This window comes from Parabacteroides sp. PM6-13, from assembly GCF_029892605.1.
Classification (GTDB): domain Bacteria; phylum Bacteroidota; class Bacteroidia; order Bacteroidales; family Tannerellaceae; genus QVMG01.
This window is the reverse complement of the sequence record NZ_JARXWF010000006.1, coordinates 1-57,671: the sequence shown is the minus strand read 5'-3', so window position 1 is coordinate 57,671 and position 57,671 is coordinate 1. Positions and strand designations below refer to the sequence as shown.

The 57,671-nt window shown below is 46.1% G+C and carries 45 protein-coding genes (1 of these 45 running past the window's edge); 23 read left to right on the top strand and 22 right to left on the bottom strand.

Annotated features, from left to right (window positions below; translation table 11 throughout):
- From M2134_RS07385 to M2134_RS07350, 8 genes are all read left to right on the top strand, one after another.
- Positions 1 to 412, top strand: partial view of a heparinase II/III family protein gene (locus M2134_RS07385; protein ID WP_280752079.1) — the 3' end only. It extends 2,363 nt beyond the left edge of the window; only the last 412 of its 2,775 coding nucleotides appear in the window; its start codon lies beyond the left edge, outside the window; the stop codon is at positions 410 to 412.
- Positions 413 to 1,166: 754 nt separating this feature from the next.
- The gene (locus tag M2134_RS07380; RefSeq protein ID WP_280752078.1) at positions 1,167 to 1,604 is read left to right on the top strand and encodes a hypothetical protein; all 438 of its coding nucleotides are present in this window, start codon (positions 1,167 to 1,169) and stop codon (positions 1,602 to 1,604) included.
- A 161-nt stretch (positions 1,605 to 1,765) separates the two neighbouring features.
- Positions 1,766 to 3,985 carry a TonB-dependent receptor gene (locus M2134_RS07375; protein ID WP_280752077.1) on the top strand — a complete coding sequence of 740 codons (2,220 nt, stop codon included), beginning with the start codon at positions 1,766 to 1,768 and terminating at the stop codon, positions 3,983 to 3,985.
- Between the two features lie 34 nt (positions 3,986 to 4,019).
- Positions 4,020 to 4,331, top strand: coding sequence for a heavy-metal-associated domain-containing protein (locus M2134_RS07370; RefSeq protein WP_280752076.1), 312 nt, complete (start codon positions 4,020 to 4,022; stop codon positions 4,329 to 4,331).
- Between the two features lie 131 nt (positions 4,332 to 4,462).
- Positions 4,463 to 5,590, top strand: a complete 1,128-nt coding sequence (locus M2134_RS07365; RefSeq protein ID WP_280752075.1) for a glycoside hydrolase family 88 protein — start codon at positions 4,463 to 4,465, stop codon at positions 5,588 to 5,590.
- A 55-nt stretch (positions 5,591 to 5,645) separates the two neighbouring features.
- Positions 5,646 to 7,526 (top strand): BNR-4 repeat-containing protein, encoded by a 1,881-nt coding sequence (locus M2134_RS07360; RefSeq protein WP_280752074.1) that lies wholly within the window; start codon positions 5,646 to 5,648, stop codon positions 7,524 to 7,526.
- A 74-nt stretch (positions 7,527 to 7,600) separates the two neighbouring features.
- Entirely contained in the window at positions 7,601 to 8,098 is a 498-nt protein-coding gene (locus M2134_RS07355; RefSeq protein WP_280752073.1) for a GtrA family protein, read from the top strand.
- 171 nt (positions 8,099 to 8,269) lie between these two features.
- Positions 8,270 to 10,441: a TlpA disulfide reductase family protein gene (locus tag M2134_RS07350; RefSeq protein ID WP_280752072.1), complete on the top strand. Its 2,172-nt coding sequence runs from the start codon at positions 8,270 to 8,272 to the stop codon at positions 10,439 to 10,441.
- Between the two features lie 90 nt (positions 10,442 to 10,531).
- On the opposite strand, the gene M2134_RS07345 is transcribed toward M2134_RS07350, so the two are convergent.
- The 5 genes from M2134_RS07345 to gltX all read right to left on the bottom strand — a co-directional run bounded on the left by M2134_RS07345 (position 10,532) and on the right by gltX (position 16,987).
- Positions 10,532 to 11,671: a DUF4221 family protein gene (locus M2134_RS07345; RefSeq protein ID WP_280752071.1), complete on the bottom strand. Its 1,140-nt coding sequence runs from the start codon at positions 11,669 to 11,671 to the stop codon at positions 10,532 to 10,534.
- A 69-nt stretch (positions 11,672 to 11,740) separates the two neighbouring features.
- Positions 11,741 to 12,907 (bottom strand): 6-bladed beta-propeller, encoded by a 1,167-nt coding sequence (locus tag M2134_RS07340; RefSeq protein ID WP_280752070.1) that lies wholly within the window; start codon positions 12,905 to 12,907, stop codon positions 11,741 to 11,743.
- Between the two features lie 32 nt (positions 12,908 to 12,939).
- On the bottom strand, positions 12,940 to 14,109 hold the full coding sequence (locus M2134_RS07335; protein ID WP_280752069.1) for a 6-bladed beta-propeller: 1,170 nt from the start codon (positions 14,107 to 14,109) through the stop codon (positions 12,940 to 12,942).
- 113 nt (positions 14,110 to 14,222) lie between these two features.
- A complete protein-coding gene (locus tag M2134_RS07330) occupies positions 14,223 to 15,458 on the bottom strand; it encodes a glycosyltransferase N-terminal domain-containing protein (RefSeq protein ID WP_280752068.1) in 1,236 nt (411 codons plus the stop codon).
- Between the two features lie 8 nt (positions 15,459 to 15,466).
- Entirely contained in the window at positions 15,467 to 16,987 is a 1,521-nt protein-coding gene (gene gltX / locus M2134_RS07325; RefSeq protein ID WP_280752067.1) for a glutamate--tRNA ligase, read from the bottom strand.
- Between the two features lie 131 nt (positions 16,988 to 17,118).
- On the opposite strand from gltX, the gene M2134_RS07320 reads away from it, so the two are divergent.
- Entirely contained in the window at positions 17,119 to 19,191 is a 2,073-nt protein-coding gene (locus tag M2134_RS07320; protein ID WP_280752066.1) for an HDIG domain-containing metalloprotein, read from the top strand.
- A 6-nt stretch (positions 19,192 to 19,197) separates the two neighbouring features.
- Here M2134_RS07320 and M2134_RS07315 read toward each other — a convergent pair whose 3' ends face one another.
- A complete protein-coding gene (locus M2134_RS07315; protein ID WP_280752100.1) occupies positions 19,198 to 21,612 on the bottom strand; it encodes a carboxypeptidase-like regulatory domain-containing protein in 2,415 nt (804 codons plus the stop codon).
- 594 nt (positions 21,613 to 22,206) lie between these two features.
- On the opposite strand from M2134_RS07315, the gene M2134_RS07310 reads away from it, so the two are divergent.
- From M2134_RS07310 to M2134_RS07295, 4 genes are read left to right on the top strand one after another with little or no spacing between them, the layout of a single operon-like run.
- Complete coding sequence (locus M2134_RS07310; RefSeq protein ID WP_280752065.1) at positions 22,207 to 22,743, top strand: nitroreductase family protein; 537 nt, start codon at positions 22,207 to 22,209, stop codon at positions 22,741 to 22,743.
- 1 nt (position 22,744) lies between these two features.
- Complete coding sequence (locus M2134_RS07305; RefSeq protein WP_280752064.1) at positions 22,745 to 23,512, top strand: Rossmann-like and DUF2520 domain-containing protein; 768 nt, start codon at positions 22,745 to 22,747, stop codon at positions 23,510 to 23,512.
- Positions 23,505 to 24,026 carry an HAD-IIIA family hydrolase gene (locus tag M2134_RS07300; protein ID WP_280752063.1) on the top strand — a complete coding sequence of 174 codons (522 nt, stop codon included), beginning with the start codon at positions 23,505 to 23,507 and terminating at the stop codon, positions 24,024 to 24,026. The genes M2134_RS07305 and M2134_RS07300 overlap by 8 nt, the downstream gene beginning before the upstream one ends.
- A gap of 20 nt (positions 24,027 to 24,046) precedes the next feature.
- A complete protein-coding gene (locus M2134_RS07295; protein WP_280752062.1) occupies positions 24,047 to 24,634 on the top strand; it encodes a Maf-like protein in 588 nt (195 codons plus the stop codon).
- A 10-nt stretch (positions 24,635 to 24,644) separates the two neighbouring features.
- Here M2134_RS07295 and M2134_RS07290 read toward each other — a convergent pair whose 3' ends face one another.
- The 7 genes from M2134_RS07290 to M2134_RS07260 all read right to left on the bottom strand — a co-directional run bounded on the left by M2134_RS07290 (position 24,645) and on the right by M2134_RS07260 (position 32,731).
- A complete protein-coding gene (locus tag M2134_RS07290; protein ID WP_280752061.1) occupies positions 24,645 to 25,898 on the bottom strand; it encodes an FtsX-like permease family protein in 1,254 nt (417 codons plus the stop codon).
- Between the two features lie 7 nt (positions 25,899 to 25,905).
- A complete protein-coding gene (locus M2134_RS07285) occupies positions 25,906 to 27,207 on the bottom strand; it encodes an ABC transporter permease (RefSeq protein WP_280752060.1) in 1,302 nt (433 codons plus the stop codon).
- A gap of 95 nt (positions 27,208 to 27,302) precedes the next feature.
- Positions 27,303 to 27,968 (bottom strand): ABC transporter ATP-binding protein, encoded by a 666-nt coding sequence (locus M2134_RS07280; protein WP_280752059.1) that lies wholly within the window; start codon positions 27,966 to 27,968, stop codon positions 27,303 to 27,305.
- A 30-nt stretch (positions 27,969 to 27,998) separates the two neighbouring features.
- Complete coding sequence (locus M2134_RS07275; protein ID WP_280752058.1) at positions 27,999 to 29,264, bottom strand: multidrug ABC transporter substrate-binding protein; 1,266 nt, start codon at positions 29,262 to 29,264, stop codon at positions 27,999 to 28,001.
- 39 nt (positions 29,265 to 29,303) lie between these two features.
- Positions 29,304 to 30,560, bottom strand: a complete 1,257-nt coding sequence (locus M2134_RS07270) for an ABC transporter permease (RefSeq protein WP_280752057.1) — start codon at positions 30,558 to 30,560, stop codon at positions 29,304 to 29,306.
- A 75-nt stretch (positions 30,561 to 30,635) separates the two neighbouring features.
- Complete coding sequence (locus M2134_RS07265) at positions 30,636 to 31,880, bottom strand: efflux RND transporter periplasmic adaptor subunit (RefSeq protein ID WP_280752056.1); 1,245 nt, start codon at positions 31,878 to 31,880, stop codon at positions 30,636 to 30,638.
- 140 nt (positions 31,881 to 32,020) lie between these two features.
- Complete coding sequence (locus M2134_RS07260; protein WP_280752055.1) at positions 32,021 to 32,731, bottom strand: methyltransferase; 711 nt, start codon at positions 32,729 to 32,731, stop codon at positions 32,021 to 32,023.
- A gap of 133 nt (positions 32,732 to 32,864) precedes the next feature.
- Here M2134_RS07260 and lon point away from each other — a divergent pair, with 133 nt between their 5' ends.
- Positions 32,865 to 35,297 (top strand): endopeptidase La, encoded by a 2,433-nt coding sequence (lon, locus tag M2134_RS07255; RefSeq protein WP_280752099.1) that lies wholly within the window; start codon positions 32,865 to 32,867, stop codon positions 35,295 to 35,297.
- A gap of 52 nt (positions 35,298 to 35,349) precedes the next feature.
- On the opposite strand, the gene fabD is transcribed toward lon, so the two are convergent.
- Positions 35,350 to 36,228, bottom strand: coding sequence for an ACP S-malonyltransferase (gene fabD / locus M2134_RS07250; RefSeq protein WP_280752054.1), 879 nt, complete (start codon positions 36,226 to 36,228; stop codon positions 35,350 to 35,352).
- A gap of 139 nt (positions 36,229 to 36,367) precedes the next feature.
- On the opposite strand from fabD, the gene tatA reads away from it, so the two are divergent.
- Positions 36,368 to 36,565: a twin-arginine translocase TatA/TatE family subunit gene (tatA, locus tag M2134_RS07245; protein ID WP_280752053.1), complete on the top strand. Its 198-nt coding sequence runs from the start codon at positions 36,368 to 36,370 to the stop codon at positions 36,563 to 36,565.
- Positions 36,566 to 36,574: 9 nt separating this feature from the next.
- The gene (tatC, locus tag M2134_RS07240; RefSeq protein WP_280752052.1) at positions 36,575 to 37,420 is read left to right on the top strand and encodes a twin-arginine translocase subunit TatC; all 846 of its coding nucleotides are present in this window, start codon (positions 36,575 to 36,577) and stop codon (positions 37,418 to 37,420) included.
- On the opposite strand, the gene M2134_RS07235 is transcribed toward tatC, so the two are convergent.
- A complete protein-coding gene (locus tag M2134_RS07235; protein ID WP_280752051.1) occupies positions 37,415 to 38,146 on the bottom strand; it encodes a copper homeostasis protein CutC in 732 nt (243 codons plus the stop codon). The genes tatC and M2134_RS07235 overlap by 6 nt on opposite strands.
- Positions 38,147 to 38,293: 147 nt before the next feature.
- Between M2134_RS07235 and M2134_RS07230 the strand changes: the two genes are divergently transcribed.
- The 5 genes from M2134_RS07230 (at position 38,294) to M2134_RS07210 (ending at position 45,063) form a co-directional block, all read left to right on the top strand.
- Positions 38,294 to 39,226 (top strand): DMT family transporter, encoded by a 933-nt coding sequence (locus M2134_RS07230; RefSeq protein ID WP_280752050.1) that lies wholly within the window; start codon positions 38,294 to 38,296, stop codon positions 39,224 to 39,226.
- Between the two features lie 253 nt (positions 39,227 to 39,479).
- Complete coding sequence (gene thrA / locus M2134_RS07225) at positions 39,480 to 41,918, top strand: bifunctional aspartate kinase/homoserine dehydrogenase I (RefSeq protein ID WP_280752049.1); 2,439 nt, start codon at positions 39,480 to 39,482, stop codon at positions 41,916 to 41,918.
- A gap of 62 nt (positions 41,919 to 41,980) precedes the next feature.
- The gene (locus M2134_RS07220) at positions 41,981 to 43,186 is read left to right on the top strand and encodes a cofactor-independent phosphoglycerate mutase (protein WP_280752048.1); all 1,206 of its coding nucleotides are present in this window, start codon (positions 41,981 to 41,983) and stop codon (positions 43,184 to 43,186) included.
- Positions 43,187 to 43,219: 33 nt separating this feature from the next.
- Complete coding sequence (gene thrC, locus M2134_RS07215) at positions 43,220 to 44,530, top strand: threonine synthase (protein WP_280752047.1); 1,311 nt, start codon at positions 43,220 to 43,222, stop codon at positions 44,528 to 44,530.
- Between the two features lie 125 nt (positions 44,531 to 44,655).
- Positions 44,656 to 45,063: a DUF5856 family protein gene (locus M2134_RS07210; RefSeq protein WP_280752046.1), complete on the top strand. Its 408-nt coding sequence runs from the start codon at positions 44,656 to 44,658 to the stop codon at positions 45,061 to 45,063.
- 90 nt (positions 45,064 to 45,153) lie between these two features.
- Here the strand turns inward: M2134_RS07210 and M2134_RS07205 are convergent, their stop codons facing one another.
- The 7 genes from M2134_RS07205 to M2134_RS07175 all read right to left on the bottom strand — a co-directional run bounded on the left by M2134_RS07205 (position 45,154) and on the right by M2134_RS07175 (position 54,306).
- Positions 45,154 to 46,050, bottom strand: coding sequence for a DUF368 domain-containing protein (locus M2134_RS07205; RefSeq protein WP_280752045.1), 897 nt, complete (start codon positions 46,048 to 46,050; stop codon positions 45,154 to 45,156).
- Between the two features lie 6 nt (positions 46,051 to 46,056).
- The gene (locus M2134_RS07200; protein WP_280752044.1) at positions 46,057 to 47,532 is read right to left on the bottom strand and encodes a tetratricopeptide repeat protein; all 1,476 of its coding nucleotides are present in this window, start codon (positions 47,530 to 47,532) and stop codon (positions 46,057 to 46,059) included.
- Positions 47,533 to 47,561: 29 nt separating this feature from the next.
- Positions 47,562 to 49,265 (bottom strand): glutamine--tRNA ligase/YqeY domain fusion protein, encoded by a 1,704-nt coding sequence (locus M2134_RS07195; protein WP_280752043.1) that lies wholly within the window; start codon positions 49,263 to 49,265, stop codon positions 47,562 to 47,564.
- 112 nt (positions 49,266 to 49,377) lie between these two features.
- Complete coding sequence (locus M2134_RS07190) at positions 49,378 to 50,565, bottom strand: 6-bladed beta-propeller (protein ID WP_280752042.1); 1,188 nt, start codon at positions 50,563 to 50,565, stop codon at positions 49,378 to 49,380.
- Positions 50,566 to 50,567: 2 nt separating this feature from the next.
- Positions 50,568 to 51,734, bottom strand: a complete 1,167-nt coding sequence (locus tag M2134_RS07185) for a 6-bladed beta-propeller (protein WP_280752041.1) — start codon at positions 51,732 to 51,734, stop codon at positions 50,568 to 50,570.
- Between the two features lie 12 nt (positions 51,735 to 51,746).
- Complete coding sequence (locus M2134_RS07180; RefSeq protein ID WP_280752040.1) at positions 51,747 to 52,856, bottom strand: 6-bladed beta-propeller; 1,110 nt, start codon at positions 52,854 to 52,856, stop codon at positions 51,747 to 51,749.
- A 1-nt stretch (position 52,857) separates the two neighbouring features.
- Entirely contained in the window at positions 52,858 to 54,306 is a 1,449-nt protein-coding gene (locus M2134_RS07175; protein ID WP_280752039.1) for a carbohydrate binding domain-containing protein, read from the bottom strand.
- A gap of 702 nt (positions 54,307 to 55,008) precedes the next feature.
- Here M2134_RS07175 and ettA point away from each other — a divergent pair.
- Entirely contained in the window at positions 55,009 to 56,691 is a 1,683-nt protein-coding gene (gene ettA, locus M2134_RS07170) for an energy-dependent translational throttle protein EttA (RefSeq protein ID WP_280752038.1), read from the top strand.
- A 13-nt stretch (positions 56,692 to 56,704) separates the two neighbouring features.
- Positions 56,705 to 57,340, top strand: coding sequence for a DUF1080 domain-containing protein (locus M2134_RS07165; RefSeq protein ID WP_280752037.1), 636 nt, complete (start codon positions 56,705 to 56,707; stop codon positions 57,338 to 57,340).
- Positions 57,341 to 57,671 lie beyond the last annotated feature (331 nt).

Genomic DNA, 57,671 nt, shown 5'->3' with positions numbered 1-57,671 from the left:
ATTCGAGCCCTACACAGAGCAAGAGGGACGTTCGATCAGCTCGATAGCATCGTTTGAGATCGCTAACGCCTCTGCGGATTTTGTAGGTCTTATCATTGAAAATCATTCGGGAAGAAAAGACTATATCTTCTCATCCACCCAGGAGGAAGCGATAAGCTACCGGCAGATGTCGGTGAAGGCAACGTACGCCCTGGTGGGTGAGAACAAGAATGATTTTGTATTGTTCTTAGGCAACGGAACGCTCCTGGAAGCAAAAGGATTCAAAATCAAAGCAAACGAGAAGACAAACGCTACGCTTGAATACAAAGAGGGGAAATACTACTTTGTATGCGATGGTGCGGTAACACTCACCTTGCCTAATGGGAAAGAGAAGAAAATGACAGCAACGCCTTATCAAAAGGTGGTGTTGTAAGGCTTGAAGGAGGAAGGAGAAGGGGAGAAAGGAGAAAGGAGGAAGGAGAAGGGAGAAAGGGGAAAGGAGATATTTTCAAATTTTGGAAGATGGGAAGGTGAGGATCGCGCTGCCAGCGCGAGATTATGCATAACCGTATGCAAGCGTAGCGCAGCTTACGGTATAGTGACAACCTGTCAATCAAGCGCCGCAGGTGCGAGATCTGCCATAATCCCGCCCCATGCGGGGCTTTTTATATAGAGGATTCACTACCGTAAGCTGCGCTACGCTTGCATACGGTTATGCATAATCTCACGCCTGCGGCGTGCTTCCCCGCAATCTTCACATCTTCTCCCTCCCTTTCTCCCTTCTCCCTTCTCCTTTCTCCTTCCCATCCCTTCCAATTTTGGGATAGTTGATTCCCAAGGAGCGCTGGCAGCGCGATTCAATCCAGCCCATGGGTGACCGTAGGGAACCCTGGGTCATTTAGGTTACACTATATGGAACTCTGAAGGAGTGACTATTGAGTATTTGTGTATATACAGTCGTTCCTTCAGAACTCCTTTGTTGTCGCATACGGATACCCAGGGTTTCCTACGGTCACCCATGGGCTAAGTTGAATCGCGCATGCAGCGCTCTTGGGAATCCTATGCCTTTTAATTTCTCTCTTTTTTAATATCAACCCTAATCACTACATTATTATGCCCTTCTCCCGTATAGTTAATATTGGTAAAAAAAGCTTGTTTTATGGCAAAAGCGCCTATCTTTGTTGACAATGAAGAAGATATTGACATATACATTCACCTTTTTGATGGCTGTTCTGGTCTTTTACGGAGGAGCCGGTGTCAATATTATCTCTTTTTGCTGCAATGATTGCCGGGATGCCGGCGTAGAAGTGTTGACTTCTGAGAAATGTTGCGAAATACATGGGCATAGCCACGATGAAGTACCGGTTTTTGAGGCGGGTACAAACGCCTTTACTCATTCCAATGAGATGTGTTGTAATTTGGAAAGAGTCTATTTCGACTGGGATTTCGAACAGGTGGCTAAGCAAAACCCTGATCCGATTGTGATCGATCTGTTTGTCATAGACGGATCTCTTTTATCTACCACCTTCTTTCCTATAGCCAGCAAAACAGAGGCGGCTCTGCCGAATGGTCCGCCACTCCCCCCGGAGACATATCTTTCTTTGCTGACTACTCTTTTGATTTAGCGGGGTAGAGGCATTTGTGTGCCTTAGGAAGCGATGGGCTTTACCTATACGCCTATAAGGGCTTTTTGCCTTTGGGTATCGGTTGAGCTTATGGCGGCTTATGGGGCTTTCCAGGAAGGCTTTATGAGTATTCCCGAAAACAAAATTAAATCAAAAGAAATATGTTCAGACAATTTATAATAAGTGTGTTTGTGAATATAGCTTTTATAGCAACAGCCCTTGCTGAAGGGAATGTTGTCAAAGGCTATGTGTATGATGATAGTAATCAGCCTGTGATTGGGGCCAATATCTATTGGGAAGGGACCCAGACGGGAACCACCTCGAATATAGACGGCTATTTTGAATTGGCGCCCAAGGGCAACAATCAGCGCCTGGTAGTTAGCTATATTGGGTATGTAACAGAGATATTGACTGTTACGAACCCGAATGAAACGTTACGCATCAGCTTGAAAGGCGAAGTGGAACTGCAGGAGGTGGTCGTAAACGAACGTCGTATGGGGACGATAGCCTCCCGTACCAGTGTGGTGCAGACGCAGAAAATCACTTATGACGAGTTATGCCGTGCCGCCTGTTGTAACCTGGCGGAGAGTTTCGAAACCAATCCTTCGGTGGATGTCTCTTATGCCGATGCCTCTACCGGTGCGCGACAGATCAAGCTATTAGGGCTATCAGGCACCTATGTGCAGATGCTAACGGAGAACTATCCGAACTTCCGGGGAGCCTCTTCGCTGTATGGCTTGGATTATGTGCCCGGAGCCTGGATGGAGAGCATACAGGTATCGAAAGGAACCTCTTCGGTGAAGAATGGCTATGAAGCCCTGGCGGGTCAGATCAATGTGGAGTTCAAAAAGCCTCCTACGGCGGATATCGTGTCGGCAAACCTGTTTGCCAGTGACGCCGGGCGCTATGAGGGCAATGCGGATGCCTCCTGGCATATCAATGAGAATGTGTCGACCGGACTGTTGGTGCATTATTCAAACGACAGTAAGCAGCACGATGGTAACGACGACGGCTTCTTGGATATGCCGTTGAAAGAACAGGTCAATGTGATGAACCGCTGGTATCATAAAACTGATAACTACGTGGCTCAATACGGAGCGCGCTATTTGCATGAGAACCGTACGGGGGGACAGGTGACCAACAAAGGCATTGTTGATCCCTATCAGATCAAACTCAATACCAATCGGGTAGAGGGCTTTACCAAACAGGCCTATATTATTGATAAGGAGAAGGTAGAGAGCATGGCGTTGATCCTGTCCGGATCCTACCATGAGCAGAAGTCGATGTACGACCGTACGCCCTACAATATTTATCAGAATAATGTGTATGCCAGCCTCTTGTATGAAAAGGAATTCTCGCCGGCTCATAGCCTGAGTACCGGATTAAGCCTCAATTACGATGGCTTCACGGAGAATCTGACACAGGCAGGTAAAGCGGAAGAATACAATCGTTCGGAGGTGGTGCCCGGTGCCTATGTGCAGTACACCTACAACCTGAATGATAAGTTTATCATGCTGGCAGGGGTGCGTGCCGACTACAGCTCGTTGTATGATTTCTTTGTAACACCACGTATTCACCTGAAATATAATCCGACCGAATGGTTGAACCTACGCGCTTCTGCTGGGAAGGGTTTCCGCACGGCGAATGTATTGGCGGAGAATAACTACCTCTTGGCCAGCAGCCGACGGATGGATATCGCTGATAACCTGGATCAGGAAGAGGCGTGGAACACCGGACTGAATGCGTCGTTTTATATCCCTTTATTCGGCAAAGAGCTGACATTGAATGCGGAATGGTACTATACGAATTTCCTCAAACAGGTGGTGGTCGATATGGATAGTGATCCGCATGCCGTTCGTTTCTATAACCTGGATGGGAAGTCTTATTCCAATAGCTACCAGATTGAGGCGACTTATCCCTTCTTCCGTGGCTTCACCTTGACGGCTGCCTACCGCTATACGGATGCGAAAACCGACTACCGCAATGCGGAAGGTCAGACCACCCGCATGCGTAAACCGCTTATGAGCGATTATAAAGGGCTGGTGACAGCCTCCTATCAGACTCCTTTGAAGAAATGGCAGTTCGACCTGACCGGACAGTTCAACGGAGGCGGTCGCATGCCGGAGCCCGACAAGGCGAATCCGTTATGGGATACGCATTATGGCTCTTATCAGGTATGGAATGCGCAGATCACGAAGTATTTCCGCCGCTGGTCGGTCTATGCCGGAGCAGAGAATATATTCGATTACACCCAAAAGAACCCGATCATACAGGCTAACGAGCCGAGAGGCGGTTTGTTTGATGGCTCTATGGTTTGGGGCCCGGTACATGGGCGGACGATTTATGTCGGCTTGCGTTTCAATATAGACAGAGATTTATAAAACATATTATTTCACACCAATAAAAATTATTATCATGAAAAGAGTTCTATTAATGATGCTTTGTGCACTTTTCACCTTCTCTATGGCCCATGCACAAGACACGAAGAAAAAGAGTAACAAAGAAACAGTGAAATTCCAGGTAGAAGGCATGGACTGTGCTAACTGTGTAAAGAAAGTGGAAAAAAACATCGCCTTTGAAAAGGGCGTGACTGACCTCAAATGCGATCTGCCTACCCATACGGCAGAAGTGACCTACCGTTCGGACAAAACATCCGAAAAGGAAATCGTAGCCGCCTTTAAGAAGATAGGCATGGAAGCCGTACCTGTCAAAGAAGAGGCGAAGTAAATAAAGCAGTTGATACTATTCAAAAATAGCATCTAAGAAAAGAATCCCCTGAAGTAGATAATGCTTCAGGGGATTTGTTTATTTTTGTACAATCAACATATTTACTCACTTTATCTATTATTAAGCGTAACATGAAAAAGATTTTTGTTTTATCTTTTTGTTTTTTCCTTTTTATTGGATGTACAACAAAACAAGACACTCCGGCTTACTCACCGGAAGCGATTATTGAGATCATTCACAAAGTAAACAACTATTGGCAAACCAATAATCCTCAGCACGGCAATGCCTTCTGGCACCGAGCAGCATACCATACGGGAAATATGGAGGCCTACAAATTGACCCAAAAGCCTGAATACCTGGCCTTCTCCGAGGCTTGGGCAATACATAACGAATGGAAGGGAGCTAAATCGGACAACAAAGAGGAGTGGCGCTATTCGTATGGAGAGCGCGATCAATATGTGCTTTTTGGTGACTGGCAGACCTGTTTCCAGGTCTATGCCGATCTCTATCAGATAGAACCGGCTGAACATAAGATCGCTCGTGCCCGTGAGGTGATGGAATATCAGATGAGTACACCAAACAATGATTATTGGTGGTGGGCGGATGGCCTCTATATGGTAATGCCGGTGATGACTCGTATGCATAAGATCACCCAGAACGAGTTGTATCTGGATAAGATGTATGAATATCTGCAGTTCTCGGATAGCATTATGTACGATGCCGAAGTTGGTCTTTACTATCGGGATGCCAAATATGTATATCCCAAACATACTACCCCCAGCGGAAAGAAAGACTTCTGGGCACGTGGCGATGGTTGGGTACTGGCGGCTTTTGCCCGTGTATTGGAAGATCTGCCTAAAACAAATGCGCATCGCGACTTTTACATCGAACGCTTTCAGACCATAGCTCAAGCCGTGGCAGCCAGCCAGCAGCCGGAAGGCTATTGGACGCGCAGCATGCTTGATCCTGAGTTCGCCCCCGGACCGGAGACCAGCGGTACGGCTTTCTTTACCTATGGAATCGTTTGGGGAGTGAATAATGGTTTATTGGACGAAGCGGAGTATAAACCGGTAATCGATAAAGCCTGGAACTACCTGGTGACCGTCGCGCTTCAGGAGGATGGCAAACTGGGATATGTGCAGCCGATTGGCGAAAAAGCCATTCCCGGACAGGTGGTCGATGCCAACTCACAAGCTGATTTTGGCGTGGGTGCTTTCCTGTTGGCTGCTTGTGAAATGGCACGGTATGCCGGCCGGTAAACAAGTCTCTTTACTGTTTCTATAAAATATAATAAACTATTTATTCCTTTGCTTTATGTACAAAAAACTATTACTCCTGTTTGTGTGTATGATCACCGCGACCACCTCTTGGTGTGAGAATAAACAAAACGTATTAACAGAAGAGGGCGCCTGGTGTTGGTTTGCCGATCCGCGAGCGATCCATTATGCCAACGAGAAAGGCACCATCAACAATACCTATATCGGCTATATCGATGTACATGGTAATATCAAAGCTACGCAGATCGACCATTTGAGAGGGACGACAAATGAGGTATTGATCCGTTCCTATTTTCAACCCGACGATCATAACAACCCCACCTTCCTGGTTTTGCCGGATGAACGGATCATGATCTTTTATTCGCGGCATACTGATGAGCCCTGTTTCTATTACCGTATCTCACAAAAGGCGGGCGACATTACGACGTTAGGGAAAGAGGTAAGGCTGGAAACGAATCATAATACCACTTATCCATCTCCTTTTATCTTATCGGATGATCCTGATCATATCTATCTTTGCTGGCGGGGGATAGGCTGGCATCCGACCATCGCGCGCTTGACCATGCCTGATAAAAACGATGAAGTACGCTTTGATTGGGGACCGCATCAGATCGTGCAATCGCAAAAGGGCGGGAGAGGTGTGAGGCCTTATGCCAAGTATATGTCGAACGGAAAAGACCGGATATACCTGGCCTATACGACTACTCATCCGGATAATCAATCGGTGAACTATCTCTATTTCAATTATGTCGATATAAATACGCAGGCGTTAAAGGACATAAAAGGGAATCACTTGGCAACCATTGGCAGCGAAACGCTTCACAATGTAGAGGCAACAGCCGATTATAAGAGCGATCATCCGGATGCAGTTGTGGAAGATGCTCCTTACCGCAACTGGCTCTGGGAGATCTCTATGATCGATGAGCAACATCCTGTTATTGCGATGGTGCGAATCAACGAAGACAAAACATCACACGATTATTACCATGTGAAATGGACGGGTAACGCATGGAAGAAAACCTTCCTGACAAATGCCGGAGGACACTTCCATCAGACGCCCACGATTGAGAAATGCTACAGCGCCGGTATGGCGATCGACAAAGCCAATCCGGATGTGATCTATGCTTCGGTACCGGTGAATGGCAAATATGGAAAGGTATATGAATTGAAGCGATATGCCGTAGGTGCGGATGGCAGTCTGCCCTCTTCCGAACAATTAACATTCGATTCGCCGAAGAACAATGCGCGTCCTTTTGTGATTTATAATATCGGCGATCAACCGCAGATGGCTTGGATGCATGGTGACTACTATGACTGGATTGTCAGTTCTTCGCGCCCGAATGGTTACCCGACGGCGATCCATACTAATATGGATATCCCCGCCGGACGCATAGACCTGGAGAAGGATCTATTGTTGCAAAAACGTATTGGCAGGGTTTCCGCCGAACGAAAGGAAAAGATCCGCACGCGCAAATCCGACAGCTTCACCATAGCCATGACTCTCTCCATTGACCACAATGCCTATTATGGAAATATCATAGCCATGGAGGGCTTCTCGTATGGACTTCCTACGGAAGGCGATCCTAAGCCCTGTATTGAAGTAGGAGGGAAGAATTATTCAAGTACCAATCTATTAGCTAATTCGGCTATTTGGAAAACACAAAACAGGGGAACCGGTGGGCATTGGTACACCCCCGGGAAATTAGATAAATTCCACCTTGTCATAACTTATGAAAAAGGTGTCTTGAGAACCTATATCAACGGACTGCTCGATCAATCAGTCGAGGTAACAGGTTTATCCCTTTCAGATATAACGATAGGAGGCTTTGATGGTGTGATAAATACTATTCGGGTATATAAACGCGCCTTGTCTCAAGGGGAGATAAAAGCACTTAGTCCCCACGTGAAGCCCTTTTAGTAAAGCAGGGCTATGTTACCCATCTTTGCGAGATTCTTGTTATCTTTGCCCCCAAAAGAAAGATAAAAGTAAAGGTGAAGGTACTTATTGAAAAGGTCATTGGTTGGTTTTATTTCCCCATATTCCGCAAGTTCATACCTTATGATACGTTCAAATACGCGGTGTGTGGGGGAGGCAATATGGTGTTGGATATCCTGCTCTATTTTCTTCTTTATAACTTTGTCTTTGATAAGCAAAACCTGGATCTGGGAATTGTGACTATCTCTCCGCATATCGCCGCTTTCCTGACAGTCTTTCCTATCACCTTTCTGACCGGATTCTGGCTGAACAATAGTGTTGTTTTCAAGGGGTCGCCTATGAAAAAGCGGACGAAGTTCTCCCGTTATCTATTGGTGGTTCTTTTTAGTTTAGTGATTAACTACTGGGGATTGAAATTCTTTGTCGATTACCTTGATTTCTATCCTACGCCCTCTAAATTCCTCGTGACCATTATTGCTACACTGGTCAGTTATATTTCCCAACGTCATTTCACTTTCCGTCATTACCAGCGTTCGGAGTTTACCGGGAAATAACGTTTTTAGTTTCCTCTCTTTTCTTGATTCAAAAAATAGATATAGATCTACAGTATATCATTTGATTATAAAAAAAATAATCAAAGAGTGTTTGCTGATTACGAAATATTCGTATATTTGAGGACGCGAGTTCCTGTTTATTTTATTAATGTGAGTAAAATCGATGTATAGATGAAAAAGCAAAGTGTATTGTTTTTTATATTGTTTCTGGTAGGAGCAGTAGGCCTGTCGGCTCAAAAGGTAGTGGTGACGAACCCGGTTTATGAATTCAATTCTTCGGGCATTACGAATGTGTCCAAAATTGAAATCAATCCAAAGGAGACACGTCTCCATATTCATTCGACATTTATTCCCCACTGGTGGGTTCATTTTCCTCTCAATACCTTTATTGAGGATGCGGATACGGGTGAGCGTTACATCGTTACCGGTATGGAAAAAGGGGAGTTGGACAAGCAGATTTATATGCCGGCATCGGGCGATTCGACGATGATCCTTCTTTTCCCTCCGTTGGATACCAAAAAGGTAAAGAGGATACATTATGGTGAAGATGATAATACTATTATTTATGGTCTTTCCCTAAATCCCAAGGCGAAAGCAGCTCCGAAGGGAGAGGTGCCTGCCGCTGTGACTCAATGGATAGAAGAGGAGCTGAAAAAAGCACCACAGCAGACACTGGTCGACCTGGATAGCGAGGACTTCTTTTCTCGTCAACCGGCTCGTTTGATCGGTTACATAAAGGGGTATACGCCTCAAGCCGGGTTTACATCGGCGATTGTCTATGCCGAAAACGAACTGACGCGGGAGAGTTCTCCGGTTGTTATTCAGATACATGAAGATGGTCGTTTCGAAGGAGAGATCCCAATGATACATCCCAACTATATGTATGTTGCTTTCCAGAACCGGACTCTTAACTTCTACATCGAGCCGGGACAGACCTTGTCGATGGTGATCGACTGGGAGGAGTTTCGTAAAGCCGATCGTTACCGCGATCGTCGATACGCATTCAAAGATATCCGTTTCTCCGGTGCAGCCGGGGAGGTCAACAAGGAATTGGCGGATGTGGAAAGCCGTCTTCCCAACATTAACTTTAACAAACTGTATGAGAGTTTTTCTTTGGAGGCGGATAAATACTGCTTACTGTTGGATTCGATCATGCACGACAGGCAGGAAGCACTCCGGAAAATACTCGACACGGAAAAGTTACTTCCCCATACACGGGAGATCTTGCAGGCAGAGAATTTGATACGATATTATTCCTATCTGTTTGAATACGAAATGAGCTACAAATACAAACGTATGCAAGAGAAAGAAGCGAACCTGGAACCGTTGCCGGCCTCTTTTTACAGTTTTCTGCATAAGATACCTCTTAACGATCAAAAACTACTGATGACTTCCTCCTTTAGTATGTTTTTGAACCGTTTCGAATATGCCAATATATTCGCGGAAGGAAGAACGGCTGTAATGGCTATGCAAACACCGGAGATAACCTTGTATGACTATTTGTTTGGTGAGTTGGGGCTGAAAAAAGAGGCCGACGATGAAGCCTATATCGCGCTTATGGATACAAGAGATGTTACATCTACGCCGAATGAAGAGGAACTTAAGATGATGAATGCATTCAGCGATAAATACAAAAAACAGATCGAAGACTATGTGGCAAAATACATGAAACAGATGGGATATAAAGATAATACCCTCGCTTATTGGCATTACAAAGATTCTATCTATACCGAAGTATTGCAACTGGCACCCAGCCTGACGTATGATATCACGAAACTGCGTGAGATGAAATTCGATTTTGAACAGATGGAGAAAGAAGATGCCTTGGATCTTTTGAGTAAGCTGGTTCTGCCTTCCCCGAATAGTTTCCTGAAAGCCGAAGGAGTACGCCTTTATAACGATATGTATGCTGCTAAATCAAAAGGTGCTTATAAGTTACCTCCGGGAAAAGGAACAGAGATCTTTCGCAGCATGACCGACCAGTTCAAAGGGAAATATATCTTTGTGGACTTCTGGGCAACCACCTGTGGCCCCTGCATCGGCGGGATCAAAGCCCAGAAAGAGGCTCGCGCTAAATACAAAGACAGCCCGGATGTAGCCTTTCTCTTTATCACCAATGATAGGGAGTCTCCTTTGAATGATTACGAGAAGTTTGTGAAGGAACAGGAACTGACCAACGTCTACCGAATCAAACAGGATGACTATTTATATCTACGGGAGTTGTTCAAATTCAACGGCATCCCCCGTTATGTAATGGTCGACCGCGAAGGACGTATCATGGACGATAACTTCCAGATGCATAACTTTGAACGTGCGCTTCAGGAAGCTTTGAAAGAGGAGTAAAAACAGAAGTAAAAACAGAAGAGGATTCCCGATTCACAAGAACCGGGAATCCTCTTTCTTTGGAGTCTTCGGGAAATAAATACCTTTTCTTTAATTTTTTACCAATTCAAACCGATCGAAGCTTAATATGTCATCGCTATAGGCAGGATTCATATAATGGCTATTCGAGATATATAAACCATCCTCTCTGACAAACATAAGGCGTGAATTGTATATATAATCCGGAAAGAGGGTTTCACCAATCACCTGGAATGCTTCGTCGACGATGATGATAGAGAAACGTTTCCTGCCATAACTCAATAATTCCATCCCTTTAATTCCTTGTTCGATTTCCACTTCGGGATAGGCTACCCGGTAATAGACTTTCCGGTATGGGTCGTATAGCATATTCCCGTAATTCGGATTGGCACAGGCGCCTTCTGGGGTAACATTGCCATAATCATCCAATATTTTAACCTTAGGAATGTAGCGGCTTTTAATCTTTATACGCTTGATATCGCTATGATCACGAGATGCCAGATAAATATCTTCGTCGTAATAAAAAGCATACACAAATTGCTCCCCGTTATACATACGGCTGACCTCGTCTTCCGTACTTGATCTTTTCATTTTGTTGTCGGCACCAGGGAAAGAGGGGTAGGTGAAAGAGGTAAAGGCTTTTACCGATTTGTCGGTCAGATCGATGGTCGCGCATACCGGTGCCAGATCCGCCCATCGATTGCCTCCGGGCATGATATACAACTTATTGTCCAAGATATAGATGGGAGTTGATGACATGGAATGATAACGGGCAAGCGGCAGGCTATCGTGGGTCATATTATACTCATATTTATCTTTAATCGCCAGGTTACGGTCAATCATCACTATTCGGTGTCCCCATACAGTCAAAAACAAGCTGTCCAGGTTGTGTATGTGATAACCGATAAAATCTCCCACGCCATTGCTGCCTTCATAGGGCGGTTGTAGTTTGAACGCCAATTCTTGGGTGTTCATATTATAAAACAAAAGATCATTTTGTCCCTGATTTTGAAATGTCAGGTATTCCGTTCCGTCTTTGTCGGTATAGGGGAACAGGGCGCCAATAAGCGTTCTCGTACGGTTGTCCAGTTCGAATGACAAAGCGTCTCCTTTTACCAAAGAGAAGGAATCTATCGTCGTCGTCTTTTTCTCCCGGCAACCTATAAGGCTGATAAAGAGTAGGAGAAGTAATAGATAATTGTATTTTATCATATCGGAAATTGTCTTAAGGTTAAACGAAGTTTACTCTCCTCAAAGGAGCAAACTTAATTTCATCAGTCTTTATAAAAAGGTCACAATCATCAACACCGGATTGTCCTCTTCGTCCAATTGGGAGGCAATCTCTTTCAATTCGCCTTTGAGTTCGCCTTTCTCGTAGGCTTCGATCAGGTCGATGGTGTTCAGGACTTGTACGAATTGATTCAACGGTACTTCTGACTGAGAGTTGAGGGCATATCCCTTGCCTATTTGGTTTTCGTCAGTCAGTTCTGCTTCGTAAAAGCTCTTTTCTCGCTTGTCGTAAGCGAGGAATCGACTGTTGCCTCCAACCATTTTGTCCAGATCGAATGTATTCTCTCTTGTATGGAAAAACAGATAGTCTTTACTCTCTTTGGCAAGATAGAGGAATACGACAGGATTCATTGTCTCCCGGGAAGGAGTCTGCACGCATATGGGACGTAACGCTTGCGAAGGAGAAAAGGCAAAGAGGGTATCATTGGATATCTCATTCAAGGCAAGATCCGGATAGGCGGGAATGATCGGATAGTAGTTGAAAGAAATGGTTACCGGATTACCGTTTAAGCTGCTTTCGATTCTTGCCGATAATTTCTTCCCGGTAGCCGGAATGACAATCTCTTCGATGATCTCTCCGGTCTCTTTGGAGAGGATAAGAAAGGAGTTTGCCTGATCATCTTCTATTTGCTGGTTGTAGGCTAAAAACGTGCCCCTGTCGTAGTTGGCAAGCGAGTAATACTTTTTGCCTTCGGCATAGTCCATTACCCGCTTGAACGACCCCGTTATATCATACACGAATATCTTCTCCGAGTGGCTGTCGTTGACGATGATCTCCCTATTCTCTTCGTCGAGCATGACTTCGCTGTAAGGCGCGTATTCCTCGCCACTGCCTCCCTGGTGGTTGAAGGTGGAGACACCCTTTCCGTTGCGATCGAAAATAAGTAGCGTCCCATTCTCACTGTCGTAGTTTGTGATATAGGTGTCGGATATGCTGTTGACGCTGGGTATGCTCCATAGGAATTCATCCGATGTTTCCAAGGGAAGATATTCCACTTTTCCTATATCCTGCAATTTCAGTTTCTTGCCCGGATAACTCTTTTCGACATTGACAACGACCAATTCGCTCTCATCTGTCTTGGCTTGTTTTGAGCTGCAACTACCAAGAAGTAAAAGGCATACTAACGATAGAGAGAGGTGGGTGCGACCTGTTTTCATTTCTGTTTTTTTATATGGTTGAAAAATAACGTTTATTTATAGGTGATAACCATCAATACCGGATTGTCTTCTTCGTCCAGGCGGGAGGCAATCTCTTTCAATTCTCCTTTTAAGTCGCCCTTCTCGTAGGATTCGATCAGGTCGATGGTGTTCAATACCTTTACATAGGTCATAGACTTTCCGTCGGAGAAGGTGGTGATGAAAGGGTTTACCACTTTCTCGGAAACATAATCGGCATTGTAGATCTCCGGTTCAAAGAAGGCTTTTGTATTCTTCTCATACATAATGTATTTCTCTTCAAATCCTTTTCGGGTATTGTCGTCAAATTTCTTTTCTACGGTATAGAAAAAGAGATGATCCCGGGTGTTGGCTGCCGGATAAAGGATCAATTGCGGATCCATACTTGCCCGGGAAGGGGTCTGGATATATAAAGGTTGTAGCTCTTTGGAGGTGTTGATGCCAAAGATCGTATCGTTAGACAGCTCATGTAAAATCAATCCGGAAGAGGTCGTAATAATAGGGTAGGTCTGGAAAGTAAACATAACCGTAAAATCACCTCTTGGTATTTTGACAAACTCGCTGATCTTTTCTCCTGTGGCGGGAATAACGATCTCGTCGACAATTTCTCCGGTCTCTTTCGAGAGAAACTGATAGGTGTTTGGCTTTGCATCATCATACTCCATATTGTAGGCAATATAGCTATTATCATCAAAACTCACCAGATGATTGTAATACTTGCCCTCCGGAAAGTTCAGATTGCGTTTGAAACGACCCTGCAGGTCGTAGATATACAGTTTGGCTTTGCGCACGTCATTGACGATGACTTCCTGATGTTCTTCATCGAAAAGAACCGGACTGTATGGAGCATATTCTTCGGCGCCATTCCCCTGACGGTTGAAGGAATGTGAAGTTTTTCCTTTTTTGTCGAAGAACATAATGGTGCCGGCTGTGAGGTTCTTATTAATGATATACTGGTTTGTGAAAGCATCCGGCGTACCGGTCCAGAGAAAGTCTTCTGATGTTTCCAACGGGATGTATTCGACATACGCTATTTCTTGCAGTGATAGTCGCTTGGAAGGATGTTTTTTCTCGACATCGACAACTAATAGTCCTGTCTCATCGGAACCATTTTTACTATTACAGCCGGAAAGGGCTAAAAGGATAATCAAAAGAAAGAGCGGATAGGTAGACGGTGTTTTCATATTATTCGTTTTTTATGCTTTTATAATAAGCAAAAATAGTAAAAAAGGATAGCCGGCAGTCTATGACTGTCTTAATAATTAATAAAATACGAAATAACCGTACACTGGGTAGCTTAGAGAGGCAAAGCCGCTAATATCTTTTGCGTGCCACCGGTATGCTCACAGACGAAGCGTCCGGCTGCTTTACCTGCTTCCTCGCGAAGTTCGTTATAGGTGAGCAGATCATTCATGCGGTCGTCGAATTCGCTCGCTTTCGTAATAGAGAAGGCACCACCGATCGCAATCAGATCACGGGCTTCTTTGAACTTTTGATACTTAGGACCGAAGAGCACCGGTATGCCGTAGACGGCAGCCTCCAGTGTGTTGTGGATACCCGCGCCAAACCCTCCGCCAATGTAAGCGATATCGGCATAGCGATAGATAGAAGAGAGCATGCCGAAGCTATCCACGATAATGCAATCGCGATTGAATTTGTCCCGGGCAAATCCGTCCGACAGACGAATAGAAGAGCGTTTCAGGAGCGCTTCGATATGCATCAGATGCTCGCGGTGTATCTCATGCGGGGCAATAATCAGTCGGATATCCGGTTGGTTATTGAAGTATTCAATGAAAATGGCTTCATCCTGCGGCCAGGAACTGCCGGCAACCAGGATGCGTTGTCCGTTGGCTTTGGCCTGATCGACGAATTGTTCGACAGCCGGAATCTCCCGACGACGATTGTATACATCCCACACACGGTCGAAGCGGGTATCACCGGCTACCGTGGCATTAGGAATACCATATCGTTGCAGTAATTGAAGCGATTGGTCGTCTTGCACGAACAAATGATCGAAACAGCGAAGTACCTTGCGGTAGCCTCTTCCATACCATTTAAAAAATATCTGCTCCGGGCGGAAAATAGCCGAGATGATGTATGTCGGAATATGGTTGCGACGCAGTTCATGCAGATAGTTCGACCAGAACTCATATTTAATGAAAATCGCCATCGCCGGATTAGCCAGGTGTATGAACTTCTTTACCTTATAGGGGCTATCAAAGGGAAGGTAGCAGATCACGTCGGCTCCTTCATAGTTTTTTCGCACCTCATAGCCGGAAGGAGAGAAGAAGGTCAATAGGATTTTGTACTGGGGATAGTCTGCTTTTATCTTCTCCATCATCGGACGCCCCTGCTCAAACTCACCGAGCGAGGCGGCATGAAACCAGATATACTTCGCGTTCCGGTCGATTTTCTCCCGAAGAATGGAATTGGTTTTCCATTGTCCTAACCGCATCAGTCTGGCTTTCTTGTGGAAAGGGGCGGCTAACGCAATAAAAAAAGAATACAGGTGTATAAGCAGACTGTAAAACATGAGAATGATTAGTTCAGTTCTTGAATGGCTTTTTCCAGGCGATTGATTGTCTCTTCTTTGCCCAAGGCTTCCGTGATATCGAAAATATGCGGGCCTTTTCCTTCGCCGACCAGGGCAAGACGGGTGGCATTCATGATGTTCCCCAGGTGATATCCTTTGTTTTCAATCCAGGCTTTTACCTCCTCTTCCGTGCCTGCGCTGTCGAACGGTTCACGCGTGCGCAACACTTCTATCAATTCGGTTAACTGAGCCGCAGAATCCTCTTTCCAGCGTTTCTTCACCGTCTTTTCGTCATAGCTATCGGGGGCTTTGAAGAAAAAGGCGGAAGTCTCCCAAAGCTCTTTCACGAAGTTGACGCGTTCTTTCATCAGTCCGGCAATCTTTTCCACATAGAGCGGATCGATATTCTCAATACCGTGTTCTTTCAACACAGGGATAAACAATTCGGCAATCTCTTTATTCTCTTTCTTTTGCAGGTATTGATGGTTGAACCATTTGCCTTTTTCGATATCAAATTTAGCACCGCTGCGGCTGCAATGTGTCAGATCGAACAGGCGGATCATTTCCTCCATCGCCATCATCTCCTGGTCATTGCCCGGATTCCAGCCCAATAGCGCCAGGAAGTTGACTACCGCTTCCGGCAAATAACCGCTTTCGCGGTATCCGGAAGATATCTCTCCGGTTTTAGGATCCTTCCATTCCAACGGGAAGACCGGGAAGCCGAGGCGGTCGCCATCGCGTTTGCTCAGTTTTCCTTTTCCGTCGGGTTTCAACAGAAGCGAGAGGTGGGCAAACTGCGGCATACTCTCTTCCCAACCCAGATAACGATATAATAATACATGAAGCGGAGCGCTGGGCAACCATTCTTCTCCACGGATCACATGCGTAATCTCCATCAGGTGGTCATCGACGATATTTGCCAGGTGATAGGTCGGCAACTGATCAGCCGATTTAAACAACACCTTATCATCCAATACGGAAGAGTTTACAATCACTTCTCCGCGGATCAGGTCGTTCACCTTCACCTCTTCTCCCGGTTCGATCTTGATACGTACCACATATTGTGCCCCTTCAGCCAATAGACTGTCGACCACCTCTTGCGAGAGGGTGAGGGAGTTACGCATCAGCCCGCGGGTAGAAGCATCATATTGGAAGTTGGCTATTTCATTTCGTTTGACATCCAGCTCTTCCGGTGTGTCGAATGCCATGTAAGCCAGGCCTTGGTTCAATAGTTGATCCACGTATTGGCGATAGATCTCTTTTCGTTCGCTCTGGCGGTAAGGACCTTTGTCGCCTCCGAATCCGACACCTTCGTCAAAACGAAGACCCAGCCAGGTAAGAGCTTCAATGATGTAATCCTCGGCTCCCGGCACAAAACGTTGTGAGTCTGTATCCTCTATACGGAGGAGGAAGTCACCATCGTGTTGTTTGGCAAACAGGTAGTTATATAACGCCGTACGCACACCTCCGATATGGAGCGGGCCGGTAGGACTGGGAGCAAAACGAACTCTTACTTTTTGTAATTTCATAACCGTTATCTTTATTCAAATGCGCGGCAAAAATAGCCTTTTTTTTTCGCATTATAAACAATTTATTTACATTTGTATAATCAGGGGCACTCTGTCTTTTTTAATAATTGGGTTCCAAACATTACTATCATATGAAACTGAAAAGATTAAATATAAATTCCTCTATCTTTTTCCTGCTGGCGGCAGTGATTATCTCTTACTTCTTTCCTCGCGAAGGGCAATTCCGTTATCAGTTCTTTGAAGGGAAACCCTGGCGTTACGAACTACTAACGGCACCGGCTGATTTCCCGATCTATAAAACCGATGAAGAGGTGAAGGCGGAGAAGGACAGCGTGATGGCTCAATTCGAACCCTATTACCGTGTGAAACCCGAAGTGATGTCTACGCAGATAGACCGCCTGAAGGAAGATTATCGGGCGAGGTTGTCGAAGGAGGTGCCGGCTCCTTATCCTCAATACATCGAAAGAGCCCTAAACTACCTGTATGGAAACGGTATTATCTCCGCGCAAACCATGGAGTCCCTGAAGCGCGACAAGCGGGAAAGGATCAATCTGTTGGAAAACAACCTGGCACAACCCCATTATGTATCGGATTTCTTCACCGTGCGCACCGCCTATGAATACATATTAAACAATATGCCTTCCAACCTCGATAAGTCCATTCTTCAGTCGTGCAACATAAACAATTACCTCGAAGAGAATGTGTCGTACGACAAAGAGATGACCGATCGCGTGTTGGATGAGCTGTTAGGCAGCGTACCCATCTCCGCCGGTATGATACAAGCGGGAGAGCGGATTGTCGACCGGGGGGAGATTATCGATGCGAAGACCTACAATGTGCTTCGTTCCATGAAGATCATTCACGAATCGCGATCGGGCGGAGCGCAGCGGCAGGGCATTCAGTTGGGCGGTATTTTCATTTTGGTTTTCGGGGTGATCTTTTGCTTCTGGCTCTATTTATGGTCTTTTCGTCCCAAGATATTCTACCGACGTCGGCATGTATTGTTCCTGATGCTTAATATTACGATCTTTATTCTGTTGACGGAACTGGCGGTTAGTTTCAATTGGTTTAGCGTTTACATCATTCCCTTTGCGATCGTCCCTATTATTGTGCGTACTTTTTTCGACTCGCGTACGGCGCTGTTTACCCACCTGATCATCATTGTGATATCTTCTATTATGGTGCCTTACCCGTTGGAGTTCTTCGTATTGGAGGTGATAGCCGGTATGGTGGTTACCTTTAGTCTGAAAGACCTCTCGGAACGCTCCCAGTTGATCCGTTGCGCCTTTTTTATCTTTCTTTCTTATTCCATTAGTTACACCTCGCTGGCTATTTACCAGGAGGTCGACTTCAACCGCATCAACTGGGTGATGTATCTCTATTTTGGTATCAACTTTATCCTGTTGATGTTTACCTATATCCTGATTTATATGGTAGAAAGGGCATTTGGGTATATGTCGACCATTACCCTGGTAGAGTTATCGAACATCAACAACCCCTTGTTAAAGAAGCTATCCGAAACAGCTCCCGGTACATTTCAGCACTCCATCCAGGTGTCGATCCTGGCATCCGAAGGGGCTACGAAAGTGGGTGCCAACTCCGCCCTGGTGCGTACCGGCGCGATGTATCATGATATCGGTAAGATGAAAAACCCGGCATTCTTCACCGAGAACCAGAAGAATGTCAATCCGCACGACCAGCTCACATACGAACAGAGCGCGCAGGTGATCATTAATCATGTGAAAGATGGTATTGAAATGGCTGAGAAGGCCAATCTGCCGAGAGCGATCATCAGCTTTATCCGGACGCATCACGGCCGCGGCAAGGTGAAGTATTTCTATAACTCATTCAAAAACGCTTATCCCGATCAGGAGATTAATGAAGATATGTTCACCTATCCCGGCCCGAATCCCTTCTCTAAGGAGACCGCCGTATTGATGATGGCCGATGCCGTAGAAGCTGCCTCCCGCAGTCTGAAAGACTATACGGAAGAGAGCATCAGCGAATTGGTGAACAGGATCATCGACGGGCAGATCGAAGATGGCTTGATGAAGAATACCCCTTTGACCTTCCGGGATATATTAGGCATCAAACAGGTGTTTATTGAGAAGCTGAAAACCATGTATCATACCCGTGTCAGCTACCCGGAATTGAAGACTCCTGAAAAGACAGAGGAAGAATTGGCGATAGAAGAAGAGGGGTGATCAATCTCAAAAATCCACAATCAACCGCAGGTTAATCTGCCGTCCCGTCAGGTAATTGGGTACGGCATATTGTTGGTTGTACACGTCGGTGATCCAGTAATAGGAATTGGTATTCTTGAAATCCAGGAGATTAAACACATCTACCCCCAGCCAAATGTTTTTCAGGTGACGGAAAACACCCCGATCCATTATCGGATCCACGCCGCCTGCCAGTTGGTAAGAGAGGCCGATGTCCACACGGCGGTAAGCCGGCAGCCGGTAATAGCCTGCCTCATAGCCTTTATGTGGGATCGTAACGGGCAATCCGCCTGAAATAACACCTGTTAAATTCAATTTGATACGCTCGTTGTTCGGAAAATAGTCCTGGAAGAAGAGCGATAGGTTATACCCGCAATCATTGGGCATAGGCGCTTCGGTATCTTCCCGGATGGTTTGTTGTGACTTCATCAACGAGAGACTGATCCAGGAATCGGTGCCCGGCACAAACTCGCCAAAGAATTTCATATCGAGCCCCATGGCGTATCCCTTAGCGCAATTCTCGCCATAGTATCGCATTTTTACATTGTCGAGCGTATAGGGGATCACATTGTCTAACTTCTTATAATACACCTCTGTCGTAAAACGGAAGTTCCGATCCATAGTCTTAAACGAATAATCGCCTCCCAAAATGAAATGGATGGAGCGCTGCGACTTGATGTTCTCGTTCAGTTCCACCACATCGTTGCCATCGTCATCCTGCACCACCTTACGGATCTCTTTGTAGAAAGGCGACTGATAATAGATACCCGTAGCCGCGCGGAACGTGAAGTTCTGGTTGGCATTTGGGATATACCCCAGGGAGACACGCGGGCTGAAGATAAATTCTTCGTTGTAGTCCCAGTAGCTTCCGCGGATACCTCCCACCAGCGTGAACAGCCCTTTCGAGGTACGGAATTTGAAAACATCCTGCAGATATCCCGAAAAGCGTATGCTATTCATCTTATGATCGGAATAGAGATTGGCAATCACACTCACCGCATCTTCCTGATGGGGTAGGGAATAGCCCGACGAATCGCGCTTTTCCCATTCGCTGATTCGGTCCTGAATGCGTTCGCTTTGCAGGGTCAATCCCCATTGCGCGGTATGCTTTCCCAAACGGGTGCTTCCGTAATGGTTCACATTGAACACATCCGAACGAAGCCGGTTGCGCGCGTGCTCATGATAGCGTCCGATGGTCATATTGGAATTTACATCTTCGTTGGGGTTCACCGAGCCCTGTTCGCTCATCCAATACTCTCCTGATATATCGTAGGACTCCGATTCCTGGCTGTTGAACGCCGAGGTTTGAATCCCTATCTCCGTATTCTCATTCGGTTTATATTTCAATGAAAGCGCTCCGAAAAGAGTCTGAAACTTATCGCGCTCCTGTCCGTCGAAATAGACCTCGAAGTTTTGCGGGTTATCTGCTGTTCCGAAAGAGGTCTCTTTGACGTGGGGAATGAATTTGTAGTTGTTGACCGACAGGTTGCCCATAAAGTCAATCTCCCATTTAGGGGCTACCTGGTAGGTGATGAAAGTCTGCAAGTCCACAAAGTTCGGATCAAACTCCGCGTCGGTATCCAGGGTGCGCAACAGGGAACGTCCTGTTTTATAGCGCATCCCGGTGATATGTGTCACTTTTCCATGTGCTCCGCCCACGTAGGCATTGGCACCCAGGAAACTGGCGGATGCCGACCCTTCCAACTTTTCAGGTCGTTTGTAGGTTACATCCAACACCGAACTCATCTTGTCACCATATTTGGCTTCAAAACCACCGGCGGCGAAGTTGACCGATTCTGTTAGGTCTGGATTCACAAAGCTCAGTCCCTCCTGTTGTCCGGATCGGATCAGCAATGGGCGGAATACCTCCAGGCCGTTTACATAGACCATATTCTCATCGAAACTACCGCCACGAACAGAATATTGCGAGCTTAGTTCGTTCGAAGAAGAGACGCCGGCAAAAGTGACCACTAAGCTTTCAATGCTCCCTCCGGAGGGGTCGGGGAGAAAGCGTACGCGCTCCGCGTCGAGCGACTCCATGGCAGTGGTCTGTCGACGGCTGGCGGTGACAACCGCTTCGCCCAATTCGAAAGACATGGGGTTCATCTGTACGTTCAATCGCATATCGCTGGCGACCACCGGCAGGATACGCTGGGCTTTGTTGTATCCCAGGCAGCTGAACAGTAGGGTGATAGAGTCACCCGGTGTGACCGAGACGCTGTATTGTCCTTTTTCGTTCGACATATCTCCGGCCAGCGGACTGTTCTCGACCTGCACCAGTACCAAATCGAGCGGATTCCCGTCCGAATCATACACAAACCCCGATATCTTTACCTTCCCCTGGCCAAATGCCGTCGAAGCAATTCCTATAAATAAAAGTGCCGCTATCGCACGAATTTTCATCATCATACATACATTGATACCCTATATAAACGAAAAAAAGCAAGGAAGCGTATAAAAGGCTTTATATTTTTTGTCTTGCTCCGAAAATGGTTGGGAGAAAGGGGGAGTGTTTTCAGATTTTGGAAGAATTGAAGGAAATAGGAAATAGGAGATAGGAGCGTCTTAGATTTAGTAAAGTAAGATGGGAAGGTGGGGGTGTATATTCATGGCTGAAAGCCACAGTGGGCCTGAACCTCTCTTCCTACTTGAAGATCCACATCCATCAGTGCAATCTTTTTAATCAAACCAATCACATCCGAGAAATCCCAAAATCAGCGGAAATCGGTCTTGGTCTTTAAGGACTTTAAAGTCTTTAATGTCTTTAAAGTCCTTTTTGTCATTTTGTCAAAAACGCCCGACTATTTTTCCAAAAACGTAGGGGTATTTAAAATTAGTCAGGCGAGTAACACTTTTTAACGTGTCATATTGTAAAGCAAAACCGACTTTTTGCTATCAAAATGACAATCGGCTTTTCTCTCTTTTTGTTGGGCGGTTGTAGAGGCATTTGCGGGTAAATCATTACCTTTGCTTGATAAACGAAAAAAGATAAATCTGATGGAAAGTTTTGCATCGCTGATAAAGCAGCGGAGAAGTATTCGGCAGTTTACCGACGAATTATTGAAACCCGAAGAGGTGGAAAGCATATTGAAAGCAGCCCTGATGGCGCCGGCATCCAAGCGTAAGAATCCCTGGCAGTTTATTGTGGTAGAGGATAAAGCGATGTTGCAACGCCTGGCCGGATGCAAGGAGCATGGCGCGGCTTTTCTGGAGGGTTGCGCGCTGGCGGTCGTTGTATTAGGCAATGTGATGGAAAGCGATGTGTGGATAGAAGATACGGCTATTGCCTCCATTTATATGCAGTTGCAGGCGGAAGAGTTGGGATTGGGTAGTTGTTGGTGCCAGATTCGCAACCGGGTAACGGCGGAAGAGACCGATGCCAATGAGTATGTGCGTGCCTTACTGAATATTCCTTATCAGCTCGATGTGTTATCTATCATTGCCTTTGGCCATAAAGCCCAGGAGCGGAAGCCTTTCGACGAAGAGAAACTGCAATGGGAAAAGATACATATCGGAACCTATCCTGCCGAATAAGATGAAGATTGTATTTATCGGTTCAGGCAATTTAGCCACCCGTCTTTCGCTGGAAATGCATCGGGTAGGCATGACCATCAGCCAAGTGTATAGCCCCACGCCGGAGCATGCCTCCGCGTTAGCCGAGCAGTTGAACGCTGCCTGGACCTCTTCCCTCGCGGAGGTGGAGGAGGATGCGGATGTATATCTCTTTTCCGTTCGCGACGCCGTGTTGGAAGAGGTTTTGAAAGCGATGAAACCAAACGGCGGGCTTTGGCTGCATACGGCAGGCAGTGTGCCGATGGATATATTTACCCCTTACACAAAACGCTACGGGGTGTTCTATCCATTGCAGACATTCAGCAAAGGAAAAGCGGTCTCTTTCGATCAGATTCCCATCCTGTTGGAAGCCGCCCGGGAGGAAGACGGACGTTTCCTGCAGAACCTGGCCGGAGCCCTTTCCGGACATGTCGAATTTCTCTCTTCCGAAAAGCGGAAAACGGTGCATCTGGCTGCCGTGTTTGCCTGCAATTTCACCAATCACATGTACACACTTGCGGCCAAAATACTGGAAGAAGAAGGAATCTCCTACAAACTGCTTCTTCCGTTGATTGAAGAGACGGCCGCTAAGATCGAAAATATGCCGCCGCTGTTGGCACAGACCGGACCGGCAGTGCGTTACGATGAAAACATCATGGAAAAACAGATAAACCAGCTGAAAGAGGATGCTATGAAAGAGATATACCGCTTGCTCAGCCGGAATATACATAAAGAATCGACACATGAGTAGTATCAACTTTGATTTGAAAAAGATAAAAGGCTTTGTCTTCGATGTCGACGGAGTCTTGTCATCGGATATCATTCCTTTACATCCCAATGGGGATCCTATGCGTACGGTGAATATAAAAGATGGCTATGCCATGCAACTGGCTGTCAAAAAAGGCTATGTTGTCGGCATCATTACCGGCGGATATACCGATTCGGTGCGCGTCCGTTTCGAGCGTTTGGGCATTGAACACATTTATATGCGTAGCGCTATCAAAATGAATGACTTTGAGGATCTGCTCCAAAAGACCGGTGTGTCGCCCGAAGAGTTGGTGTATGTGGGCGATGATATTCCGGACTACGAGGTGATGAACCGGGTGGGTTTGCCTGTTTGTCCTTCGGATGCGGCGCCTGAAATCAAGGCAGTCGCAAAGTATATATCTCCGCGTAAGGGTGGGGAAGGGGTAGCCCGTGATATTATTGAACAGACCATGAAAGCACAAGGAGTATGGATGTGTGACGAAGCCTTCGGATGGTAGACCTTTTTAAGAATAAACATATGAATCTACTTCCTAATCTCAGCAAATATAAAATCATATTAGCCTCCAATTCTCCCCGCCGCAAAGAATTATTGGGTGGGTTGAATCTGGATTTTGAGGTTCGTATTATTCCCGATATCGACGAGTCGTATCCGGAAGAGATGCCGGTCGAAGCCATTGCCGGGTATGTCGCCCAAAAGAAGGCGGAGGCTTATCTCCCCACATTGGCGGATGAAGAACTGTTGATCACGGCAGATACCATTGTTTCCCTCGGCGGCAAGATCCTGGGCAAGCCGACAGACAGGGAGGATGCGATCCGTATGTTAGGTGAGCTCTCCGGTCGTCAGCACGAGGTGATAACAGGCGTCTGTGTCTACACCCGCGAAAAACAACTCACTTTCTCTGTCACTTCAGCCGTCCGTTTCGGAACCCTGACCGAAGAAGAGATCACCTATTACGTCGACAACTACCGCCCTTACGACAAAGCCGGTGCTTATGGCATACAGGAATGGATTGGCTATATCGCTGTCGAAGCGATCCAGGGCTCTTTCTATAATGTGATGGGACTGCCTATACAACGGTTGTATCAGGAGTTGAAAAACTTCTGATTGTTCTCTTTTATTCATAATGCAACGCCTCTGCCACCTCTGTTTTGGCTGAGCGCTGAGCCGGATACCATGTGCCGGCCACGATGGCGATAATGACTAACACTAAGGTGATTACCGTATTTATTGCGATTCTTTCCGACGTAACAGGGAGATAGGTTGTTGAAAGCAAATCAGATCGCACGATATTCACCCAAACGATGATGGCCGGTATAAGTGCGATCAGCATAAGAATAAAGCTTTCCATAAGCATTTGCACCTGTATCTGATTTCGCGTTGAACCGATCGCTATGCGTATACCGATTTCTCCTTTTCTCTTTTCGATGCGCAACCAGAAGGTGGCGATAATACCTAAGAAAATGTTTACTAAGAAAAAGACCGTGAAAGCGCTACGGTATTGAATGGATTTGTAAATACTCTCCATTTTAAATATCTCTTTCCGCAAATTGTCCATCGGCACGATGTCAGCCAAAAAGAAGTTGCCGATGCCCAATTCGTTTTTCATTTCTTTCTTGAACGATGCCGGGAAGTTTTGTGCGGATTTGCCCGAACGTGCCCGGATACAGATATCCACATTTTCCCATATCTCCTGTTCGTTTTTCCCGAAAAGAGATTTTTCTTCGAAGGGGATGAATATGTAATTGGTTGGCACGCTGTATTCGTGTCTTTTGATAGGGTTTGTTACCTCGGAGACAAAGGTCGGCGTGTCATCGTATTTAAAGATCGTTTTGCCGATCAGCGAAACATCCGGAGATAATTCATCATTAATCGTTTTTGAGATGATCAACCCCTCCCGAAGCGCGTTTTCTATATATGTTTTATCATTGCTTTTCGATAGTTTCACCCTGAACACATCAAAGTATTCGGGTGTGACCGATAGGATCTGGGTGCTGATAATAACACTGTCCAATTTATAATTCGTATTACTGCTGGACAGACAATAGGGATAATGTAAATGTCCAAGGCTTACCACTTCGACCTCCGGGTGCTGTCGTATTCGCTCGATGATACGCAAGAAATTCTCTGCCGGCTCATGACTCCCTGCTTCATGCTGCGTGTAGTTATTACTATTCGGAGAGTACACCCCCATATTTATTTTATAGGTGTTCTCAATATCGAAACCGACCGGAGTACGGCTATTGATAAACAATACCGAAAAGAAATCAACCACATACCAGAAGAGAGAAATAACTAAAAACAATTCCAGCACAATCCATACGTTTTTGCGCCATTGTTTGTTGATCAATTTGAATAGGTGTTTTATCATGGCTTTGTTATTTATCGTTTAAGGCTTCTACGATCTGCTTGCGGGACGCATTCCATACCGGAAAGAGCGAAGAGAGAAGATTCAGTAAGATACAGACGCAGAGAGCAGAGAAGAATACACTGAAATTGATAAGCATAGTGGGTGAAATCGTTACCGGCGCCTCTATCCCGAAAAAAGAATCGCTGAATAATGTCTCGGCAAACATCCAGACAAGCATATAAGAGATCAGTAATCCGACAAGGCCTCCCAGCAAGGTGAGCAAAAGGTTTTCCACCAACACCTGGTTGATCAATACGGGACGATTGGCACCAAAGGCTTTGCGCACGCCGAACTCTTCGATACGCTCCTGCATCCGGGAAGAGGTGAGTCCTAAGAGATTAACGGCAGGAACCAATAGGAATATCAGGGCGATAAAAAGGTATTGTAAAATAATATCTTTATAGTCCTTCTTTTCCTGTACATTGGTAATACTCAATATGGTTTGCGATGGTGGATAGTTCTCGCCGAGTTTCAGTTTATACTCCTTTTGCGACTGGTTCATTATCTCTTTGTTCCGGTCGATCTCCTGACGAATCGCATCGAAGTCGGACGGGCTCTTAGCCAGAATATAGGCCGTGAAAAAACCAACCAGATTCTCTCCCATCGAGAGGTTGACTAATGTCGGAACAGTCGTGAATGGCACCCATAGATCGGCATAGCTTTCCGTCATGGCAGTTGATACATCTTTTACGACTCCTCCCACGATATAGTCTGTTCCATTCACCTGTACAACAGATCCTACGACATCACTCTTTCCAAACATCTTCCGCGCCAGCGACTCGGAAAGCACGGCTTTCTGATAACCGCTTTGAAATTCCTCTTCACTATAAGGCTTCCCCTCCAGGAAAGAAAAACGAAACACTTTCCAGTAGTTAGCATCCGTACATCCCAGATACACCTCATGCATATCATTCTCTCCCTCTTTATTGGCAAAGATCGATCCCATGAAAAACTTCAATAGTCCCACCGGAGCGGCAACAGCTACACATTCGGGTGTTTTCAAGGTATAGAAACACTCCTTGATCGTATGATAGGAGAGATACGCATTGTTGGTACCTCTTCCGTTGACATGCTCCGCTACGGCCGTATTGGCCACTAACGTACGGTGACGGTTCACCTCCGGAGCCATATCCGCGGTCTTGATATGATACACGATGGCAATGACCATCACCAGCGAAATAGCCAACCCTGTTCCCAGGATATAGACTGTGCTATAGAAGCGGTTTTGCTTCATCAACTGCCAGGCCTGTTTGAGATATACCTTTATCATAATTGTTAATTGTTAATCGTTAATTATTAATTGTTAATTATTTTACACGGTTCCTGATTTTAATTAACCATTAACCATTAATAATTAACCATTTATTACTGCACCTGCCGTCCGTCGAAGAAGCGAATGGTGCGGCTGGTTTGTTTGGCTTGTTGCTCGTTGTGGGTTACCATCACGATGGTGCGGCCATCCTCTTTATTTAGTTTGTGGAGGATATCCATGACTTCGATACCCATCTTACTGTCGAGGTTACCAGTCGGCTCATCGGCGAGGATGATCTCAGGATTACCAATGATGGCACGGGCAATAGCTACGCGCTGGCACTGTCCTCCGGAGAGCTGTGTGGGGAAATGACGCATACGATGGCTCAACCCGACGCGTTCCAATACTGCCTGTGCCGCTTTCCGGCGCTCCGAGGCGGATACCTTGCGGTAGAGTAGGGGGAGTTCCACATTGTCGAGAACATTGAGGGAGTTGATCAGGTGGAAGCTCTGAAACACAAAACCTAACTGTTCGTTACGGAAGGCAGCCTGCTGCTTGTCGTTCATCTGCATCGTGTTTATGCCATTGATCTCTACGATTCCGCCTGAAGGCGTGTCCAACAGGCCGATGATATTCAGCAAGGTCGATTTGCCACACCCTGAAGGTCCCATAATGCTCAGGAACTCGCCTTTTTTTACTTCCAGGTTTACATTCTCCAACGCGACCGTTTCAATTTCTTTTGTACGGTAGATCTTTTCCAGATTTGTCAATTTAATCATGATCTTATAGTTTACTTGTTTGTTAATATATTATTCGTGACGTAATGCCTCTGCCGGAGGCAGGGAGGCTGCTTTTCGGGCAGGAATACGGATGCCCAGCCAGATAATGATGGCCAACAATAGGTAAGTCGCGAAGACTACCGGCAGGATACGCTCCCAACCAATAGGGATACGTCCACTTTCAATGATATCGAGGAAAGCCATATTCCCGACAAATAACAGGATGAAAGGGAGGGTGAGAAGCAGTAGAGACAGACTCTCCAGGTTCATAAAGCGGGAAATGCCGCTTGTGGTAGAACCCATTGCTATACGTAATCCGATCTCTCCCCGGCGATGCTGGGTGCGCAGCCAGAAGGTACCAATAATACCAAAGAAGACATTGACCAGCATAAAGCCCATCAAGGCTATCTTGGTACGGCTTTCGTTCTGATAATAGCTGATAACCTCCTTGCGTTGGTGAGCAATGGAATAGGCTCCATACACATAGATATTGTTGACCGTCAACCGTTCACCCATGGATTCGAGAAAGAGATACATCTCTTCCAGCGTCATGGCGCGTTTCATACGGAGGCAAACCTCCGCGCTGCTGGCGTTAAAACTATTCACCATCGTTTCCAGTTGTGAGCCAACCATCACATCGAAGAAGCAGGGATCGCTTATTTCATAATCGGAGGCACGTATCGGTGTGCTGACAGCGGCCACCAGGATCGAATTGCTTTGGTTGTTATTCCTTACTCGTTGCCCTTTGCCCTCTTTGCCTTCAAAGAACTGCTCTTCCATATCTTCCGAGATCACATAGCAGTGTTCACCGGGCGGGAGTTGAGGGGTGATGGCGTTGCCATGTTTGTCTTTCACACGGAAAACATCGAAAAATTCCGGTGTCACCCGGCGTGTCTGATACGAGCGGGTGCGGGCTGTGGCAGTATCACCCTCCACCGGCTCGAGCGAGTTCCAGGAATTACCCCAGGAATAAGGATGTGAATAGAAAGCGGCGCATACGTTTTCCACTTCCGTTTCACGACGGATATTCTCCATCAATGCTATCAGATCCTCCGTTTCGGTGGTGGTGCGATCCTCTTCGTTGACGAAGCCAGGCGCGTTACTATTCAAATCGTAGAGCTTCAATCGCCAGCAATTCTCTATATCATATCCCAGTGGTTGGTTGTAGACACGTGTATCGATCCATAACATATCGGCTACATACCAGAGTACAGCAGCTACCATTAACAGCTCCATGAAGATCCAGCCGTTTGAACGGCGTTGCTTCCAGATTATTTTTATTATTTGTTTGAACATCGTTTCTTTCTGATTAGGGTGATTAGACTCTTTTTTTGATTATACCGTATCATCTCGTAAGGCATCTACAGTCGACAGGCGCGAAATGCGAACTGCCGGAATGATGGCGCTTAGCAGGTTTAATAATAAGACAAACAACAGCGCAACAACAAAGGTAAATGGCTTGAACAACATACTGGTATTTAATGCCGGACTACTATCCAGGAGAAAACTGCGGAAGAGATAGAGCAGTAGGAAAGAGAGGAAGAAGCCTATCACGCCACCGGTCAGCGTGGTGATCAGATTCTCATAAATGACCTGGTGGATGATTTTGCCACCTGTTGCCCCAAAAGCCTTTCTGACGCCTACTTCGGCATGGCGTTGCTGCACCGACGATTGTGCTACCCCGGTCAGGTTGAATGCCGGTATCAGGATCAGGAAAAGCAGGATACCACCCGTACTCAGCAGAAAATCCTTTGCATTTGCCTTTTTGAAACCATGGGAACCCATGGCTACGTCTAAGCGGGTGATCGGATTCTGGAGGAAATTGACCGTGTAATTCTTTTTTGTTTCGTTGTATTGTGCTGTTTTTTTGGTAAGCTCTTCCCGGATGGCGTTGAAATCTTTTTGTTTATGCGCCAGTATCTTCACACTGAGTACCCCGCTTATGCCTTCGTGTTTCGATGTCTGAAGCCCGCTCTCATCGGTGGTGTAGGGGATCCACATATCCGCGTAAGCGTCGGAGGCAGCCAGGCTGACATCGCGCACGACTCCACAGATGGTGAATGTCAGGAAGTCTGATATGATCGTTTTGCCGACCACAGCCGTTGTGCCAAAAAGATCCCGTGCCAATTCTTCGCTGACGACGGCGGTACGTATGCCCGACTGGAAATCAGCCTCTGTAAAAGGCTTTCCTTCGACGAAGCGAAAAGAGAATATCTTCCAAAAGGCCGGATCGGTCAACGAAATCACATATTCTTTGTAGAGCCGTTTGCCCGGAAGAGAGATCGGGCGGAGCATTTTATAAGATGCGCTAACGGCTTCCGGTGTCTGCAAGGCGTAGAAACACTCCTTGACTACCTCGACCGACATATTTCCTCTATTGGTTTCATTCTGTGAAGCAGCCACTGTTCCGCTTACATACATCATCCGGTCGCGTTTATCTTCCGGTGGGAAATTGGCATAGCGGATCTGAAAAACTAATACAACGACCATGATCATCGCGATAGAGATGGCGCTCCCGATGATGGATATGGTGCTGACCAAAGGGTTCTCTTTGCAGAGTTGAAATGCTTGTTTGATATAAATCTTTAACATGATAATGATGAATTATGAATGAAGAATGATGAATTGAAGATCGCTTAGCCGAAGGCGTGAAGCAACCATAATTTATCATTTGATTTTTAGTTTGTTTTTATCTTTATAACTCGACATATCGGACACGACCACTTCGTCGCCTGGCTCGAGGCCGCTGATCACCTCGACGTAGTCGTAATTGCTGTCGCCCAGTATCACTTTGCGTTTGATAAGTTGCTCGCCGGCGATGACAAACAATTCATACTCGCCTTTGCCTGAATAATAGCTGGAATTCGTTATCCGCATCACATCCTCCTTGATAGCGTTCATTACATAAATATCCGTACGAAGGCCGGAGCGGAGACGCGGATGATTGCCCTCTTCCAATTGTACGGAGAAGGAGATCACCCCGTTGCGCGAGAGGGGGGTCACATCACTCACGATGCCATTCATGCGATCGTTTCCGATGCGTACCACCACCCGGCTGCCGGTGGAGATGCGGTCGCCATAGGAGTCGGCAATCTCCCCTTCAATTTTGAAATGCGAGAGGTCGGAGACAATAGCCAGGCGGCTTCCTTGTGCTACCTGCGCCCCTATCTCGTTATTGATATAGGTTAGGATTGCTTTGCGGGGCGCGCGCACCTGGGCATCTTCAAACGTACGTTTCATCTCCGCCAGGTTTTTCTGGAAGATACTGTATTCCAATTGTTTTATCTTGAAGTCTGATTCGACTAAGGCCTTTTCGTTTTCATATTTCTGCTCGTCTTCCTGCAGTTGTAATTTACTGACGTTGTAGTCGAGCTCCACCTGCAATACCTTATCGGCTGTTCCGGCACCCAATTCATCCAGGTAGCGCTCGTTGCGCAGTTCCACCTCTTTCCGGTCGAGCTTCATGCGGGATACCTTCAAGGCCATCTCCATTTCCGACAGTTTGTTGTGATTGTTGAGACGAAGCTGCTCCAGTTGCAGGCGTTTCATCTCCTGCTCGTCCAACAGTTTGTTGTAATCGTTTTCCACCGTCTGCAGATCGAGTTTCAGGATAGGGTCGCCCACATCGACAATATCACCGCCTCGTTTGTATACCTCCACGATGCGGGAGTTGATGGGCGATGTGACGATCTCTTCAAATGCCGGAACCACTTTGCCCGAAGCACTCGATGTGACCTCGATCAAGCCGATATCCACCATTGATATCTGCAAATCCTTTTTCTTTACACCCGTTTGCATCACAGCGAATAATGCCCAGACAGCCACCACGCCGACCGCCAGGAATATCCCGACCTTTGTCAACTGCTTTATCAATGCTTTGCGGCGTACCTCTTTTGGTATTTCCCTATCCATATAATTCTATGTTTTTTGAAATTATTATCGTTTGCCACTTTATAAGCAAAGCATGTGCCAAAAACATAAAAGGCTGATTGATAGGAGAAAACAAAATGGTATGTCTGTTCAAAAACGAACACTATGTACGGTTTTAGCGATTACATATTCAAATAATAGGCTTTGGTGAGCTGTTGGTATTCGGGTGTATATCGGTGGCGTTCGATTTCAATCGTTAAGGTATCTTTTTGCAGTATATCGGGCTTTTGTCCTATCTCTACCAGGATCCGCTTGGGAGAGCCTCCCAGAACGGGGATAACATCGGTCTGCCGGAGAAGAAAGAGTTCTGCCTCTTCCATTCGGGTATATAAGAACTCCTCCTGGTCGTAGGGGAGGATCAGGGCGATTCGTCCGTTCTCGGAGAGCATGGAGCGGCTTAGGCGGAGTAAATCTTCCAGCCGGAGTGTATCGGTATGGCGAGCGAGTGAACGGTTTTCGGTAGGCGGTTTTAGGGAAGAGACAAAATAGGGTGGGTTGGATACAATCAGGTCGTAACGATTTTTTCCTTGTGAGGCGAATTCGTCCAGGGATTGGTGAAACACCTTTATTCGATCCGAAAAAGGAGAGGAGGCTACATTCTCGAGCGACTGTGTATAGGCCCCTTCGTCGATATCGATAGCGTCAATATCGGCAAAGCAACGTTGAGCAATCATCAAAGCGATCAAACCACTGCCGGTGCCTATATCCAACACACGTTTCGCCTCTTCAGCCTGCGCCCACGCACCCAAAAGCACTCCGTCGGTCCCGACTTTCATTGCACACTTCTCATGACTGACAGTAAACTGCTTAAACCGGAAAAAAGAATTAGCCATCTTCTTACATTATTAAAACAAGGCAAAATTAACCAATATTGAATGAAATGATGTAACTTTGGCACGTTTTATGTTTTAGCTGTTATACAACAAATTGAGACTAAATTAAAGAATGAAGAATAATAATTCCAGAATGCATTATAACAATCGTTTTGATGATACTGAATCTGTCGTGCTTCCTGTCATAATGGACTGCGACATAGATGATGACTTTTCGCAAGGTATGGAAAAAATGGGTGACACACTGCCTATTCTTCCTTTGCGCAATATGATACTTTTTCCGGGAGTTGCTCTTCCGGTGATTGTGGGTCGCGTGAAGTCCATGCGATTGATACGGGAGGCCGTGCGCAAAAAGAAGCTCATAGGGGTCACATGCCAGAAATCTATTGAGACAGAAGATCCCGGTTTCGAGGATCTGTATCAGACTGGAGTCGTAGCTCATATTATGCGGGTATTGGAAATGCCTGATGGAAATACGACTGTGATACTGCAGGGGAAGAAGCGTTTTGAACTCCAAGAGATAACGGAAACAGAACCTTTCTTGACCGGGAAGGTGACGCTGTTGGACGATATTCGTCCGGATAGGAACGATCAGGAGTTTGAAGCCCTGTTGTCGACTATCAAAGACTTGACGATCAAAATGCTGAGTAATACCAATGAGCCGTCGCGCGAATTGATATTCTCCATTAAGAATAACCATAATATGGTTTACCTGGTGAATTTCTCTTGTAGCAATTTGCCGGTAACAGCCGATGTAAAGCAGGAGTTGCTTAAGATAAACGATCTGCGTGAACGGGCGTATCGCTTGTTATTCATATTGAATAGAGAGTATCAGCTGATGCAGTTGAAGGCCTCTATCCAAATGAAAACGCATGAGGATATCAATCAGCAGCAACGCGAGTATTTCTTGCAGCAGCAGATCAAAACGATCCAGGAGGAACTGGGAGGCAATATCAATGATCAGGAGATAAATGAACTACGGAAGAAAGCGGAAAAGAAGAAGTGGCCGGCTTATGTGAAAGAGGCTTTCGATAAGGAGGTGCGCAAGCTGGAACGCCTGCATCCGCAGTCGCCCGACTTCTCTATCCAGACACAATATGTACAGACCATTGTGAACCTGCCTTGGGGCGAGTACACCAAAGATAATTTCAACCTGAATCATGCACAAAAGGTATTGGATAAAGGCCATTACGGATTGGAGCAGGTGAAGGAACGCATCATCGAACACCTGGCTGTCCTGAAGTTGAAAGGAGACATGAAGTCGCCGATCATCTGCCTGTATGGCCCTCCGGGGGTAGGAAAGACCTCGTTGGGAAAATCCATTGCGGAGGCTTTGAACCGGAAATATGTGCGCGTGTCGTTGGGCGGTCTGCACGACGAAGCGGAAATTCGCGGACATCGACGTACCTATATTGGTGCCATGAGCGGGCGTATCATCCAGAACGTATTGAAAGCCGGCTCGTCGAATCCGGTGTTTATCCTGGATGAGATCGACAAGGTATCGAGCGATTTCAAGGGCGACCCGGCGTCGGCTCTGTTGGAGGTGCTTGATCCGGAGCAAAACAGCGCGTTTCATGATAACTACCTGGATATCGATTACGACCTGAGTAAGGTGATGTTTATCGCAACGGCAAACAACCTGAATACCATTTCGCAGCCATTGCTCGACCGTATGGAGCTGATCGAGGTGAGTGGTTATATCATGGAAGAAAAGATTGAGATCGCCAACCGCCACCTGATTCCAAAGCAGTTGGACGCGCATGGCATTGGTCGTAAGACCGTAAAGTTCCCGAAAAAGACCATTCAGGCCATTGTGGATTCCTATACGCGTGAGAGTGGTGTGCGTGAATTAGATAAAAAGATTGCCAAGGTCACCCGTAAGATCGCTCGGAAGATTGCCTCGGAAGAGGAGATACCGTCGCAGATCACACCCGATATGCTGCAGGAATACCTGGGTGCTCCGGAATATTCCCGTGACAAATACCAGGGAAATCAATATGCAGGCGTGGTAACCGGCCTGGCCTGGACCGCGGTGGGTGGTGCCATTTTGTTTGTGGAGGCCAGCCTGAGCAAAGGCAAAGGATCCAAGCTTACCCTGACCGGTAATCTGGGCGAGGTAATGAAGGAATCGGCTATGCTTGCGCTGGAATATATACATGCGCACGCTTCTATGTTTGGTATTCCGGAAGAGATGTTTGAAAACTGGAATGTACATGTGCATGTGCCGCAGGGAGCTATTCCGAAAGACGGGCCGAGTGCCGGTATAACGATGGTAACTTCGTTGGTGTCAGCCTTTACGCAGCGTAAGGTGAAGGAGCATCTGGCGATGACAGGCGAGATCACGCTTCGCGGTAAGGTGCTTCCGGTGGGCGGAATCAAAGAAAAGATTCTGGCAGCCAAACGCGCCGGTATCAAGGAGGTGATTCTTTGTCGTGAAAACAAGAAAGATATCGATGAGATAAAAGAGGACTACCTGAAAGGAATCACTTTCCATTATGTAGAAGACATCAGCGAAGTGATCAACCTGGCTCTATTAGATGAGAAGGTAGATAATCCACAATTTTAAGGACCTTAAGATTTTAAAGCAATAAAAAAGCCTCCGAAAGGAGGCTTTTTTATTATTGTTTCCCTTCGGTTGCCACCGAGCGGTCGATCTTTTTGATCAATCCCTGCAGGACGCTTCCCGGGCCTAATTCCGTGAAATGATCGGCACCATCGGCGATCATATGCTGGATTGTTTGTGTCCAACGCACCGGTGCTGTCAATTGTGCAATCAGGTTGTTTTTGATAACTGCCGGATCGGTAGCCGGTTTGGCATCTACATTCTGGTAGATTGGGCAGACAGGAGCGTTAATCGCTGTCTTTTCAATCGCTTCAGCCAGTTCGGCACGGGCCGGTTCCATCAACGGAGAGTGGAAGGCGCCACCTACATTCAATTTCAGAGCACGCTTGGCACCCGCTTCAAGCATCAGCTCGCAAGCTTTCTCAATACCCGACATACTTCCCGAGATAACAAGCTGTCCCGGACAGTTATAATTGGCACATACCACCACATCGTCTATGCCGGCACAGATCTCTTCTACCTTTTCGTCCGGCAAGGCCAATACGGCTGCCATCGTAGACGGAGTTAGTTCGCAGGCTTTCTGCATCGCCATGGCGCGCTTGGAGACCAATACCAGCCCGTCTTCAAAAGAAAGGGCGCCGGCAGCTACCAAGGCAGAAAACTCACCTAAGGAGTGACCTGCAACCATATCCGGTTGAAAGTCTTCGCCTAATGTTTTTGCTAATATAACGGAGTGAAGGAAAATGGCCGGTTGAGTCACTTTGGTTTGTCTCAGATCTTCATCAGTACCGGCAAACATCAGGTCGGTAATGCGAAAACCAAGTATTTCGTTTGCTTTTTCAAACATCTCTTTGGCTAATGGATTGTTGTCATACAGATCCTTACCCATCCCTACAAATTGTGCTCCCTGGCCGGGAAATACATACGCTTTCATTTTCTAATAATTTTCTAATTTCAGATTTTTAAGACGGTGCAAAGGTAATAAATCCTTGATAAATTGGGCGTCTTTGCTTTTGAATAGTATCTTTGCCGTTAGAATTAGAAAAAATTACTAACGATAATATACAACACGTATGAACCATTTAGCATTTATCGGTAACCTGGGAACAGGTGAGATTGTGATCATCGCTATCATTGTTTTGTTACTCTTCGGTGGAAAGAAAATTCCTGAACTGATGAAAGGAATCGGCAAGGGAGTGAAAAACTTCAAAGATGGTGTGAAAGGTTTGGAAGACGACATCAAAATAGACGACACAGACGATAAGAAATAAGAGAACGAGATGCAACAAGATGAAATGTCATTCTGGGACCACCTGGAAGAACTTCGTTGGACTCTCTTTCGTATCATTGGTGCGCTGTTTTTGTTTGCCATACTCCTGTTTGCTTTTATGCGGGGAGAAAATGGTATTTTTGATGGTATCATTATGGCGCCTACCCGTGGTGACTTCTGGACTTACCGTTTGTTTTGTAAGTCCGGGTCGCTATTGAAAATTGTAACCGACTTTTGTGATCCCACGTTCCGAATTCATATATTCAATATCAAATTAGCTTCGCAGTTCTTTACCCACATGACCACCTCTTTTTGGTTGGCGTTGGTATTGACTTTCCCTTATTTGATGTTTGAAGTATGGAAGTTTATTAGTCCGGCTCTTTATGAAAATGAAAAGAAGAATGTCCGCTGGGTATTCTTTTTCGGGACAGGTATGTTCTTCTTAGGATGTGCTGTCGGTTATTTTATGGTTTTTCCGGTTACACTTCGTTTCCTGGCTACTTACCAGATTAGTGAGGCGATAACCGAACAGGTCTCCCTAGAATCCTATATGGATAACTTCCTGATGTTGATCTTTGTGATGGGGGTTATCTTTGAAATGCCTCTATTATCGTGGTTATTGTCGAAGTTAGGCCTGATCCATCGTGGATTTTTCCATCGCTATCGCCGACATGCCATTGTCGCTTTATTGGTGTTAGCCGCCTTTATTACGCCCAGTGGCGACCCGTTCACCTTAGCCATTGTCTTTATCCCGCTGTACGCTCTCTTCGAATTGAGTGCTTTCTTTGTGCGGCCTGAACCTAAAGACGACGACGATGATGACGAGGAAACGCTACCGGCTGTAGCCGAATCATAAATACTTCGCTACCTTTTCGCGATCCGTTTGCACTGTCTCGAACTCCGAGGTGACAGGACTGCTTCCCATGGGTACACGCTCATTGCGGTATTCCATCTGGCTGAAAACAGTGCTTCTGGCGGAGGTGTGAAACTCTTTGGCGCCGGTTTCCGATTCAATCCGGGCGATATTCGTTTCGCGCACGCCGCATCCGGGCATGATAATAATGCGGTCACCAGCTCTTTTTACCAATTCAGCGATCAGGGGAATGCCCTGTTCGGCTGTTGGCTGCTGTCCGGAGGTGAGGATACGGTCGCAACCTGCTTCGATAAGCTGCTCCAGGGCCGTGAAAGGGTCACGGCATACATCGAAGGCGCGGTGGAAGGTAACCGACAGGGGCCGGGCTGCATCGATCAACCGTTTCAGTAGGACGGTGTCGATATCTCCTTCCCGGGTAAGACATCCAAAGACTACCCCCTGCACCTCGAGCTGTTTGCATAATTCAATATCGTATAGCATCGATTGAATTTCCGCTTCGGTGTACAGAAAGTCTCCGCCACGGGGACGGATAATCACATGGATCCTGATGTGTGATGTAAGCGCCTTGGCCATCTTTATCTCGCCATAACTGGGGGTAGTGCCTCCTTCCGGAATAGCTGCGCATAGTTCTACCCGGGTCGCGCCTCCCGCTTCCGCCTCTACACAGCTCTGCGCTGAATTAGCACATATCTCAATAATCCGTTTCATATCTCACTTGTTTATTCGGTAAAGATATACACTAATTTTTATTCTCACCCGCATGAGAATTTTTTCTCACGCGGGTGAGAATTATTTTTAAGGCTTTTGAAATCATTGAAACATCACTACCTTTGCGTCATCTTATAAAGCAAGGCAATGATGTCGAAAGAAAAAATAAAAGGTCATCTGTTGATCTTTTTGGCAAATGTACTGTTTGCCGTGAATATGCCGATTTCCAAATACCTCTTACCCGGGCATCTTACCCCTGAAGCATTGACGATTATGCGTATGCTTTTTGCCTGCGTTATGTTCTGGATCACCTCCCTTTTTGTACACAAAGAATCTGTTCCTTTGAAAGATATCGGTTTGTTGTTTGTTTGTGCCTTTTGTGGGATAGCCTTGAACCAAGGATTGTTTATTCAGGGCTTGAATGTGACCTCGCCGATCGATGCCTCTATCATTGCCACCGGAGTGCCCATTTTTGTGATGATCCTGGCGGCTATAATATTGAAAGAGCCTATCACACGCCAGAAGGCATTTGGTGTTTTCCTGGGCATAGGCGGGGCGGTGATGCTTATTCTGCAATCGGCAGACGGGGGCGGACGTGCCAGCAGCCTGTCGGGCAATCTGATGATTGTCACCAGTGGCCTGTCTTATTCGGTCTACCTTGTACTCTCAAAGCCTTTGACCGAGAAGTATTCATCGGTCACCATCATGAAATGGATGTTCCTTTTCGCGAGTCTGATGTTATTGCCATTTACCTACAGTCATATTGCGGAATCACCAGCATTTCAGCATGCCGGGATAGACCTGAAGGAGATCTCCGCCATTGCGTATGTGCTTTTCGGAGCAACCTTCCTTCCCTATCTGCTTATCCCTATGTCGCTGAAGCGGATACGCCCGACAACGGTTAGTATGTATAACTATGTGCAGCCGATTGTAGCTTCGCTTATCACCGTATTGGTGGGGCAAGACACTTTCGGACCACTGAAGCTGTTGGCTGCCGCCTTGGTGTTTGTGGGAGTCTATCTGGTGACGCAGAGTAAGAGCCGGGCTGATTTGGAACGCGAGCAGGAGGAAAATAAATGATATTCTCTTTGGTTTACAGCGCAAAATGTGTAAATTTGCCCTCACTATGCAAGTTAGAAACAAAACACTACACATCCGGAACACGACGTTCGCCTATTTTACATGGGCATTAACAACCCCTTGGGGGGTATGATCTACACACCACAACGCAAAGAGGCCAGGCCCTTTGGTTGTCGCAATTTAAGTATTGCCTCTTTTTAAATTCATACCGGCAGGTCCGGTTTCTTATTCAATCATAACATATTAGAATACGATGAAAGTATTGAAATTTGGCGGAACATCCGTAGGTTCCGTAAATAGTATCTTGAATGTAAAAAAGATCGTAGAGGCTGTTGAAGAGCCCGTCGTAGTAGTCGTCTCTGCCTTAGGTGGCATCACAGATAAGCTGATCGCTACCTCCCAACTGGCCGCCAAGGGTGATGTGGCTTATGAAAAAGCATTTTCTGAAATAGTTACCCGCCACTTGGATGTGGTGGAAGGTGTTATCCCCGATACAGAAGAGCGCAAAGAGGTGCAGGAAAAGGTGATGCATCTGTTGGAGGAGCTGGGTAATATCTTCCGGGGTGTTTATCTGATCAATGACCTTTCTACAAAGACGTCCGATGCGATTGTAAGCTATGGAGAGCGTATTTCTTCCACTATTATATCCCGTGTGATCAATGCGAAACTGTTTGATTCGCGCAAATTCGTAAAAACGATATCTCAATTTAATAAACATATTGTCGACTTTGATGAAACGAATCGTTTGATCAAAGAGACATTCACGCCGCTGCCGCAGGTGTCTCTGGTGCCCGGCTTTATTTCGACGAGCGCTGAAACGGGCGAGGTGACCAATCTCGGACGTGGCGGATCCGACTATACAGCTTCTATTCTGGCCACAGCGTTAGACGCTTCCGTATTGGAGATCTGGACGGATGTGGATGGCTTTATGACAGCCGACCCGCGTGTGATCAGTTCGGCTTACGTGATCGACCGCTTGACCTTTACCGAAGCCATGGAGCTTTGTAACTTCGGGGCGAAGGTGATCTATCCGCCGACGATCTATCCGGTTTACCATAAGAATATCCCTATTCGCATATTGAATACCTTTAACCCGGAAGCGCCCGGCACCTATATCTCGAAAGAGAAAGGGCAGGAGGGTGGAAAGGCGATAATCAAAGGTATTTCATCGATCAATGATACCTGCCTGATCACAGTACAGGGATTGGGTATGGTTGGCGTGATCGGTGTAAACTACCGTATATTCAAGACACTGGCGAAGAATGGCATCAGCGTATTTATGGTGTCGCAAGCCAGTTCGGAGAACAACACTACATTCGCCGTGCGAAATGCCGATGCCGATCTGGCAGTAGAGGTATTGAACGAAGAGTTTGCCTTGGAACGTTCTGTTGGCGAGATCAGCGATGTGACGGCGGAAAAAGAACTGGCCACCGTAGCTATCGTAGGGGAAAACATGAAACGTACGCCGGGTATAGCCGGCAAGCTGTTTGGTACGCTGGGACGTGCCGGGATCAGTGTGATTGCCTGTGCGCAAGGGGCTTCGGAAACAAATATCTCTTTTGTTATCAAACTGAAGTATCTGCGCAAAGCCTTAAACTCCATTCACGACTCCTTTTTCCTTTCCGAATATAAGGTATTGAATCTTTTTATCGCGGGAGTAGGCACGGTGGGAGCGCATTTGTTGGAGCAGATCCGCGTGCAGCAGCCCAAATTGATGGAGCAAAACGGACTGAAACTGAAAGTGGTGGGTATCTCCAATTCCAAGAAAGCCTATCTATGTCGCGAAGGGATCAACCTGGAGGACTATATGGGCGAGTTGAACGAGAAGGGAGTACCGAGCAGTCCGAAGCAGCTGGCTGATGAGATATTGAATATGAATATCTTTAATTCCGTCTTTGTCGACTGTACGGCCAGCCTGGAGGTGGCAGCGCAATACGAACGGTTGATGAATGATAATGTATCCGTTGTTGCCGCTAATAAGGAGGCCGCCTCTTCTACATACGAGAATTATCAGACGCTGAAAGAGACAGCCCGCAAGCGGGATATCAAATTCCTGTTCGAGACAAACGTGGGAGCCGGCCTACCGATCATCAATACCATGAATGATCTACGCAACAGTGGCGACCATATACTGAAACTGGCCGCTGTGCTTTCCGGTACATTGAATTATATCTTTAATACGCTGAGCGCGGATATCCCTTTCAGCAAGGCGATCCGCATGGCGAAAGAGGCCGGTTATGCCGAACCCGATCCGCGCATCGACCTGAGTGGAAAGGATGTATGTCGCAAACTGGTGATCCTGGCGCGCGAAGCCGGTTATAAGGTGGAGCAAAAGGATGTGAAACAGGAGTGTATCATTCCGGAGAAATATTTCGAAGGCTCGCTGGATGATTTCTGGAAGAATGTGCAGGAAGTAGATGCGTCGTTTGAAACCCGCCGGCAAAAGTTGGAGAAAGAACATAAGCGTTTACGCTTTGTGGCTACCATGGATAAGGGCGTATGTATGCTGGGACTGCAAGAGGTCGACAGCCATCATCCTTTCTATGAGTTGGAAGGAAGTAATAATATTATCATGATATCCACCGAAAGATATTATGAGTATCCAATGGTTATCAAAGGATATGGAGCCGGTGCCGATGTGACGGCAGCAGGAGTATTTTCGGATATTATATCGATAGCCAATATTCGGTAAACTTAGCATTGGCAGGAAAGGGTTTGTTTGTAGGAATCCGGCACTGCCAATAGACATACAATATGAAGACAATTATAATTCTTGCCGATGGAGCGGCCGATGAGCCTATCGAAATGCTTGGTAACAAAACTCCATTGGAATTTGCCCATACACCTTACCTGGACAAACTGGCTACGTTAGGCGTGACAGGGCAACTAAAGACAGTACCGGATGGATTTCATCCGGGAAGTGAAGTCGCTAACCTTTCCGTATTAGGTTACGATTTAGAAAAAGTGTACGAAGGACGAGGTGTACTGGAAGCAGCCAGCATAGGCGTTGACCTGAAACCGGGTGAGATGGCGATGCGATGCAATCTGGTTTACGTGAAAGACGACATCTTGGTGAATCATTCCTCCGGGCATATAACCACCGAAGAGGCGGATGAACTGATCCGGTTTCTGGATGAAAGGCTGGGGTCGGAGCAGGTGAAATTTCACACCGGCGTCTCTTATCGACATCTGCTTGTAGTGAAAAACGGCGATAAACGATTGGATTGTACCCCGCCACATGATGTGCCACTACATCCTTTCCGTCCGTTATTGATCAAACCGCTGACAGAGGAGGCGCGTGAAACGGCTGAGCAGCTGAATGCGCTTATCCTGCGCTCACAGGAGATATTGAAAGATCATCCTATCAACCTCAAACGTATCGCCGAAGGAAAAGATCCGGCGAATAGCATCTGGCCCTGGTCGCCCGGTTACCGTCCGGCCATGCGTACCCTGATGGATATGTATGGTTTGAAGAATGGAGCGGTGATCTCTGCTGTCGATTTGATTCAGGGCATTGGCAAGTATGCCGGACTGACCAATATTCCGGTGGAAGGGGCGACCGGATTGTACGACACGAACTACGAAGGAAAAGCGCATGCTGCCCTGGAAGCTTTGCGGACAAACGATCTGGTTTATCTGCATATCGAAGCAAGCGATGAAGCAGGGCATGAGGGTGATGTCGACCTGAAGGTGAAAACCATCGAGAACCTGGACCAGCGTGCCGTGCGTATTATCTTCGAAGAATTGCAAACATGGGATGAGCCGGTGGCGTTGGCTGTTTTACCCGACCACCCAACTCCATGTGCTATCCGCACACATACCAACACACCGGTACCTTTCCTGATCTATAAAACGGGAGTAGCACCCGACAGAGTGACTCGTTACGACGAACAATCGGTCATAGAAGGAAAGTATGGCCTGTTGGAAAGAGACCAGTTTATTCGGGAATTATTATCCTGACAATTTATTATTTATTGAAACATTCCATTAAACATGAGATATTACAGCACAAATCAACAAGCCGATTGGGCAACCCTTGAGAAGGCAGTTGTAAAAGGATTGGCAGAAGACAAGGGACTTTATATGCCGGAACGCATCATTCCGTTGGACGCTTCGGTAATTGAAAACCTGAAAAACAGGTCTTTTCACGAGATCGCCTGCACAGTGGCACGCGCATTTTTCGGGGAAGATATAGAAGCCGATACGTTAGACAGGATCGTAAAAGAGACCTTGTCGTTTGAAACACCGGTTGTTCCCGTAAGTAAAGATATTTATTCCCTGGAATTGTTTCATGGACCAACATTGGCATTCAAGGATGTCGGGGCACGGTTTATGGCTCGCTTGTTGGGTTATTTTATCCGTAAGCAGGGACTCAAACAGGTGAATGTCCTGGTGGCTACTTCGGGTGATACGGGTAGTGCTGTGGCCAATGGCTTCTTGGGTGTGGAAGGCATTCATGTGTATGTGCTTTATCCCAAAGGGAAAGTAAGCCCTATCCAGGAATGTCAGTTCACTACCTTGGGACAGAATATCACCGCTTTGGAGATCGATGGCACGTTTGATGACTGCCAGGCGTTGGTCAAAGCGGCTTTTATGGATAAAGAACTGAATGAACACCTGATGTTGACTTCGGCCAATTCGATTAACGTAGCCCGTTTTCTTCCGCAGTCATTCTATTATTTCAATGCCTATGCGCAGTTGGATCGGGTAGGGAAGGCTGACGACCTGGTGATTTGTGTGCCAAGCGGTAACTTTGGGAATATCACGGCCGGATTGTTTGCCCACCGCATGGGATTGCCTATCAAACGCTTTATTGCTGCCAACAACCGCAATGATGTCTTTCTGGAATACCTGCAAACAGGGAAATACAACCCGCGTCCTTCCGTAGCCACCATTGCGAACGCGATGGATGTTGGCGATCCCAGTAACTTTGCCCGCATCATTGATCTCTATGGACATGATATGGATACGCATACCCGTATAACAAACCTGATCTCGGGCTACCGATACACTGACGAAGAGATAGCGGAAACGATGAAGCGTGTTTATGAATCCGACGGCTATCTGTTGGATCCGCATGGCGCTTGTGGCTATCAGGCGTTGGTAGACGGGTTGCAAGCCGGTGAAACAGGGGTGTTCTTAGAAACGGCACATCCGGCTAAATTCAAAGGAACGGTCGATGAAATTCTTCAAGCAGATATAGAAATTCCGGCCAAACTCCGTGCCTTTATGCAGGGAGAAAAGCAATCTGAGGAGCTCTCGAAGGACTTTTCGGCTTTCAAAAGCTATCTGTTAAGTCGTTGATAGCTACATGTTTCCCTTGAAATATAGAGGCTGTCTATAAGCTGATCAGTCTTTCTTTTAAACCTTCCGCATCATCTTGCTGTTCTATTAGTAGTAAATCGAATAACTAAAAAACAAAAAGAAGTATGGAAGCAAAAGTAAAAGAAAAGACAGTGAGTGCAAGTCAGAGTAAGAAAGAATTAGCTGATTTTATCGGTGAGTTGTATGCCTTCAATGTAAGCCTGAAACTCTTTCATTGGCATGTGACCGGACCGGCAAGCTATGCGCAACATATGGCGTTAGACCAGGCCATTGATTCATTGAATGAAACATTGGATAGTGTGGCTGAAACATCTTACGCCCTGGTTGGCGACCTGGATATTGTTGTTCCGCAAATTAAAACACCGAATAATATTATCAAGCATGTCGAAGGATTCTACGATCATGTGCAGGAAGGCCGTAAACACTTTACGGAAGATTTCTCGGCCGGCTTGATGGATGATTTCCAGGAAGCGCTTCAGCAGTTGCTTTACAGATTGAAAAGATTGCAATAAAAACAAAGATACATTTAACCAATAACTTAACAAAAAACGGAGTTCTTCTCACAAGAGGAACTCCGTTTTTCATTTTCAAAAAAGAACTATTTATTTCTTTCCGGAGAGTTTTTCTAAAAAGTAAACCAGTAAGAATCCGATAACCATCAGTGCAAAACCCTGCCAGATATATTCATTCGGGAGAATGTTTGATTCGGCAATCTGAACCATTCCATGTTTGTCCATAGATTCTATCGTCTCTTTCCACGGCCATACCTTATTGAGCGATCCCAGCATAAATCCCGCCAAAACGGCTATCGTTATGTCATGAAACCGGCGAAGCGTATAAGAAAGAACGCGGGCGAAACTGGTGATACCGATGGCCGCGCCGCAGATAAAGACCAGCATAATAGGAATATCAAACGACTTCACCGCATCCATAATATAATAATACTTGCCCAGCAATACCAGAATAAAACTACCGGAGATGCCCGGAAGTATCATCGCGCAGATAGCGATCGCTCCCGAAAGGAAGATAAACCAAAGGCCATTGGGCGTTTCTGCTGGTGTGGCAATGGTGATAAACAAGGCGATAGCGGCACCAATAAGAAAGCAAACGATGGTTTTCCAATCCCATTTGCGGATATCTTTCGACACAAACCAGGTAGAGGCCAGTACCAATCCGAAGAAGAATGACCATACCAGGATTGGATGCGTTTCCAATAGCCAGGTGATCAGTTTCGCTAAAGAAAAGATACTGATCGCGATTCCCGTCACCAATGCAAGCAGGAAGTTTCCGTTTACCGCCTTCCAGAAGGCCGCCCATTTCCCTGTAAAGAAGAGTTTCAGGCTGGCTCCGTTAATGCTCTTGATAGACTCGATCAACTCTTCATAGATGCCGACAATAAAAGCAATCGTGCCGCCCGATACGCCGGGTACCACATCTGCAGCTCCCATTCCTATCCCTTTCAGCAATAAAACCGTATAATCCTTGATTGTCCTTTTCATATTGAATCAATTTTTATTTTCTTTTTTCCGGAAAAAGGCTTCCGTAAGCAGATCGTTCACGCTTGGTTTCTTGTTTACCGCCTCGTTTACTAAACGAAAAGAGGCATCCAACCCCGTATCCGTCATTTGCATATACAATTTCTTCTCATCGTCAGGTGCCTGTTGCAGGTGGCGGTTGCTGTTTTCCTCGTCGCCGGCCATCATATAGGCCACAGAAAGGAAAATATGTAACAGTTCCATATCCGGTTGTATCGTGGCTGCCTTTTCAAAGAAACGGATTGCCTGGGGTATATCGTTGATGATCATAAAAAACAATCCTTTGCTGTACAGGCTTTCCGGAATGGTGTCTGATTCGTACGTAGCGATGAGCGCGTTGGCCCGAGCCGCGATTTGCTCCAGCGTGATCCGGTATTCGCCATTCCCTTGCTTCTGTTCCATGTAGAGGAAGAAAAATAATATCTGCAAACGGATATTCTCCGGGAATAACAATGCGGCTTTTTCGATCACCCTGTAGGCCTCCTCTTCGCGGCCGGTCATGACACAGGCATTCATATAATGAATATAAAACGTCGGATCATAAACCAGGTTTTTGCCATATATATAGGGTTGCAAGAGTTCATACACCTTTTCTCCCTCGTCCATCTTTAGATAACATTCCGTTATCAATGGGAAAAGACGCTCCATCAACTCATCGTCCTCCTTGTTCATCTCAAGGATATCATTGAAATCCTCCAAGGCTTTGTCGAAACTTTCGTTCAACACAAGGCAATAGGCGCGAAGCATCTTCACTTCCACTTCCGATTCGTCGCAGGTCAGGGCAAAGTCGAAAGCCTCGATCGCTTTGTCGTATTCGCCGGATAACGAATGAATCCGCCCCAAGGCAAACCAATAATCAAAAGAGTAGGGGTTTCTGTCGATCAACTCATTGCAAAGCACAATCGCCTCTTCATACTCTCCCCGGGCTTCCAATACAAAACACCACTCTTCTTTCAGGATGATGTTTTTAGGAAAGAGAGAAAGTCCCCAGCGGATATATTCATAGGCTTCTTCGAGCATGTCCAGGTCGTTCAATAAAGGAGAGATATATTCAAACACAATCTCCATATAATCGGCCTCTTCCCGGATCAATTTTTCGGTCAATGCTTTTACTTTGGGGTAATCATTCAATGAAGCATAACATTCCATCGTCAAGAGATCGACTTCCTGTCCCAACGAATCGCCCAAGTCCGATAAGAGCGAGAGCGCTTCTTCGTAATCTTCATCGATGATGTATTTCCGGCTCTTACGGATCAACAGATCGGTATTGCCCGGGTGAAGTTTTAACCCAAGCGCCAATAGATCATCATACAGGGTGTAGTCGTCCTCTTCTTCCAGGCTGTTCAATAACTCATCCACTTCATCGGCATCGAAATAGATATCCTTCTCTTCCTGACGGGCGTTCAGATAACGATTCAAGAGACGTGAAATTTCGTCTTTCTTCATCCAAAAGATAGTTCAGTCTGTAAAATAAATTATGCTTTGTCTTTTACTTTGCTCCAGCTGTCTTTCAGGGAAACAGTCCGGTTGAATACCAATTTGTCTTCCCGGCTGTCGGGATCCAGGTTGAAGTATCCGATGCGTTGGAACTGGAAGTTGTCATAGGGCTTCGCCTTTTTCAATTCCGCTTCCACACGGCAGTTGGTCAATACCTGCAACGAGTCAGGATTCAACAGTTCCTTGAAGTCCCTGTCTTTCTCTTCCGAAGGATTCTCCACCATAAACAGGCGGTCATACAGGCGCACCTCCGCCGGTAGGCTGTGTTCGACAGATACCCAGTGGAGCGTTCCTTTCACCTTGCGGCCGCTATCGGGCATACCGCTTTTCGTGTTCGGATCGTATTCGGCATAGATCTCTTCGATTTCGCCGGCCTCGTTCTTCTTGCATCCTGTACACTTCACAATATAGGCACCTTTCAGGCGTACCTCCTTGTCGGGCGTCATACGGAAGAATTTCTTCGGAGCTTCTTCCATAAAGTCTTCCCGTTCGATATAGAGCTCGCGGCTGAAGGCTATTTCATGCGTTCCGGCTTCCGGATCCTCCGGATTGTTAATGGCTTCCATCATTTCCACCTGCCCTTCCGGGTAGTTAGTGATAATAAGCTTGACCGGATCGATCACTGCCGACACGCGGGGTGCCTTGATGTTCAGATCTTCCCGGATGGCATGTTCCAACAGGGCCACGTCGATAATACCGTCATACTTGGTGTAACCAATCTTCTTAACGAAGTTGCGAATCGATTGCGGCGTATAGCCGCGACGACGGAAACCGCAGATAGTCGGCATGCGGGGGTCGTCCCATCCATTCACCAATCCCTCTTTGACCAATTGCAATAGTTTGCGCTTGCTCATCACCGTATAGGTCAGGTTCAACCGGTTGAACTCGATCTGACGGGGGCGGTAGTTCGTATCTTTTTGTAACAGATCAATGAAATAATCATATAAGGGACGATGCACCTCGAACTCCAGCGTACATAATGAATGGGTCACCCCTTCGAAATAGTCGCTCTGTCCGTGGGCAAAGTCATACATCGGGTACACTTTCCACTCGTTGCCTGTACGGTGATGCGGCGTTTTAATGATGCGGTACATGATCGGGTCGCGGAAGTGCATATTGGAAGAGGCCATATCGATCTTGGCACGCAGGATCATGCTGCCCTCTTCGAACTCACCGGCCTGCATACGCATAAACAGATCGAGGTTTTCCTCTACCGGGCGATTGCGATAGGGACTTTCCGTGCCCGGTTGGGTAGGGGTGCCCTTTTGCTGAGCGATCACTTCGGCGCTTTGTTCGTCTATATAGGCTTTTCCCTGCTTGATCAGTTCAACAGCGAAGTCAAACAATTGCTGGAAATAGTCAGATGCATAAACCACCTCGTCCCATTGGAAACCAAGCCATTTGATGTCTTCCATAATGGAATCCACATACTCGACATCCTCTTTGACCGGATTGGTATCGTCGAAACGGAGTTTGCATATCCCGTTATAGTCTTCAGCAATCCCGAAGTCCATACAGATGGCCTTCGCATGGCCGATATGCAGATAGCCGTTTGGCTCCGGCGGGAAACGGGTCTGTATCCTTCCGTCGTTCTTACCTTCCGCCAGGTCTTTCTCAACCATTGCTTCAATGAAATTCAAGCTTTTCTTCTCTTCTTCACTGTTTATAATCATGTCGCTCATAGCATTCACTCTTTGTCGTTTAAAATAAAGCCACAAAGGTAGTGATTTCTTTGATTTCTTCCCCTGCTTATCTATATGAAAATGTAAATAACCAATACCCTTACGCTGTTTTTCAATCAATCCTTTTCCGAAAGTGATACATACAAATGATTGGGTTCCCCTGCTCTTCGTCTAATTGTTTGATAAACTCTATCACACGGCCCTTCATCGCACCTATTTCTTGTATTTCGATGAGTTGTTTGATGTCAGTAATTTGCTCCGAGGTAACATAGGTGATCAGCCATTCATCCGTAGCCATTACATTGTAAGAGTTAAATCCTCCAAGCATATTGTTTCTAAGGTATCCTGCATACAACTGCTTTTCTTGTTTGTCATACAATAGACTTTCTTCTTTCTCATTATCTGTTTTCATGTTAATAAAAAAGTAGTGCGCATTTTCCCAACAATTGTTGTATCCATATACCGGAAAGTTTTTGTTGATATACTCTGTGGATGATTCCGAACTGCCCATAAGAGGTGTGTTGTCTGTTTGGGGCGGATTCTTCTGGGCAAAGTCCAATATATACTTTACCTCCACACCTTCATCCGACAAAACATAGAGATAATTTGACAAAGGGTCGTTAAACAGCAGCTCGCCGGAAGAGGTCCGGGTAAAGGCATTGTTTCGTTGATAGGTTGGGAGTAGTCTGCCATTAAGGAAGGCATAGCCGGGTATCTTCATCTCCATTTTACCGGTTGAAAGATCTAAGTAATTCAACAACTGGGCACCACCCTTGTTGTTGTCGATCGCATTCTTTTCATAGACCGCCCCCTTATTATCTAATAAAGCAAAATCAAACCCTTGATTTTCAACAATTGTTTGACGCATGAACTTCCCGTTTAAATCATACCACATCAGTTTCGGAGGATAGGTATATAAGCAAACAAGCGAATCTTTAAGTGATAGGTCAAATCCCCTCAATTCTATATATTCCTGAGGTCCTGCCCCCTTGTTGTCAATCTTCAAGAGAGATTTGCCGGAACGATCAAAAACAAACAGTTGATGGCTTTTACTCGATACGAAAAAGCGATCGAAGGCATATTTTATATGAAAATACTCCGTTAGAAACGCGTCATGAAGCGTATCTAAGAGAACAATCTCTACCGAGTCAAACAAAAGAGAATAATCGAAATCGATATCTTTTGCCTGATCATATTCCAATACAACCGCATTTGAAGGGAACGATACTCCCTGGTTCTTTTCTACACAGGAAAAGAGTGGAAGGCAAAGAATTAATACAAAAAGATTTCTTACATGCATCACTACTTATTAATTTTATAAAAAACCAATACCGGGTTTGCGTCTTCAGCCAGGTTTTTTAATTGTTCTGGTAATAGTTCCGGGTGTGATTCCTGCCGCTCAAAAATCTGTTCCGGAGAAACAATCGAGAAAAAATACTGCCCGGATGCACCGGATATGATCGAATACAGAGGTAACTCTTTTGTTGGGACACCCGATACTCTTGTGCCACAATAGAGTAAGCGGCCTTGCTCCAAATCAAAAAACACAGTCTGTATATACCCCTCTTTGCTGAACGAAAAGTGTAAAACATTATCTATTATATAGAGATCCGATATTCCGAATGAATAGTCGGAATGGCTCAACGTGACAGGATCCATTTTATCTTCTATTTTCTCCATAGGAAGAAAGTTGGGCAAGGAAATGTTCGCAAAAGGAGTTATGCCCCCATTCTCCAATAGATACACTCGATTGTCGAATGGCTTGTTGTACAAGATATTGTCATCGTTGTAAAAGAATGGATGTGGATCCCCCAAGCCAAAAGCATAGTCAGCAATGGCATCATGCGGAAGGAAAGAGGAGTCGATCTTTTCACCACTTTTCGAGTAGAAAAGGAAAAAATGTTTCTCCTTTTCATTCGCGTAGTTATAATGTTCAGGTGTGTGAAAATAAAACCCTTCCGGAGTCAGACAGATGTTTTTGGGAGCTAAAAAAGTGATCGGTTTGTCATATAAATAGGCTCCTGTTTTTATGTCGTAATAAGACAGTCGTCGTTTTCCATTGTCGTAAGCGACCAACAGCCCATTTTCTTTGTCTAAAGTGAAATCCCTAAGATTGGCAAATTCTTTGGGACCGGTTCCTTTTTGGTCAATCGAATAGATTGCTTTTCCTTTTTTATTGAAACAGACTATTTTCGGGCTGCGATCAAGTATATAGATATAATCACCAGAAACCAACACCCTATTTATATTGCTTAATAACACTTCGTCAGACAATGGAATGTATGACACGCATGAAATTACCCCTTGGACTCCCTTCTCTTTATTGATGTCAGCGGCTTTTATCTCGATGGATACGGGGGCTGTTAAATCCAGCTTCGTTTCTTCCTGTTGATCAGTCTTTTTCCCTCCACATGACAAAAGGCAAAGAATAAAAGGAATAATTAATATATAGTAGGTATGGACTCTCATTTCTCTTTGTTTTTACTTTATTCTATATCTCACAATAACCCTGTTACCCTCTTCTTCTATGGGATATCTGGCGGATTTGTTTAGTGGGTAGTGCCCATTTCCATTATCTAAAATAAAGGATGGATTCAATGAAGAATAGAGATATCCCTCTTCGTAATCTAAGATCTCCAGATTGAAATCTTTATGATCTTTGAAAACCTTCTCGCCCGTATCCATATTAAATAAGAGAAAAGTGAGTCTCCCCCTTTTAACAAGAAAAGCCCATAGGGTATTGTCTACAACATACGACTCCAAGAAAAAAGAAGAATTTTGTTGGCTGTTAAAAAACAGCATAGGGTCAGCATAAGCCTCCGGAGGAATCGGTGCGTCTAACTCAAAATGAAAGGGTTGCATTTCTTGAGGAGAATTATGAGGACAATGGTAGAATGTCGAAGTAAAATGATCAAAAAAGACAAGCCCTTTTGGGGTAGAAATAAGTGGATTGGTCACGAAAGGAGGAAATGATACCTTAGCCGACTGTGAGGGAATGCGCTTTTCTTTTAAGTCCACATTCTTGTCGAAGAAAAACAACAGGAATGCATCCTCTTCCTTTATAAGGGTATTATGGTTGGTTGAGCAGACAAACCCCTCCGGTGTACTGCATATATTGTTGAATAATATCTCACCGATTTTCTTTGAAAACAGAAAATTTCCGGATAAATCATACATATAAACGGTTGCCGGAAGGGACAATATGGCAATTCGTTCGTTCTCTTCGTCTATGGTGAAATCCTTTATAGCACTATATTCCCCGGGACCACCTCCTGTACTTCCGATAGAATGACTGTAAGAACCATCGAAATGAAACACATGTACTTTCCTGGTTTGTACTCTGTCTAATATATAGTATTTCTTTTGGTATATATTCATTTTGTGAATATTTCCCATAAGACTCTTTTCTGAAAGTTCCAAGGGAGTACAATCGACGATTTCTAACAGTTCGTCAAGTGTTGTCTCCCCTTGAACTTCCAGTAAAGGGATAGTAGACGAAACAGCCTTTTCCGACTTCCCGCCACAGGAAGAGAGTCCGATGGTTATCCATGCGAACAGATATAGGAACAGCTTATTTCGTAAGTATCTCATATTACTGAAGGATTTTCTTGGACTGGCTTGTGCCGTCCGACATATTAACTTTTACAATAAACGGACCTTTCTGGTGAATATTTTTCGGGTTGGGTATTTTTTGTCCGGTCAGGCTGTAATACTCTTCCGACACGGCAACCGCTTCCGGTTTCTTGATTTCCGCGTTGGAGGTTTCATCACCGATCTTTCCGTCGAGTGAATATCGTTTGCAGAAATTCCATATTTCCAGATTCGCCATGATCTGTTTCGGATCGTAGGGAACGGAATGACCATGGGGTGTTGTGAGCTGGATCATTTCTACTCCGGTAGCCTCGTTTATCCAGAACTTTTTCTCCACCGTGCTGGTCGTACTTCCGGCCGGATAAGGATTGGTCACCACAGGAGGCGTAGCGCACTTATTCCATTCGATCCATTTATCCAGTATCGCCGGCACATACTCAGGTTTGAATACATCATCATACCGGCCGGTTATCTGGTGGATCGGCATCGGATGAGAACTTTGAGCCACATTCGGATTGGGTCCCCAGGAATGTCCCATGATAGGAGCCATGGCAGCTACTTTATCCGCCATATTATTGGCAATGCGGTAACAGAAATTGCCACCCCAGGAGAAGCCGGTAATATAGACTCGTTTTTTGTCGATCTTATAGCGGGCATACATATCGTCGATAATAGCTGAGAAGAAATTCAGGTCGGAATCGCCTGTCTGATCCCAGGAGCTCGCGGGTGGCTCGGGATAGACTACAACAAATTTCGCGGTGTCGGCAACCATCCAGAATTTGCCTCCGTCGAGCATGCCGTTTGCATCCATATTCATACCGGTGAAAGCCACAAGCAATGGACGGTTCTCCGGAAGATCGAGGGGTTCGTATACCAACATCGAGCGGGAGGCTCCATTTACTGTCAGATTCATGCGAACGTGTTCGTTTTCTGATTTTATAGTGGATGTCTCTTCGATAACAATATCATCGATATAATAGGTTTTTCCGGCAACGTAACCCATGTCGAACACCAGTTCCACCGAATTACCACCGGCTGTAAGGTCCTTAAACTCGATCTGTTGCCACTCATTCGAAACAGTAAAATCAGGCCAATACTGACCGCCCAACTGATTTCCACTGCGCGTCGATATACGCCCTTTGCCACCGCCGCCGACAGCGCGAACCCAGAACGTGACCTTATAGGTGTTTCTGGAAGTCAGTTTGACCGCCGGAGCCGCCACCTGCACGCTCCAGGCATCGGTGCCTGTTCCGTTGACCATCTTCAAGGCGTATTTCCCGCCATGTTTATCTTCTTGTGTAATATCGATCCCTTCGCCGATATTCAACTTGGTCCATCCCTCGATATTACCCGATTCGAAATCAAGGGTTGTCGTTGTTTGTCCCTGTAGAACCGGAACAAAAAGGAATGACAAAAAAATGAAAAGAAAAAATAGTGGTGTCTTACTCATATAATAGATATTTAAAAATGATGCACAAATATAGCCCCTAAAGGCTGACCAACTACCATCGTCATGTTACACAAATCTTACGGCAGGTTACAAAATAGCTCTTTTTACAACGTATAGGACAAAAGCAACCCAACTGACAACCTTTTTAGGGAGCATTATCCCTGCAGGAGGATTTATTGGCTGAGCATGGTCGGCCAACTGGTTGACAGTGCTCGACCAATTGGTTGACAATGGTGAGCCAAATGGCCGACCATGCTCAGCCAACAAGTTGTCCTACGGACTGAAAAAGTTGTCACTTGGAAGGGAAACACTTAAAATTAGTCTGGTATGTATTGCGTCGAAGACGCATGACGTTGATAAACCCCATGTGGAGCATAGCGGAACATGGGGCAGAGTGGAGCAACTCTCTTCCTTGGCCTCGAAGAGGTGGTACCGTCCCATATTTATATTATTAGTCCGACCTCTTCGAGGCCGATTAAAATGAATATCCCCCAATGCCCCATGCTCCGCTATTGCTCCACATGGGGTTTATCAACGTGATGCGTCTTCGACGCCGGGAGGCTGAGAATAAGATGCGTCTCAGCATAGCTCAACCATCGGTCGCTTAGCGAAGCGTAAAGCAAACAAGTTTGGCTCTGCGTTCGACTTTCACTATCTTTGCCATCAAACTTATAAAAGCTTAATCAATTACTACAAAAGAATATGGCAGACGACAAAAAAGTTATTTTTTCAATGGTGGGAGTGAATAAGATTTATCCTCCCCAGAAGCAGGTGCTTAAAAACATTTATCTCTCTTTCTTCTATGGTGCCAAGATCGGTATCATCGGTCTGAATGGCTCCGGTAAATCGACGCTGTTAAAGATTATTGCCGGCCTGGAAAAGGAGTTTCAGGGTGACGTGGTATTCTCGCCAGGGTATTCGGTGGGCTACCTGGAACAGGATCCGCAGTTGGAGGCGGGCAAGACCGTCAAAGAGATCGTGCAGGAAGGTGTACAGGAGATTGTAGATACACTGGCCGAATATGAAGCGATCAATGAGAAATTCGGGTTACCGGAGTATTATGAAGATGCTGACAAAATGGATAAACTCTTTGCTCGTCAGGCTGAGTTGCAAGATAAGATCGATGCCAGCGATGCCTGGAACCTGGACAGCCGTCTGGAACGCGCGATGGACGCCTTGCGTTGTCCGCCGGAAGATCAGGTGGTCGATACGCTGTCGGGAGGTGAACGCCGCCGGGTAGCTCTCTGCCGGTTGTTATTGAAACAACCCGATGTGTTACTGCTCGATGAGCCGACCAACCACTTGGATGCCGAGTCGATCGACTGGTTGGAACAGCACTTACAGCAATATGCCGGAACGGTGATCTGTATTACGCACGACCGCTATTTCCTCGATCACGTGGCCGGTTGGATTCTCGAACTCGACCGTGGCGAAGGTATCCCCTGGAAGGGTAACTACTCTTCCTGGCTCGATCAAAAGACCAAACGCATGGCGCAGGAAGAAAAACAGGCCAGCAAACGCCGGAAGACCCTGGAACGCGAGTTGGAATGGATCAGCATGGCACCGAAAGCCCGTCAGGCCAAAGGTAAAGCTCGTTTGAATTCGTATGAAAAGCTATTGAATGAAGACCAGCGAGAAAAAGAAGAAAAATTGGAAATCTTTATTCCGAACGGGCCTCGTTTGGGGAATAAGGTGATCGAAGCGCAGCATGTAGCGAAGGCTTTTGGTGAAAAGCTATTGTTCGACGATTTGAACTTTATGCTTCCGCCGAATGGTATCGTAGGGGTGATCGGGCCGAATGGTGCCGGTAAAACCACCCTGTTTAAGATGATCATGGAGATGGAATCGGTAGACAAAGGTAATTTTGAGGTAGGAGAGACGGTGGTGATCGGTTATGCAGACCAGACCCATAAAGATATCGACCCGAACAAAACGGTCTATCAGGTGATTTCCGGCGGACAAGAGTTGATCAGAGTCGGCAATAAGGAGGTGAATGCCCGTGCCTATCTGTCGAAGTTCAACTTCAACGGCGCCGACCAGGAGAAGCTTTGCAGCGTACTGTCGGGTGGTGAGAAGAACCGTTTGCACCTGGCGCTGACACTAAAAGCCGGAGGCAATGTGTTGTTGCTCGACGAACCGACCAACGATATCGACGTGAACACCCTGCGCGCCTTGGAAGAGGGCTTGGAAGGCTTTGCCGGATGTGCGGTGGTTATCTCCCACGACCGTTGGTTCCTGGATCGTATTTGTACGCATATCCTGTCGTTTGAAGGTGATTCGAATGTGGTTTACTACGAAGGAACCTATTCGGAATACGAAGAATACAAACGGAAACAAAACGGATACGAAGAGCCGAAACGGGTGAGATACAGAAAGTTAAATTAAATACGCGATTGTTATGAGTAAAAAGATCTATGTATTAAGTGTATTGTTTATTGCTTTTGGGCTGAATCTGTCGGCTCAGAAGACAGAGAAGTTATTCAATGGAAAGGATTTGTCGAACTGGAGCTTTGTGGTCGATAAGAACTCAAAACCGGCGGAGCAGGTCTATTCCGTGAAAGACGGTGTGATTTGTATTGAAGGTACGCTGGGGTATATGTATACCAAAGAGAGGTATGCCGATTATAAACTGCATGTGGAGTGGCGATGGCCTAATGAACCGAATAACAGTGGTATATTCCTGTTGATCGACGAGCCGAACAATCCTTTTCCGAACGGCATCGAATGTCAGTTGCAAGCCGGAAATGCAGGCGATTTTGTCTGTTTAGGAGGTTCTGATCTGTTTGAGTTTCATCAACGCCCGGGAACAGAACGCCCGAAATTTCCGGTTGTAAAGAAAGCAAATGCCTCCAGCGAGAAAGAAGCCGGCGAATGGAACGAAGCCAATATCTGGGTAAAAGACGGTACAATCACAGTCTATATCAATGGTGTCTACCAGAATACCGGAACAAACAAAGTGAAAAGCGGACACATTGGCCTTCAAAGCGAAGGAAAGGATATTCAGTTCCGTAATGTGACTGTCACTCGGTGGTGATAGAAGCCCGCTATGTAACTGTGACAAAGTGATAACAGCCCCCGCTATGTAACTGTGACAAAGTGATAATAGAAGCCCGAAAGGGCTTCTACTTGGATAACCCCGAGCAAAGCCGTCAGGCACAGCTCGGGGTAGACATAATCTATATATGAAACAATCTCCGTAGGAGTTCAACGGTTGAACTCCTACGGAGATCTTTTTTTGCTATTCGGCAAAAACCCCGAGCTGCGCCAATAGGCTTGCACGGGGTTGTACTAAATCCCGCCGAAGCGGGATCGTTTGTTATTTCATATATTGCGTTGAAATAAACACCACTTCAAATCAACGCGTG

Coding starts and splice junctions, on each gene's coding strand:
- M2134_RS07305 (WP_280752064.1), top strand. CDS start 22,745: ATGAAGATTGTATTTATCGGTTCAGGCAATTTAGCCACCCGTCTTTCG.
- M2134_RS07195 (WP_280752043.1), bottom strand. CDS start 49,265: ATGAGCGACATGATTATAAACAGTGAAGAAGAGAAGAAAAGCTTGAAT.
- M2134_RS07335 (WP_280752069.1), bottom strand. CDS start 14,109: ATGAAAACACCGTCTACCTATCCGCTCTTTCTTTTGATTATCCTTTTA.
- M2134_RS07340 (WP_280752070.1), bottom strand. CDS start 12,907: ATGAAAACAGGTCGCACCCACCTCTCTCTATCGTTAGTATGCCTTTTA.
- M2134_RS07230 (WP_280752050.1), top strand. CDS start 38,294: ATGATGTCGAAAGAAAAAATAAAAGGTCATCTGTTGATCTTTTTGGCA.
- fabD (WP_280752054.1), bottom strand. CDS start 36,228: ATGAAAGCGTATGTATTTCCCGGCCAGGGAGCACAATTTGTAGGGATG.
- M2134_RS07280 (WP_280752059.1), bottom strand. CDS start 27,968: ATGATTAAATTGACAAATCTGGAAAAGATCTACCGTACAAAAGAAATT.
- thrA (WP_280752049.1), top strand. CDS start 39,480: ATGAAAGTATTGAAATTTGGCGGAACATCCGTAGGTTCCGTAAATAGT.
- gltX (WP_280752067.1), bottom strand. CDS start 16,987: ATGAAATTACAAAAAGTAAGAGTTCGTTTTGCTCCCAGTCCTACCGGC.
- M2134_RS07200 (WP_280752044.1), bottom strand. CDS start 47,532: ATGAAGAAAGACGAAATTTCACGTCTCTTGAATCGTTATCTGAACGCC.
- M2134_RS07310 (WP_280752065.1), top strand. CDS start 22,207: ATGGAAAGTTTTGCATCGCTGATAAAGCAGCGGAGAAGTATTCGGCAG.
- M2134_RS07350 (WP_280752072.1), top strand. CDS start 8,270: ATGAAAAAGCAAAGTGTATTGTTTTTTATATTGTTTCTGGTAGGAGCA.
- M2134_RS07345 (WP_280752071.1), bottom strand. CDS start 11,671: ATGATAAAATACAATTATCTATTACTTCTCCTACTCTTTATCAGCCTT.
- thrC (WP_280752047.1), top strand. CDS start 43,220: ATGAGATATTACAGCACAAATCAACAAGCCGATTGGGCAACCCTTGAG.
- M2134_RS07285 (WP_280752060.1), bottom strand. CDS start 27,207: ATGATAAAGGTATATCTCAAACAGGCCTGGCAGTTGATGAAGCAAAAC.
- M2134_RS07275 (WP_280752058.1), bottom strand. CDS start 29,264: ATGTTCAAACAAATAATAAAAATAATCTGGAAGCAACGCCGTTCAAAC.
- M2134_RS07205 (WP_280752045.1), bottom strand. CDS start 46,050: ATGAAAAGGACAATCAAGGATTATACGGTTTTATTGCTGAAAGGGATA.
- M2134_RS07260 (WP_280752055.1), bottom strand. CDS start 32,731: ATGGCTAATTCTTTTTTCCGGTTTAAGCAGTTTACTGTCAGTCATGAG.
- M2134_RS07300 (WP_280752063.1), top strand. CDS start 23,505: ATGAGTAGTATCAACTTTGATTTGAAAAAGATAAAAGGCTTTGTCTTC.
- M2134_RS07365 (WP_280752075.1), top strand. CDS start 4,463: ATGAAAAAGATTTTTGTTTTATCTTTTTGTTTTTTCCTTTTTATTGGA.
- M2134_RS07220 (WP_280752048.1), top strand. CDS start 41,981: ATGAAGACAATTATAATTCTTGCCGATGGAGCGGCCGATGAGCCTATC.
- M2134_RS07265 (WP_280752056.1), bottom strand. CDS start 31,880: ATGGATAGGGAAATACCAAAAGAGGTACGCCGCAAAGCATTGATAAAG.
- M2134_RS07235 (WP_280752051.1), bottom strand. CDS start 38,146: ATGAAACGGATTATTGAGATATGTGCTAATTCAGCGCAGAGCTGTGTA.
- M2134_RS07290 (WP_280752061.1), bottom strand. CDS start 25,898: ATGATAAAACACCTATTCAAATTGATCAACAAACAATGGCGCAAAAAC.
- M2134_RS07295 (WP_280752062.1), top strand. CDS start 24,047: ATGAATCTACTTCCTAATCTCAGCAAATATAAAATCATATTAGCCTCC.
- M2134_RS07375 (WP_280752077.1), top strand. CDS start 1,766: ATGTTCAGACAATTTATAATAAGTGTGTTTGTGAATATAGCTTTTATA.
- tatA (WP_280752053.1), top strand. CDS start 36,368: ATGAACCATTTAGCATTTATCGGTAACCTGGGAACAGGTGAGATTGTG.
- M2134_RS07175 (WP_280752039.1), bottom strand. CDS start 54,306: ATGAGTAAGACACCACTATTTTTTCTTTTCATTTTTTTGTCATTCCTT.
- M2134_RS07380 (WP_280752078.1), top strand. CDS start 1,167: ATGAAGAAGATATTGACATATACATTCACCTTTTTGATGGCTGTTCTG.
- M2134_RS07315 (WP_280752100.1), bottom strand. CDS start 21,612: ATGAAAATTCGTGCGATAGCGGCACTTTTATTTATAGGAATTGCTTCG.
- M2134_RS07330 (WP_280752068.1), bottom strand. CDS start 15,458: ATGTTTTACAGTCTGCTTATACACCTGTATTCTTTTTTTATTGCGTTA.
- M2134_RS07180 (WP_280752040.1), bottom strand. CDS start 52,856: ATGAGATACTTACGAAATAAGCTGTTCCTATATCTGTTCGCATGGATA.
- M2134_RS07370 (WP_280752076.1), top strand. CDS start 4,020: ATGAAAAGAGTTCTATTAATGATGCTTTGTGCACTTTTCACCTTCTCT.
- M2134_RS07190 (WP_280752042.1), bottom strand. CDS start 50,565: ATGCATGTAAGAAATCTTTTTGTATTAATTCTTTGCCTTCCACTCTTT.
- tatC (WP_280752052.1), top strand. CDS start 36,575: ATGCAACAAGATGAAATGTCATTCTGGGACCACCTGGAAGAACTTCGT.
- M2134_RS07270 (WP_280752057.1), bottom strand. CDS start 30,560: ATGTTAAAGATTTATATCAAACAAGCATTTCAACTCTGCAAAGAGAAC.
- M2134_RS07185 (WP_280752041.1), bottom strand. CDS start 51,734: ATGAGAGTCCATACCTACTATATATTAATTATTCCTTTTATTCTTTGC.
- M2134_RS07360 (WP_280752074.1), top strand. CDS start 5,646: ATGTACAAAAAACTATTACTCCTGTTTGTGTGTATGATCACCGCGACC.
- lon (WP_280752099.1), top strand. CDS start 32,865: ATGCATTATAACAATCGTTTTGATGATACTGAATCTGTCGTGCTTCCT.
- ettA (WP_280752038.1), top strand. CDS start 55,009: ATGGCAGACGACAAAAAAGTTATTTTTTCAATGGTGGGAGTGAATAAG.
- M2134_RS07210 (WP_280752046.1), top strand. CDS start 44,656: ATGGAAGCAAAAGTAAAAGAAAAGACAGTGAGTGCAAGTCAGAGTAAG.
- M2134_RS07320 (WP_280752066.1), top strand. CDS start 17,119: ATGAAACTGAAAAGATTAAATATAAATTCCTCTATCTTTTTCCTGCTG.
- M2134_RS07165 (WP_280752037.1), top strand. CDS start 56,705: ATGAGTAAAAAGATCTATGTATTAAGTGTATTGTTTATTGCTTTTGGG.